This is a genomic window from Vibrio galatheae, from assembly GCF_000967545.1.
Taxonomy (GTDB): domain Bacteria; phylum Pseudomonadota; class Gammaproteobacteria; order Enterobacterales; family Vibrionaceae; genus Vibrio; species Vibrio galatheae.
Genome location: NZ_JXXV01000015.1, coordinates 57,672 through 100,864 on the forward strand (window position 1 = coordinate 57,672; position 43,193 = coordinate 100,864).

Here is a 43,193-nt window from a genome sequence, read left to right on the forward strand (position 1 = left end):
TTTCCCGTTTTAAAGTATTCATGGAACACTGAGTTTTCTGGGTCAACAACACATAGCTTGGTATCGTGCTTTTGGTAACGAATAAAACGACCTATTGTGGCAGAAGTCCCGCCTGTTCCAGGGCTCATGACTACCCAAGCTGGAATCGGGTGATCTTCCCTCTCCATCTGACTGAAAATAGAGTTAGCAATGTTATTGTTGCCACGCCAGTCTGTAGCACGTTCCGCGTAGGTAAATTGATCCATGTAGTGGCCATTAAGCTCATGGGCTAAGCGCATTGATTCAGCGTAGATCTGATCGGAACGCTCCACTAAATGAGCCTGACCACCATAAAATTCAATCTGCTCAATTTTCTTACGAGCGGTGCACTTTGGCATCACTGCAATGAAGGGTAACCCCAGCAGGCGTGCAAAGTAGGCTTCAGAGACTGCCGTGCTACCTGATGAGGACTCTATGATGGTGGTTTCCGGGCCAACCCAGCCATTACATATGGCGTAAAGGAAAAGTGAGCGTGCTAGACGATGTTTTAGAGAACCTGTCGGGTGCGTACTTTCATCTTTTAGATAAATATCAATGCCAGTGACACTTGGAAGGTCGAGCTTGATTAAGTGGGTATCGGCACTGCGTTGATAATCGGCTTCTATCTTACGTACAGCGCTGTTAATCCATTGATGATCAGTACACATTGAGGTTTTCTCCTTAGAATCGTTATAAGGTTAATTTAACTATTGATAGGGAGAAAAGCTTTGCTATTTTTATTGCAGTTTGGTTAATTTGTAGAAAGTTTTTCTCTAAAAGGTCATGTTGTGGATATGGAGTTTGATAAGATAGATCGAAAATTGCTCAATTTACTGCAAGGTGATGCAACTTTGTCACTCTCGGAGTTGGCAGAAGCAGTCAACCTAACTACGACACCGTGTTGGAAGCGATTGAAGAAACTTGAAGACGCTGGCGTGATTCAAAAGCGCGTGGCATTGCTTAGTCCAGAAAAGTTAGATCTCTCTTTTACCGCGTTTGTAATGATTAAAACCAGTGATCACTCCCATGAATGGTATAGCCAATTTGTCTCAACCGCGAGTGAGTTTCCTGAGGTTATGGAGTTTTACCGGATGGCAGGGGAGTATGATTACATGATGAAAGTGTTGGTTAAAGACATGCCATGTTTTGACCGATTCTATAAAAAGCTGGTTAACTCTGTAGCTGGGATTTCGAACGTGACCTCAACTTTTGCCATGGAGCCGCTTAAGTACACCACGGCTCTTCCTATATGCACAAGCTAGGAAGAGCCGCATTACCGTTTTACTCGGTAAATCGCATCACGCCTTCTTGTACGGCTGAAGCGACCAAATCACCGTTGCGGTTATAAATTTCACCGCGAACTAGACCCCGAGTATTACTTGCGGTTGGGCTCTCGATGACGTATAGCAGCCACTCATCCATCTTGAATGGGCGATGGAACCAGATCGAGTGGTCGATTGTTGCTACTTGGAATTTGGGCGTCATTAATGAGACGCCATGAGGATGCAAAGCCGTGACTAAGAACCCCCAATCAGAAGCGTACCCTAACATGTATTGGTGGATGAGTTGATTGTCGGGCATCTCACCGTTGGCACGAATCCATAGATATTGTTTGGGCTCAACTTTGTCTGGTTTAAGGGGATTAACTACGGTTACAGGACGCATCTCAATTGGCTTTTCACCACAGAACGTTTTCTTTAGCTTCGCTGGTAATAAGTGAGCGATATTTTCGGCAAGTTCAGACTCCGAAGCGAAATTTTCCGGCTCTGGGATATTAGGCATAGTGTTTTGATGCTCAAAGCCAGGCGCTTCACCATGATATGAGGCGGTTAAATAGAATATCGGACGACCGTTCTGAATGGCTTTCACTCGACGCGTAGAAAAGCTGCGCCCATCACGCAGGTTTTCTACGTCATAAATGATTGGCTTTTCTGGATCACCAGGGTAGAGGAAGTAACTGTGAAAAGAGTGTACGGTGCGATCTTCAGCTACGGTATAGCGCGCAGCAGATAAGGCTTGGCCGATTACTTGACCTCCGTAGACCTGTGGTAGACCCAAATTTTCACTTTGACCGCGAAACAGGCCCTCTTCCAGTTTCTCCAATTGAAGTAAGTTCAGTAACTCACTGAGTGGTTTACTCATTTTCTCTACCTTTAATCTCTTTAATTCTTGGCATTTTACTCAGTTTACGGGCAAATAAAACTTTTGTTTGGATCTCATGCCAGTGCAAATTCAATATGGTTAAAGTCTTGTCAATAATCATCGAATTGCAATGACAATTATAATTGAGCGTGCTTATAATTCGGTTAAATATATCGGTTTAAGAGAGTCTTATGAAGAAGGGTGTTGTTTTTTCCGCTTTAGCGCTAATAGGATTACTACTGGTTGGTTGTCAATCTGCACCGCCTACGCACACACAAAATCAAGTGGAAACGATCTCAGGTACATTAGTTTATAGAGAGCGTATCGCTTTACCACCAGACGCAATGGTGACTGTGGTTCTACAAGACGTGTCTTTGGCTGATGCACCAGCAAAAGTGATTGCCAAACATAAATTTGAAACTAACGGTGCTCAAGTTCCTTTGGCATTTGATCTCGCTTACCGAACAGACAAAATAAATCCGCGTCATCGTTATAGTGTGAGTGCGAGAATTGAAATTGGGGGGCAACTGCATTTTATTACGGATACGTCTTACCCAGTCATCACTGACTCAGAAAGTACCGACAAAATTAATTTACGCCTCGTCGGGGTAAATTAATCAATGTTATTCATGGCAGCTTCAGGGCTGCCATCGATAGATCCTTAATTTGATTTTTCCATCATTGGTTACTTCTACCCCTTCGTTAATTAAGGCTTGTCGTTGACGAACCAAACCCTCTCCTTTAAGCGAAATTCGGCCCTGACTATTGATAACGCGAAACCAAGGTAACTTGCTGTCATTAGGTAAATTCCCTAACGCTTTACCCACATGACGGGCATAGCCGGGATAACCTGCTAATTTTGCGATCTCTCCGTAAGTACTGACTTTTCCAGAAGGAATTTGGTGAATTACAGCAAAGATTTGCATTAAAAACTGGTCCATAATGTGTGTGTCCTAGTACAAATTTCCAAGGAATGGATAAGGAGAGGGCATGGTATTTTCTACATTTCAATTCTTAGTGACAACCTTGCTTGCCGTGGTTTGTGCGCGAGCTATCAGCCTGAGTGAAGGCGATATTCCCGTCTTAGCCCTAGTTATTCCCGCGCTGTGGTTTTTTCCGCAAGGAGGCATTGTCGGTCTTGTCTTAATGGCTGCCATGACCAGTTATGGCTTAACCTTGCCGTATCAGCCTATCACACTTTCCGTCAGCTTATGGGTATTGTTCCCACTCTTGATGGTTGCTTTCTCTAAACGCAGTAGTCTTGGGGTTGTTCTAACCAGCTTTTTAATCCTCTCCACGTTAATGGTTGGAATCATGGTGACTCAGGCCGGAGGTAAATTAGCGGGCCAACCCGTAGTGACGCTTGTGCAAACCATTGCGGTCATTGTTATTTGGTGGGCAGCCTCCCATTGGAAACCTTCCAATAAACATAGTTGGTGGGCACTTGGCCTAATTTTACCCTTGTGGATGGCAGATTTTTCATCTGCAGCTCTGGTCGCTTTATGTATCACGGGGATCATGGCCTCGATGGAAAGTTTGTCTAAGTTGAATACGTTCCGCTGGAGTAAGTTACTGTGTTGGACCTTGCCTACCGTTGGCTTTGCTGCTCTTGTGGTGACACCAAGTATCGAGGTGCCTAATCCGGTGTTTGTTGTATGGATATGTTTGCTAGGCACGGCATGGATGACCGACTATATCCTACGCAGTGTCGAAGAGAATCAAGATATATAAGCGCCTTATCACACAGGTTGTTTAGCAAGCTTGGCATATGTAACTGGTTGTGTCAGAATCGCGCGATATTTGCTTATTTAGGTCAACGGATGGCATTGCAAGCAAATAACGGCTTCGATGACGATTAAAAGGATTTACCAGCGGCATGGCGCATTTTTGGCGAACGTCTTTACTGATTATTTGTTTCATTTGTGCACCTAGTGCCATGAGTCGAGACGTTTATAAAGTTGGCATCGAGGCTGACGACTTTGTTTCTCAAATCCTCTTCGACGAAGTGTCACAGCGATTTGACCTCGACATTGAATATGTTTATTACCCAAGCTTTGGTGACATACTCAAAGCGGTCGAATTGGGCGAAATGGATTTTGCTGCCAATGTTACTTATACGCCTGAACGTGAGCGCTTCTTCGACTTCTCCAGCCCAACAAATATTGAATACACCTACTTATATAGCCAAAGTAATGCCACTCTAGAGTCAGCCCAAACTATAGGGATTCCGCACGGAACAATATATGGAGACCTTATCGCCAAAAACTATCCGCATATTACCCAAATTGAATATAGTGGCCATGCTCAAGCGCGTAAATTGCTCGAAAGCCAGTCGGTTGACGGCGTCGTGGATGCGATCAACCAACTAAAGCCGATGCTACTCGCCGGGTTTGATGCTCAGCTACTCAACAACCAGATCTCCATTAAGCCCGTTTCTATTATCGCGCCTAAAAGTACTCATCAAGACTTATTGCAAAATATTGAGTCATACATTCATAGTGCAGAAATTCAAAAACGACTACGCGAATCGGTAAAGCAGTATCAATTCGATCTGCGACAACAAGCGTTACGTCAGTCAGTAATAGATAGCGGTATTAACATCAATCGTGACTATCGTGTCAAATTACATAATGTTGGCCAGTATGCAGAGTATCGCGATAACGGCGAAATACATGGCATTAGTGCTGATGTTGTCCTGCAGGCATGTGACATCTTGCTACTAAAATGCCAGGTAACTAGTGATGCAAACGAAACTTGGGAAAACATGTACCAAGACTTGGTAGAAAAACGAATTGATATCTTGGCACCTATTGTCATATCGGAGCAACGTAAGGCTCTGATTGAGTTCAGCAAACCGTACTATTTTCCCCAAGCTATCATGATAAAACGTGAAGGCTATAAAGACGGTGTTTATAGCAATGTTTCAGAGTTAATTGTCGAAGAAATCGGAGTGATGAAAGAAGATTTCTTTGAGAGTTTGCTTGCGCAGTTGTTACCAAATAAAGCGTTAAAATCGTACCAAAGTACTGACGAACTATATCAGGCTCTGCTTGATGGTGACATCAGTTACATGGCCATAAGCCGAGCTAATTTTAATAAGATGATGCGTGACTCAAGTGATGTTATTCCGTTGGAAGAAGACACGTCGATTGGTCAATTCTACCAGTCTAATATCGCGATTGGGTTTGCTAAAAATAAGCTAGGAGCAACATTAGCCCCTCTGTTTAACAGAGCGATCAAAATAATCGATACCAATACCATCATTGCGCAATACGACTACCAGCCAAATTGGAAGGAAACCTTACAGGCAGAGAAGGTGTTCTCTCGCTATAGCCTAATACTGTTTTTGCTGGTACTGTGCGGCCTGATTTTGGTAGCAATGTATCTGCACAGCCAATCCAACACCGATCCTTTAACTCGAATGAAAAATCGTCGAGCGATGCATCAGAAATACCGCAGTGGTGTCAACGCAGATGCGACTGTGGTCTACTTAGACATTAACCGCTTTAAACGCATCAATGACAGTTACGGCCATGAAATCGGCGATCAGGTTCTTAAATGCGTGGCAAGTCATATTGAACGTGTGTGGAGTGGAAGAGGATATCGCATTGGTGGCGATGAGTTCATATTGATCAGTAAGATTGAACGCTCTCGATTGGCAGAGATATGTACCGAACTCAGAACTATACCGTTTGTTTCAAATGACCATCAACTCACGTTTGATATTTCAATTGCCATTGGTCTTTCATTGCCAAGGCGCTCCTTCATGACCTTACAAGAGGTTCTAAACGAAGCAGATGAAGCCATGTATCAGCATAAACATCGCTCAAAGCACTCCGCAAATGAAGAGATTCATGCTGACAAAAACATCCTTTACTTCAATTAATGGTTACACACTAAGCAGTTGACAGAAAAAGCGAAGATTTCTGGTGTATATGGCTTGAAATACCCCAGTGGATGCTTGATAATCCCCTCACTCCTTAGCGCTGCTAAGGAAACAGAATCTATGGAGGCCCTGGTCCTCCCGCAACAATAGCTCGTGAACTCGGTCAGGTCCGGAAGGAAGCAGCCGCAGCGTGTGACTTGTGTGCCGGGATGTGGCTGGGGCTTCCACCCATTTAAAAGCCTGCAATCTAGTACACAATAGATTGCAGGCTTTTTTACATTTCATCCCACTCAATCAACCATCGTCAATCGCCGTTCATTGTCTTACACACTGCAAATTTCTCGACGAAATACGTTTGTTGCAAATCTCAGGGCAAAAGCACTTATGTGACTGATTGCTTTTTTTGTTAACAAATCGATCTTTGTTGCATATTTTTCGTATGCAAAGATATGAATCTTGCCTAATATTATTCTACTGGTTACATAATGTATGGTGGCGCTTGTGTCTGTTGCCCTAGAAATCTCTGAACGCGACTTTACACAATCACCGTCAATTTAGCGGACTACTAGGGAGCGTGCTGATATGCACCTTAGCAATCAAAAAACTTTAAAATCATCCCTGTTGCTAGTGTTATGTGTCACCATAGGCTTGTGTATTGCGCTCGCTTTTGGCGCTAAAGAGTATATTTCTCAGCAGGCAACAGCGCAGTACGCCTCTGACTTAGCAAATGAGCTTTCCAGCCGACAAAATACTTTGCAACGTAAGCTAAACGATTGGCAGAGACAAATCAGCTTTCTATATTCAACACCGCCCATTCAGGGAATTGTACGTGCTGACGAAAATGCTGGTGTTGACCCATTTGATGGTACGACATCTCAACTTTGGATTGATCGCCTAAATACAATTTTTAAAGGTTACATAGAGAACAACAGCGACATTTTTCAGATTCGATATATCGGTGTGAAAAATAAAGGAATGGAAATCGTTCGTGTAGACAGAGCGGGTGGTTCGGCTGAGATAGTGCCGCCAAACAAACTGCAGAACAAGAGCAAATCTGATTATTACCAAGCCGGAACAAAACTCCTTCCGAATGAAATCTACAAATCTGATATCAACCTGAACCGTGAGTACGGAAAAGTTTCGTTCCCTTACACTAAAACGATTCGATTTTTGTATCCCGTACATGATGATAAAGGGCAGCTGTTTGGTTTGTTGGTCATCAACTATTACGCGGATGCATTACTCGATCTGTTTTCTGCGAATCTCAGTCCAGATATGCAGGCGTACATATTGAATAACCAGGGCGAGTTCTTATTAGGCCCTGATTCGAGTATGGAAATGGCGACTGATTTAGGCCATCAACACACATGGGACCGTTATTTTTCTGAGAGTGTTGCGAACCTATATCCAGCGAATGCGCTGTATTCAGAAAGTGAACTTCTACAAGATAAAATTATGTTCACGCAAAAGAGTATTGAACTCGGTCGATTAGAAGAGCATAGATGGATACGTTTAGTACTTCTCACACCGTTATCCGTTATAGAGCAATCAATCGCCAATCAATCACTCCCTTTATACGCGGTTTTAGCGGTTCTTTTCATCCTGATTAGCGGGTTTCTCTTTGTCGCTCATATATTTCTCAACAAGAAATTTACCTTATTGGATACGCAATCTGAATTTGAAGCCATCGTTAAGAATTCTTACGACGCTGTGATCGGTGTTGATCGTAACGGAATAGTAAAAAGCTGGAACCATGCAGCTGAAACGATATTTGGCTTTACCGCCAGTTACTCGCAAGGCAAAAATCTGTTTGAGTTGGTTTTCTCTCATGACTCAGCGCAACCTATGAAAAGAAAGCTCATCGATATTTTTGCCGGAGGTGTGGTGGATTCGTTTGACGCTGTCGCTAACAAGCGTAACGGAGATAAGCTCGACGTCTCTATTACTCTGTCGCCAATTGTCAACAAGGACAATGCGATATCTGGTGTCGCGGGCATTATGCGCGACGTGACGGAACAGAAGAAAACAGCGTCGAAATTGTTGGAGGTGAATGAGTCTTTAGAACAAACGGTGCTAGATAGAACGTCTGAACTACGTTTAGCTAAAGACAAAGCCATTGCCGCGAACAAAGCGAAGGGTGATTTTGTCGCCAATATCAGTCACGAAATTCGCACCCCAATGAATGCGATTTTAGGGCTAGCTTACTTGTTGAAAAAGCAGGAGTTGTCGCCTCAGTCGCTGGATATGGTTAAGCGCATTCATGATGCAGGTAAGTCACTTCTCGGCATTATTAACGATATTTTGGACTTCTCTAAAATTGAAGCAAACCGCCTTGAAATCGAAAATGTTCCATTTCGGTTGACTGAAGTGATCGACAACGTTGCCAGTATTATGTCCACAGCAGTCGGCTCAAAACCGGTTGAAGTTGTTATCTCAGCCTTACCTCCGGAAGCTGAGTTTCTAAAAGGGGATCCACTTAGGCTCAGACAAATACTGATTAATCTAGCTAGCAACGCGATTAAGTTTACCGATGAAGGGGAAGTTGTACTCAAAGTTGAATCTGTCGGTGAGTTAACTAATCAGGGTAAAACTAAATTGAGGTTTAGCGTCACGGATACAGGTATTGGTATTCCCCCTGAGAAACAAAAGCATATTTTTAGCGAGTTTTCTCAAGCGGATAGCTCAACTACACGTACGTATGGTGGTACGGGCTTAGGGTTAACGATAAGTAAAAAACTGACCTCTTTGATGGGAGGAGAACTACAACTGACTAGTGAATTTGGCAAGGGAAGTGAGTTTTATTTTGAGCTACCTTTCGAAGTCAATAACAAGGAAGGTAATTCGTTACCAAATATGGTCTATCAGCGATTACTCATCGTAGAACAACATCCGACAACGCGTGAGCTTTTGTGCGATATCGCGTCGAGTATCGGCTGGCAAGTTAATTCCGCAGGTTGTGGGCAAGATGCACTGAAACTGATCAATGAAAAAGGTGTTGATCACTATGACGCAGTTTTAATTGACTACCAACTTCCCGAATCTGGGGGAATACCAGTTGCAAGGGCGATTAAAGGGTTGTCTGAGGAAGTCAATTTGACGGTGATTCTAATTATATCACCTCACCTTGTAGACAGTGTTGATGAGGAGTCCAACCGTGTAATAGATGTTGTTCTAGCTAAACCTGTTACAAGCTCAAGCCTGTATAACGCAGTGCTTTCAGCGAATAAACGTCTTGTTGAAAAAACATCTAACGCTCGACAGATCGCATCTTTCAAGCGTTTGCAAAATCGTTCCATTCTGGTCGTGGATGATAGTGAAATCAACCGAGAAGTCGCCCAAACTATCTTAGAAGATGAAGGTGCTTCTATAACAACTGCCCAAAATGGCCAAGAGGCGGTGGATATGCTGGTGCAATCACCTGAGGCGTTCGACCTTGTCCTGATGGATATTCAAATGCCCGTTTTGGATGGCTATCAAGCGACTGCAAAAATTCGTTCTATCCCTACATTGGCTGATCTCCCTGTCATCGCATTGAGTGCCGGTGCGTTTAAAGTTCACCAGCAAAACGCGAAAAATGCGGGAATGAGTTCGTTTGTGTCCAAGCCGTTTGATGTGGAGCAACTGATTGAAGAAGTACTCAAGTGGACGCCAAAACAGGAAAATAGTGCAAAGGTTGATGTGGTAGACACGAAACTTGAGCAAGGCCATGCGGATAATAATCCAGTCAACCAAGGCGACTCGTATAGTTCAGTGGTGCTGAATATTACCCAAGGGCTAAAGGTGTGGAAAAAAGAGGATAATTATTTAAAGCAACTTCAATCTTTCGTTTCGAACCATGCAGATGCGGCCCAGCGCTTGGAAGAGCATATCTCAAAACATCAGTGGGAAAGCGCACGTTCATTGCTGCATAAGCTTAGAGGGGTTGCGGGGGCTCTCTGCATGAATGAGTTGATGGAAGTGAGTGGGCAAGCCGAATTAGAAATTGAGCTTTCAGAAAGTATTAGCGATAAGGCATTGGATTCGATTAATCGATCTCTAGCCAGATCAATTGAAGAAGCGGATGCATACATCACCTCTCTACAGCCAGAAATTAGCGATGTTAAATCGTCAGCTGATACCCGCTATGACAATGATGAACAACGAGCTACGTTAGGAGAGCTGCTAACGGCTCTAGATAGTGATGATTTGAGCGAAATTGAACAGGTACTAAGTGTGGCTATGGATAGATTGCCTCAAGAGGTCATTGCCCAAGTTACAGTAGAAGTTGAACAGTTCCAATTTCGTCGTGCAGAAGACGTAGTGAAGCAATATTTGGACAGTGGGTACAAGCATGCCGTTTAGAAAAACCATCCTATGTATTGATGACGAACCGGTGAACTTAGCGTTGATGCGTAGCTTCCTAGAAGAACTGTATATCCTCAAGTATGCCAATGGTGGTATTTCTGGTTTTGAGAGTGCAGTAAAGCATCAGCCAGATTTGATTTTGGTGGATGTGGATATGCCAGATCTTAATGGTTTTGAGCTCACCAGAAAAATCAAGCAACGTGATGACTTAAAAAATATCCCCGTAATTTTTGTTACCGCATCTAAGGGTGAAGTCGATGAGAACAAGGGATTTGAAGTCGGTGGTGTTGACTATATCTCTAAACCTATTTCCGAGCCGATCTTAAAAGCGAGGATTCACACTCATTTATCACTGGTTAAAGCCTCTGAACTGGAAGATAGTCAGCGTTCGGCATTGCACATGCTAGGGGAAGCGGGGCATTTTAACGATACCGATACTGGCGTCCATATCTGGAGAATGGCCGAGTACGCCAAATACTTAGCATTTTGGTCTGGCTGGAGTAGGGAAGACAGTGAATTATTAGAAATGGCAGCACCGATGCATGATACGGGTAAAATCGGTATACCAGATACGATTTTAAAAAAACCGGGCAAGCTAGACGAAAACGAGTGGGAGGTGATGAAAAAACATTCGCAAATTGGTTACGATATATTAAGTAAAAGTGACAATAAATTATTTAATCTAGCGGCAGAGATTGCGTTGGGCCACCATGAAAAGTGGGATGGGAGTGGTTATCCAGAAGGACTCGCTGGCGATGCCATCCCGGAATCTGCAAGAATCGTTGCTGTCGCGGATGTGTTTGATGCTTTGACTATGAAGCGGCCTTATAAAGACGCATGGCCGATACCTAAGGTCCTAGAAACATTAAGAGAAATGTCTATCGGGCATTTGGAAAAGCGATTGGTCGATATTTTTATCGATCATATTGAGGAGATAAAAGAAATTAAATCGAAATGGGATAAAAAAGAAACGTCTCTCGTACGTTAATCTTCTTTGTACTCTTCAACTCATCTTAGTCAATACATCTCTCTAATCTCTGTTTTAGCCGTTATTCCTTGAACGAATGTTTTCGTTGCTAATAAACAGCGCCAACTAGCTGCAGGGCATAGTTTTCCCTGCTGCCTATTCAGGAAAATGACGCGTATTGAACTTCATAAACAGTAGAGGTGAACAAGTCATATTCAAACTTTAAACTAGTAATTAAAAAACCAAATTTCCTGGTGTTTTGGCTATAAATCATATGCTTGATATGTGTTCATAAAACGCATTTAGCTCATCCATGCATCGTTTTGGGGCGTTGAACACTAAACTGGGGCATGCTAGTGATTGAGTTCACAGAACTCTATTTTGCTAAAGTCAAATGTAGCTAACTGTTAGCTAGATTGCATTACGTTTGTTAAATTTTTAGCACAATATTTAGCATAAGATGCTAAATATAAGTGTCTTATTAGATGTTTCGGCATTTCAGTCTGCTGGTGATAGGATTGTTGTGTTAATCAACTAACAAAAATCCATTTGCTGGTGATTTTTACCAATTTATTGTTGTTTTCGTGGAACTATGCGATTTTTTGCTACATTTTTATGGCAAATTACTTCAATGATTGATACTGTGTGCCGCAATCTTTGTATGTATTTAGATTTTTATGCTTAGAATTTGAGCTAAACAGTTCTAAATCACTGTCCGTTCTAGTGAAGTACAAAGAAGTCATGGATGCAAATGAAAAACTTGGAGTTTTACGCATGTATAAGAACAAAATCACACAAGCCCTTCTTTTAGGTGCTGGCCTAGCAGTGGCCGCAACCTCTACTTTCGCAGCTGAAGTTCCAGCTGGAACTCAATTAGCAGAAAAACAAGAATTTGTTCGTGGTAACGGCACAGAAGTGGCGTCACTCGATCCGCATAAAGTAGAAGGTGTACCTGAATCTCACGTTTTACGTGATTTGATGGAAGGTCTAGTGATTCAAGATGGCCCAGGTAATACTATTCCTGGTGCAGCAGAGTCTTGGTCAACAGAAGACAACCAGACATTTACTTTCAAAATTCGCAAAGACGCGAAATGGTCTAACGGTGACCCAGTTACCGCTCAAGACTTTGAGTACAGCTTTAAGCGCGCGGCTGACCCACTAACTGCTTCTCCTTATGCTTGGTACATTGAATACACCAAGATGAAAAATGCAAAAGATATCATTGCAGGCAAAACGCCAGTCAGTGAACTTGGTGTTAAAGCAGTTGATGACCACACGCTTGTGATTGAGACAGAAGTACCACTACCATACTTCGTGAAGATGCTTGCTCACACAACTATGTACCCAGTACATAAAGCAACTGTTGAAAAATTCGGTAACGACTGGACTAAGCCAGGTAACTTTGTTGGTAACGGTGCTTACGTACTTAGCGATTGGGTTGTGAACGAAAAGATTGTTCTAGAGCGCAATGCGAACTACTGGGATAACGACGATACTGTAATTGATAAAGTAACCTACCTACCAATCGAAAACCAAAATGCGGAAATGAACCGTTTCCTTTCTGGCGAAATCCATATGACGTACGAAGTGCCAAACGAGCAATTCCGCCGTCTAGTTAAAGACTACCCAGAAAACGTAGTGGTATCTCCAAACCTATGTACTTACTACTACGGCTTCAACACTCAACGTCCTCCATTTGATGATGTTCGTGTCCGTAAAGCACTTTCTTACTCTATTGACCGTGATATCGTAACGAACGCTATCTTGGGTCAAGGTCAGAAGCCTGCTTACGCACTAACACATAGCGGTATTACGGGCTTTGCTCCAGCAGCGCCAGAGTATGCGTTGATGACTCAAAAAGAGCGTGTTGCAAAGGCTAAAGAGCTTCTAACAGAAGCTGGTTTTGGTAACGGTAAACCTCTAGATTTCACGCTTCTTTACAACACCAGTGAAAACCACAAGAAAATTGCTGTAGCAGTTCAGTCTATGTGGAAAAAAGCTCTGGGTGGTTTCGTAAACGTTAAGCTAGAAAACCAAGAGTGGAAAACTTACCTAGACAGCTCTAAGCAAGGTGACTTTGATGTACGTCGTGCTGGTTGGTGTGCAGACTACAATGAAGCGTCTACATTCCTAGCTATCGCAATGACTGAAAATGGTTCAAACGATCAGAAATATTCAAGCGCAATTTTTGATAAAGCGATGAATGACGCTGTTAAAGTAGCGAAAACTGACGAAGAACGTAACAAGTACTATGCAATTGCAGAAGCACAACTTGCACAAGATATGCCTCTAGCGCCTATCTACCAGTACGTTCAGCCTCGTCTAGTTAGCACTGAGCTAGGTGGATACCCTGATCAAAACCCGCAAGACAATATTTACTCAAAAGATATGTACATTATTAAAAAATAATATTTGAGTAAGAACCCCAGTGCGCTGATAGCCTGTGTGTTATTAGCGCACTGTTTTTTTAGATGTGAGATGTTTTATGTTAAAGCTAATTTTCTCTCGACTCCTGGAAGCGATACCAACTTTGTTGGTTTTGATTACCGTGTCATTCTTTTTGATGCGTTTTGCTCCAGGTAACCCGTTCTCATCAGAAAAGACACTTCCGCCGGAAGTGATGCAAAACATTAATGAGAAATATGGCTTAGATAAGCCTTTGTTTGAACAATACACCACGTACCTTGGCAATATTCTGCAAGGTGACTTTGGTCCATCATTCAAATATAAAGACTACACGGTAAACGAACTTGTTTCAGAAGCACTGCCAGTGTCTGCAAAAGTAGGCTTTTATGCGTTTATTTTTACAGTTGTTGTTGGTGTGGCTATCGGTACGTTAGCTGCTCTCAAACAAAACACCTGGCTTGACTACACGGTTATGTCAACGTCCATGATAGGGGTGGTGTTGCCCTCCTTTGTATTTGCTCCCGTGCTTATATATATCTTCTCCATTGGTTTGGGGTGGTTCCCCGCAGGCGGATGGAATGGCGGCGCAATCGAGTACATGGTATTGCCTGTTCTTGGTATGTCGTTCTTGTACATCGCGACCTTTGCTCGTATCACGCGCGGCTCAATGATTGAGACGCTAAACAGTAACTTTATTCGTACAGCGCGTGCGAAAGGTCTAAGCTACCGTTACATTGTTATCAAACATGCACTTAAACCTGCTCTGTTACCTGTTGTTTCATATATGGGCCCTGCATTCGTCGGTATCATTACAGGTTCTGTTGTGATTGAAACCATCTTCGGTCTACCGGGCATCGGTAAGCTGTTTGTTAACGCAGCATTCAACCGAGATTACTCACTTGTTATGGGTGTGACTATCCTTATCGGTTTCTTATTTATCCTATTCAACGCGGTCGTAGATATCCTGCTCGCAATGATTGATCCGAAAATTCGCTACTAACAGGGAAGTATGGTTATGTTAACGAAAAAAGAGAATCTTGAAGCAGTCGAGAAATTTGCCGAAAACTTAGAAGTTGAAGGCCGCAGTTTGTGGCAAGACGCCCGTATGCGCTTTATGCGAAATAAAGCAGCGATGGTGAGCTTGTTTATTCTATTTATTATGACTCTGTCGGTTGTGTTTTTACCTATGATCGCGGAGTTCGCCTACGATGATACCGATTGGTATGCAATGCACGTTGGCCCAAGCGCTGAGCACTGGTTCGGTACCGACAGTCTAGGTCGTGATCTATACGTACGTACGTTAATCGGTGGCCGTATTTCACTGATGGTTGGCGTGCTAGGTGCTTTGGTTGCGGTTGTTATCGGTACTCTATATGGCGCCGCATCGGGCTTTATCGGTGGTAAAGTCGACCGTATTATGATGCGTATCCTAGAGATCCTTTACGCTGTGCCGTTTATGTTCCTAGTTATCGTTCTAGTGACTTTCTTTGGTCGAAACATCATTCTTATCTTCGTCGCTATCGGTGCAATTGCATGGCTCGATATGGCGCGTATTGTGCGTGGCCAAACGTTAAGTTTACGTAGCAAAGAATTCATTGAAGCGGCCCACGTATGTGGTGTAAGCAAGTGGAAAATTATCACGCGTCACATCGTGCCGAACGTACTTGGTATTGTAGCGGTATACTCTACGCTGCTTATCCCGAGCATGATATTGACTGAATCATTCCTTTCATTCCTTGGTCTAGGTGTTCAAGAGCCAATGACAAGTTGGGGCGCACTTTTACAAGAAGGTGCACAGACAATGGAAATCGCAATCTGGCAGCTGGCATTCCCAGCAGCATTTATGGTGGCGACTCTGTTCTGTTTCAACTACGTTGGTGACGGCCTGCGCGACGCGCTGGATCCAAAAGACAGATAAAAACTAAATAGCAAATAGATTGTTAAAGCTATAAAAGATTAAGGAAGCAATGATGAGCTTATTAGATGTCAAAGATCTGCGCGTCGAATTTACCACTCAAGATGGTATTGTCACCGCAGTTAACGATTTGAATTTCTCTCTGAACCAAGGCGAAACATTAGGTATCGTAGGTGAATCCGGTTCAGGTAAATCACAAACCGTATTCGCAATCATGGGCCTTTTGGCTAAGAACGGTATTATTTCAGGTAGCGCGAAATTTGAAGGCAATGAGATTCTTAACCTGCCTGAAAAAGAACTGAACAAAGTTCGTGCTGAGCAGATTGCAATGATCTTCCAAGACCCAATGACTTCACTTAACCCTTATATGAAGGTGAGTGACCAGTTGATGGAAGTACTTATGCTGCACAAAGGCATGGGGAAAGCGGAGGCATTTGAAGAATCGGTACGCATGCTTGAAGCGGTGAAAATCCCTGAAGCGCGCAAGCGTATTACCATGTATCCACACGAATTTTCTGGCGGTATGCGCCAGCGTGTGATGATCGCTATGGCACTCCTGTGTCGTCCAAAACTATTGATTGCGGACGAACCAACAACAGCGCTAGACGTAACTGTCCAAGCACAGATTATGGATCTGCTGAACGAACTTAAGTCTGAGTTCAATACGGCAATTATCATGATCACTCACGACTTAGGTGTCGTGGCAGGTTCATGTGACAAAGTATTGGTGATGTATGCGGGTCGTACCATGGAGTACGGCACGGTAGATGAGATTTTCTACAACCCAAGCCACCCATATGCAGAAGGTTTGTTAAAAGCGATTCCTCGTTTGGATACTGAAGGTGAAATCCTTCCTACCATTCCGGGCAACCCACCTAACTTACTTCGCTTGCCACCTGGCTGCCCATACCAAGAGCGCTGCCACCGCGTGATGGATCGTTGTAAGCAAGAAGCGCCAATCTTGACGCCGTTTGGCGATGGTCGCCAACGTGCATGTTTTTCTGAATGGGAGTCTTGGAAAAAATGAGCATAGATAAGAAACTAATTCTAGATGTTAAAGAGTTAAAAGTTCATTTTAGCATTGCATCAAAGTCTGCTTTGCCATGGTCTAAGCCTTCCACATTAAAAGCAGTTGATGGCGTGAATGTACGCCTTTACGAAGGTGAAACCCTAGGTGTTGTTGGTGAGTCTGGTTGTGGAAAGTCGACATTTGCGCGCGCAATTATCGGTTTGGTAGAAGCGACAGACGGCGATGTGTTATGGCTTGGCCAAGATCTTACTAAGATGAAGGAAGTTCAGCGTCGTGAAACACGCAAAGAAATCCAGATGATCTTCCAAGATCCGCTAGCTTCACTTAACCCACGTATGACAGTCGGCGATATCATCGCAGAGCCTTTAGAGACGTTCTATCCTGAGCTTTCTAAAGATGAAGTGAAACTTCGCGTTAAAGAGATGATGACGAAGGTTGGTTTATTGCCGAACGTGATTAACCGTTACCCTCACGAGTTTTCTGGTGGTCAATGTCAACGTATCGGAATTGCTCGCGCATTGATTCTTAAGCCTAAGATGATTATCTGTGATGAGCCAGTTTCTGCTCTAGACGTGTCTATTCAAGCTCAGGTTGTGAACTTGCTTAAAGAGCTACAAAAAGAGCTGGGCCTTTCTTTGGTATTTATCGCGCACGATTTGTCAGTGGTTAAGCACATTTCTGATCGTGTTTTGGTTATGTATTTGGGTAATGCCGTTGAGCTCGGTGAGTCAGAAGCGCTGTTTGCTAATCCTAAGCACCCATACACCCGCGCATTGATGTCTGCTGTGCCGATCCCAGATCCAAAGTTGGAGCGCAACAAGCAGATTGAAATGCTCGAAGGGGATCTTCCGTCTCCAATTAGTCCGCCTTCAGGATGTGTATTCCGTACTCGTTGTCCTCAAGCGACCCAAGAGTGTGCTCAAACAAAACCTAAGATTGAAGGTACAGACGTGCATGCCGTGTCATGTATACACGTTAGCGTATAATTCTCACCTTTGATCAATTTAAGCGCGATAGCCAAACGGTGTCGCGCTTTTTTTTGTATCTGACGATCGCTTATCCTGCTATTCAAATTATTTGAACAACTAAGCCAAACCTATCTAATCAAATCGCTGTGAGTTTTTTTTATACTTGTTAAACAAAATAAACGAGTTAGGAGCCTGTCATGGGGAAGCTAGTCGACGGTGTTTGGCAAGACGTCTGGTACGATACTAAATCAAGTAATGGAAAATTTATCCGTGAAGATGCTGGATTCAGAGACTGGATCGAACATAGCCCAGATGCTAAATTCCAGCCCGAGTCAGGCCGTTATCACCTTTATGTTTCGTTAGCCTGTCCATGGGCTCATCGCACGCTTATCTTCCGTAAAATCAAGGGACTTGAAGCCCATATCGATGTGACGGTTGTATGTCCAGATATGATGAGTGAGGGCTGGCAAATGGGGCTTCCAGAGCCATTGTTTGGTCATACTCGGCTTCACCAAATTTATACGCAGGCTAAACCGGATTACTCTGGTCGTGTTACCGTGCCAGTACTTTGGGATAAAAAACACAATACGATTGTTAGCAATGAATCTTCGGAAATCATTCGAATGTTTAACTCGCAGTTTAATCATCTGACAGGTAATACAGCCGATTATTATCCCGAGTCACAACGTGATCTGATTGATGAATGGAACGCGTTTGTCTACCCACATATCAACAATGGTGTTTATCGCTGTGGGTTTGCGACAACGCAAGAGGCTTACGAAGAAGCGTATAGCCACTTGTTTGAATCTTTAGACAAGTTAGACACCCACTTAGCCAACAACAGGTATCTTGTCGGAGCCAGTATCACTGAAGCTGATTGGCGCTTGTTTACCACCTTGATCAGATTTGACGCTGTCTACGTAGGGCACTTTAAATGTAATAAAAAACGGATTGTCGACTATGCGAACATCAACGGATACATGAAAGAGTTGTATCAAATCCCGGGGATTAAAGAGACGACGGATTTTTACCACATTAAACGGCACTATTACTTTAGTCACACTGGTATCAACCCAACGCAAGTTGTACCCAAGGGGCCAGATTTAGATTTGGATTCACCTCACGGACGTGAACACTTATAGCTAGGTATTTCCTATCACTGCACCATTTCTAGATGGCGCATATTGATATATTTTTGCGCCATCACGGTTTCTCTACCGAATTGACATAAACTAATGATATGAAACCGATCTTTTAAACGGGGTAGGTATGAGTATCAACGAATTTGTTGCGAGTGACTATCTACTTTGGCACCTGCTTATCTCGCTGCTGCTGGGGGCCATCGTGGGTACGCAGCGCGGCTGGGAAATGCGTAATCGCGTCGAAGGCAGCCGAGTTGCGGGTATTCGTACCTTCTCTTTGGTTGGTTTACTTGGCGGGTTAGTTGCTATTCTAGCGGGCTTATATTCCCCTTTGCTGTTAGGATTTGCATTGATTGCCTTGGTGATATTGGCCTGTATCGCTTTTGTTATGCAGCAAAAAAGCAATCTCGATGTAAGTATTACTGGGGTGGTAAGTTTGCTAGTGACGTTTGTCCTAGGCAGCTTGGCCGTTTCCGGACAAGCTGTGCTAGCTGCCTCAGCGGCCGTCATTACTGCAGTCGTCTTAGATAACAAGAGAGAACTGCATCAGGCTCTACAAAAACTTCAAGAATACGAATTGGATGCTGCACTTCGTTTACTCCTTATTTCAATCGTGTTGCTACCGTTGTTACCTAATCAATCCTATGGTCCTTGGAGTGCACTCAATCCATACGAAATTTGGTGGATGGTGGTGCTGATTGCCAGCATCTCATTTGTCGGTTACTTTGCGATAAAAATCGGTGGAGCGAAGCGCGGGATCTTGTTTACTTCCGTATTTGCTGGTCTAAGCTCCTCCACGGCGCTAACACTGCAGTTTTCTCACCTTTCCAAGCAGCAAGCTAGTATTAGCCCACTTCTCGCTAGTGGTATCCTGCTCAGCTGCGGTACCATGTTTCCTCGTTTATTGGTGGTGCTGTTCGTGATAAACCCACAGTTAGTGACACTGTTATGGCCAATTGTCATAGCAATGATGGTCGCGTTGTATTTGCCTGCTTGGTGGATATGGCGTTCCAGCGAAGCTGAATCAGTTGAGCCGTCTAATCAACAAACTAATCCGTTAGCACTGCAGTCGGCGCTCTTTTTTGGCGTGGTCTTGGCCGCGATTATGCTGCTCTCACACGCGTTGACTGAGATGTTCGGTAGTACGGGGATACTGATTTTATCCGCATTATCTGGCTTAACGGATGTGGATGCGATTTCACTTGCATTGGGTCGCCAAAGCACACAATCCTTAGATGTAAACACCGCGGCCTTAGGTATTCTTATCGCTGCTTCGGTAAATACTGTTGTTAAGATTGGAATGGTGCGAGCAATTGGAGATAAGCAGCTTTGGTATCGGATTGTTCCTGTGATGACTGGCTGCGTATTGGTTGGAGGGCTTATGTTTGTGGTGATGTATGGTGCTGGCATATAAAAAAAGCCCGCGTCGAAACGAGGGCTTTAAATCAAGAAAATAGACGAGTTAGTTAACGGCTTTTTCTGCTTGTTCAGCTTGATCTGCTTGGATCGCTGTTAGCGCAACGGTGTAGACGATATCGTCGACGAGCGCACCACGAGACAGATCGTTTACTGGCTTACGCATACCTTGCAGCATTGGACCGATAGAGACAAGGTCAGCACTACGCTGTACCGCTTTGTATGTCGTGTTGCCTGTGTTTAGATCTGGGAATACGAATACGGTCGCTTTACCTGCAACTGGAGAGTTTGGCGCTTTTGACGCTGCCACGTTTTCCATGATAGCCGCGTCGTACTGTAGAGGACCGTCGATCACAAGATCAGGACGCTTCTCTTGGGCGAGTTTAGTCGCTTCACGTACTTTATCGACGTCTGCACCTTTACCAGACTCACCAGTAGAGTATGAGATCATCGCCACGCGTGGTTCGATACCGAACGCTGCTGCTGAGTCAGCAGATTGGATTGCGATCTCAGCAAGTTGCTCTGCTGTTGGATCTGGGTTGATCGCACAGTCACCGTAAACCAATACTTGGTCAGGTAGAAGCATGAAGAATACCGATGATACGATAGACGCATCAGGCGCTGTCTTGATGATTTGGAACGGAGGAACGATAGTGTTCGCTGTGGTGTGAACCGCACCAGAAACTAGGCCGTCAACTTCATCATTCTCAAGCATCATAGTACCCAGGAATACAGAGTCTTGCAGTTTTTCACGAGCAACAACTTCTGTCATACCTTTCGCGCCGCGTAGCTCAACTAGGCGCGCAACGTAATTTTCACGTACTTCGTCAGAGTTGATGATAGTGACGCCAGCACCTAGCTCAACGCCTTGTTGCGCTGCAACGCGACGGATTTCGTCTGGGTTACCGAGAAGTACACACTCAGCGATACCGCGCTCCGCACAGATAGCGGCTGCTTTAACAGTGCGTGGCTCGTCACCTTCAGGAAGAACGATACGTTTACCCGCTTTACGAGCGAATTCTGTCAATTGGTAACGGAATGCTGGTGGGCTTAGACGGCGAGATTTCTGCGTCCCTTCCGTCATTGATTCAATCCAGTTACCGTCGATATTACCAGCAACGTGTTCGTTGATAAACTCGATACGCTCTTTGTCATCTGCCGGAACTTCGATAGAGAAGCTCTGTAGGTTTAAAGACGTTTGCCAAGTGTTACCTTGCGCTTTAAAGATAGGTAGACCTGCATCGAATGCAGGCTGACATAGGCCAACAATTTCTTGTGGGATGTCGTAACCACCAGTCAGAAGAACCGCACCAATCTCAACACCGTTCATTGCCGCCAGTGCCGCTGCAACGATAACATCTGGACGGTCTGCTGAAGTCACAAGCAGGGAGCCAGGTTTGAAATGTTCGATCATGTTTGGCAAAGAACGAGCACAGAATGTGATGCTCTTAATGCGACGAGTGTTGATTTCACCTTTGTTGATGATTTCAGCGTTGAGATGCTTCGCCATGTCGATAGCGCGCGTCGCGATAAGGTCAATGCTCCAAGGCACACAACCAAGAACTCGGATTGGAGATGTATTGAAGATCTCCATTACTTTCATCTCATTCTGTTTAGCGCTGTCTGCATCGTCGAAGATCTCAGATAGGTCTGGGCGAGTGCGGCCTGCCTCGTCAACAGGCGCATTGAGCTTGTTTATGATAACGCCAGAGATGTTTTTGTTCTTCGTACCACCGAAGTTAGAACAAGCTACTTCGATTCGCTCTTTAAGCTGTGCTGGGTTGTCTGTACCAGGTGTCGCTACAAGAACAATTTCTGCGCCAAGAGTAGCGGCGATTTCCGCGTTTACTTGGTTAGCGAATGGGTGTTTACGCGTAGGGACTAAGCCTTCAATTAGCGTAACGTCTGCATCTTTGTTGATTTGGTTGTAACGTTCAACAATCGTTTCTAGCAGTTCATCCATGTTGTCGTTGCCGATTAAATTTTCGGCAATTGACATCGCTAGAGGCTGACCAATTTTCACATCGCTGTTTCTGCCAACGATAGTTGAAGTAAGATCAGGCTGGTCGCCACCTTCACGGGGCTGAGAAATTGGTTTGTAGAAAGAAACCTTAACGCCTTTGCGCTCCATTGCGCGAAGAACACCCATGCTTACGCTAGTTAGACCAACACCAGCACTTGCAGGGATAAGCATAATAGTACGAGACATTCGTAGAGTACCTATAGCTATTGGGATAAGAACATAACAGTCAAATTGCTAATATCGTGCAATTGCTGTTACACCCATGCGAAAGAAAACCGGCTGACAATTGCCAGCCGGTTATATCAATTAAAGGCCGGTTAGGCGCGCAGTATCTTCAGCGATGACTAGCTCTTCGTTAGTAGAGATAACCATTGCAGGAATGCGGCTGTTTGCAGTTGTGATAGTACCTTCACCACCGAAACGCGCTTTTAGGTTAGCTTCGCTGTCAACTTCGATACCGAAGATGGCTAGACGGTTTAGAACCATTTCACGGATTGGGCCAGAGTTTTCGCCGATACCACCGGTGAACGTGATAGCGTCTAGGCGACCTTCCATAGAAGCAGTGTAACCTGCTACGTACTTAGCTAGACGGTGGCAGAACACATCCATCGCACGCGTTGCTTCTTCTTTCTCACCGTAGTTGTCTTCCACGAAGCGACAGTCAGAAGTCACTTCAGTAAGACCTTGAAGGCCAGACTCTTTAGTTAGCATGTTGTTGATTTGTTCAACAGAGTAACCAAGAGCGTCGTGTAGGTGGAAGATGATCGCAGGATCGATATCACCACAACGAGTACCCATTACTAGGCCTTCAAGTGGCGTTAGACCCATAGAAGTGTCTACAGACTTACCGTTTTTAATTGCACATACAGAAGCACCGTTGCCTAGGTGGCAGTTGATGATGTTAACTTCTTCAACTGGCTTGTTCAGTAGCCCTGCAACTTCACGAGTGATGAATAGGTGTGAAGTACCATGCATACCGTAACGACGGATGCCGTGCTCTTTGTATAGGTTGTATGGAAGAGCATATAGGTAAGACTCTTCAGGCATTGTTTGGTGGAATGCCGTGTCAAAAACAGCAACGTTTTGCAGATCAGGGAAGTTTTTCTTCGCAGCTTCAATACCGATGATGTGAGCAGGGTTGTGAAGCGGTGCAAATGTTGCAGCGTCTTGAATACCTTTTAGTACTTCATCAGTGATTAGTGCAGATTGAGTGAACTGCTCGCCGCCATGAACGATGCGGTGACCGATAGCACCTAAGTTAGCTTTAAGCTCTGGTTTAGAAGCAAGAATAGTTTCAACCATGAACGCAAGTGCTTCTTCGTGTGCTGCACCGTTGCCTAGTTGAGCTTCGTGTTTACCATCAAGTTTCCACTTGATGCGTGCTTCAGGAAGGTGAAGACATTCAGCAAGACCTGATAGGTGCTCGGCACCTGTTTCTGCATCAACAACAGCAAATTTAAGAGAAGAACTACCGCAGTTTAAAACTAAAACTAGCTTTGACATGAGTGACTACCTGTAATAATCAATTAGGATAAAAATTAATCACAAGAATAGACGATGCTCTAGAAGCTGCGTACTATTCTTGGTCAAAAAAACATCGAATTCCGTATAAAAAAGACAGTGATGATTCACTTCATCACCTTTGCATCCGCTGCGAAAAGGTCTCAAGAGTTGCTTAAATTGTAAATAACAGCAACAATGAGATTGTGGGTCCGCAAAGGATAACGATAATAAGCGATGATAACAAAAATAATTTGAAAGAATATTAACTTTTATCAATTTTTTGTTCTTTTAGTTGAAACTTTCAACTAAATTTTAGTTTAGACCCTGTACTGAAGTGAGAGAGCCCTATGAGTAATAAAGCTGGATTTGTTCATAGTCTGAAAGATGGACAAAAGTACATGGAAACTTGGCCAATGCGCAAAGAGCTTAATCTGTTGTTTCCAGAACAACGGATCATAAAAGCAACGCGTTTTGGGGTGAAAGTTATGCCTGCCATCGCTGCAATCAGTGTGTTGACTCAAATGGCGTTTAACAACTATCAGTCTATGCCGCAAGCCGTTATTATCGCCTTATTCGCAATCAGTATGCCGATTCAAGGAATGTGGTGGTTGGGTAATCGAGCCAACACTCAGTTGCCTCCATCATTGGCGGGCTGGTATCGTGAAATCCACCAGAAAATCGTCGATAGTGGCTGTGCATTGGAGCCACTCAAGTCACGTCCTCGTTACAAAGAACTGGCTAATATATTAAATCGCGCGTTTCGCCAACTTGATAAGTCCGCATTAGAACGCTGGTTCTAAATCCTCAACTGCATTGCCAACGCCCACCAATTTGTGGGCATTTTACTTTCTAGTTTCAGTATTTGTATCGGTTTGAGTAGTAAGGTAGGGACGATACAAACAAAAAGGCCAGCAACAATGCTGGCCTTTGAATATCAAAATGCAATATTAGTTGAACATCGCAATGGCTTGAGCTGGCTCAACGTATTCTAGGTTGAAGCTCTCAGCAACTTCTTTACAAGTTACTTTACCGTGGATTACGTTTAGACCTTCTAAGAACCCTTCGTCAGCTAGTAGTGCTTCTCGGTAACCTTTGTTCGCTAGTTTAACAATATACGGTAGCGTTGCGTTGTTTAATGCGAATGTAGAAGTGCGTGCAACGGCACCCGGCATGTTTGCTACACAGTAGTGTACAACGTCATCAACAATGTAAGTTGGTTCTGCGTGCGTTGTCGCGTGAGATGTTTCGAAACAACCACCTTGGTCAATCGCAACGTCAACTACAGCGGCACCTGGTTTCATCTTAGCGATGTGCTCTTTTGTTACCAGTTTAGGTGCTGCCGCACCTGGAATTAGTACTGCACCGATAACTAGGTCTGCTTCTAAAACATGCTTCTCAATGGCGTCTTCAGTAGAATAAACCACTTTAGCGCGACCTTGGAATTCTTCATCCAGTCGACGTAGTGTGTCTACGTTGCGATCAAGGATAGTCACATCTGCTCGTAGTCCAACTGCCATGCGGGCTGCATTTGCACCAACCACACCGCCGCCAACTACAACTACTTTTGCTGGCTCAACACCCGGTACACCGCCTAAAAGAAGACCACGACCACCGTGAGATTTCTCTAAAGTTTGTGCACCTGCTTGAATAGACATGCGACCAGCTACCTCAGACATTGGAGCAAGTAGTGGCAAGCGACCCATATTATCTGTTACAGTCTCATATGCTATACAGACAGCTTTGCTCTTGATTAGCTCTTCAGTTTGTGGAAAATCTGGTGCTAGGTGCAAATAAGTAAATAAAATTTGCCCTTCTCGTAGCATAGCTCGCTCGACAGCTTGAGGTTCTTTAACCTTTACAATCATTTCTGCTTTCGCGAAAACGTCAGCAGCGGTAGGAAGAATGGATGCGCCTACAGCGATGTAATCATCGTCTGAAAAACCGATGCCTGAACCGGCATTAGTTTCAACAAAAACTTGGTGACCTTGAGACACTAGCTCGCGAACGCTCGCTGGGATCATGCCAACACGGTATTCGTGGTTTTTGATTTCCTTAGGTACGCCAATAATCATCCTGAATCCTCATTTTATTTTGGTTGTATAAACTATATTAGTTGCATTAACTGTATGTAGGGTAATTCTGTCGAATTAACAACTAGTATAGATAGGTTCGAATAAAATTTGATACTGAATATTAAAAAGTTGTAGTATATTTTTTTGCAAGGAAGTAATAAGGTGGAATAAAAAATGGCAGACAACAATAAAAAGCCGTCCAAGGATCTAGACCGTATCGACCGCAACATTCTTAATGAGTTGCAAAAAGACGGTCGTATTTCGAATGTAGAGCTCTCAAAACGAGTGGGACTTTCTCCAACTCCGTGTTTGGAACGTGTGCGTCGACTCGAACGTCAGGGCTATATTACGGGTTATACAGCGTTGCTGAATCCGCAGTATTTAGATGCTTCGTTGTTGGTTTTCGTTGAAATCACGCTTAACCGTGGTGCACCGGATGTGTTTGAACAGTTCAACACCGCCGTTCAAAAGCTGGATGATATTCAAGAATGTCATTTGGTTTCTGGTGACTTCGACTACTTATTGAAGACACGTGTATCAGATATGAGCGCTTATCGTAAGTTACTAGGTGATACGCTGCTGCGCTTGCCTGGTGTAAACGACACGCGTACTTACGTTGTTATGGAAGAAGTGAAGCAAACTAACCAACTTGTGATCAAGACTCGCTAACTTGTCTATGGGTTTGCGCTTAAAGTCATAATTGCTTTCTATATTCTGACGTTAAGCAATTGGGTTTTTTGCCTTGATATGGTTAAATCGATAGTCCGAGTAGCATAGCTGCTCGGACTATTTTTTTCCCGACCAATCACTGTGTCTTCAAGAACGATTGGTGTTTTCACAAAGATAAAGTTGGTTATGTTCAAAGAAACCAAAAATAAAGTAGAAACAATCATCAAAACGGGCGAAGAGCCTCAACCTTCGCGCTTGAGTGGGCCCCAACGTCTTCAAGAATGTAGTTTGATTGTTATCGTGTTAGCTTCCATTTTGCTCGCAGTGGCTCTGGTAACTTACAGTGCAGCCGATCCTTCATGGTCTCAAACTGCTTGGGGCGGGGAGATCAATAATGCTGGTGGTTTAGTGGGTGCTTGGCTAGCAGACACCCTATTTTTTACTTTCGGTTCTTTGGCCTATGTGATCCCATTTGTATTGACTGGGGTCTCTTGGGCAATGTTACGCAAACGTGATGAAAATGACCCGATTGACTTTATGTTATGGGGAACCCGTTTACTCGGATTGACCATTCTTATTTTGACCAGTTGTGGCTTGGCAGATATCAACTTTGATGATATTTGGTACTTCTCGTCAGGAGGCGTCATTGGCGATGTCCTGACAAGCTTGGCATTACCAAGCTTAAATATTCTTGGTTCGACCTTAGTATTCCTCTTTTTGTGGGGCGCTGGGTTTACTTTACTCACAGGGATCTCTTGGCTTTCTATTGTTGATGCTTTGGGTGAAAGTGTCATTGGTATGATCACTGCGCTGTTTAACAAAATACGGGGTCGACAAGATGAAGTGCTAGAAGCGCAGCTCAGTCACCCTGAATTAGAAGGCACGCCAACAGAATCAAACGTAGCTTCCTTACAAGAAGAGCGACAAGTAGAGCCGGAAGAAGGCTCACTCAGCGAGACAAAGCGTTTTAACATCCATATGCCGGAAAATACAGCGGCAACAAAACCCGTTGCTGAGAGCATCGAAGGTGTCGGCGCTGGAGTAATCAGTGATAGGGTAATGACAGCCTCTTCGACAGAGAATCACTTGCCAGTATCTGAAGAAACGATGGAGCCTGATTTTGAGACAAATAATCACCTAGGTGAAACCATCGAACAGTTAGAACGAGCCGCAATGAGTGGTGAGGATCGTCAGTCAGAGGTTATGTCGGAAACAGCGCCTCAACAGGTCGAGTTTGGTTCTGCTATAGAAGCCGAGCAGCAAAGTAGTTCGGAAGTCTCATTTGAACAAATTGAAAGTAGCGACCTACCTTGGCAGCAGGAAGTGGTTGAAGATATCGCTCAACCGACGATTAACACAGCAGAATTAGAGCAGATATCTTCCGCTATCGAGCCCGATGAAGACTATCAAGAACCTGTAATTTCGTCGTTTGAGGTTGCAGAAGACAGCATTGAAGAGGCTGTCGTTGACAGTAATGATAAGCCTCAAGACCAAGATGCTGCGGCCTTGCACGATATGGTTGCTGAAGCTCAGGCGAAAGTCGCCGCGCAGCAAAATCCGTTTTTGGTTCAGCAAGAGACCAATTTACCAAAACCTGTTGAACCAATGCCGACGTTGGAATTGCTCTACCATCCGGAAAAGCGCGAAAACTTTATTGATCGCGAGGCTCTTGAAAATATCGCTCGTTTGGTGGAGGCGAAGCTCGCAGATTACAAGATTAAGGCGACCGTTGTGGACATTTTCCCAGGTCCAGTGATTACGCGCTTTGAATTAGATTTGGCTCCGGGTGTTAAGGTCAGCCGAATTTCAGGCCTTTCTATGGACTTAGCCCGTTCGCTCTCTGCAATGGCGGTGCGTGTGGTTGAGGTCATTCCAGGTAAACCTTATGTTGGCCTAGAATTGCCGAATATGAGCCGTCAAACGGTGTTTTTCTCTGACGTCGTAGGCAGCCCTCAGTTTATTGATGCGAAATCTCCAACGACTGTAGTACTTGGGCAAGACATTGCAGGTGACGCAGTTGTCGCTGACCTGTCTAAAATGCCGCACGTTTTGGTCGCAGGTACGACGGGTTCAGGTAAATCGGTCGGAGTTAACGTCATGATACTGAGCATGCTCTACAAAGCGACGCCAGAGGACGTGCGTTTTATTATGATCGACCCGAAAATGCTCGAGTTGTCCGTTTATGAAGGCATCCCTCACTTATTATCTGAAGTGGTGACAGACATGAAAGACGCGTCTAATGCCCTGCGTTGGTGTGTTGGAGAGATGGAGCGTCGCTATAAATTAATGTCTGCACTGGGTGTAAGAAACATTAAAGGCTTCAACGACAAACTGAAAATGGCCGCAGAAGCTGGTCATCCTATTCATGACCCACTGTGGCAGCCGGGTGACAGCATGGATGAGCATCCGCCATTATTGGAGAAATTGCCTTACATTGTTGTTATTGTCGATGAGTTTGCTGACTTAATGATGGTGGTCGGCAAGAAAGTTGAAGAGCTTATCGCACGCCTTGCGCAAAAAGCACGTGCTGCAGGTGTTCACTTAATCTTAGCGACTCAGCGTCCTTCGGTTGATGTTATTACGGGTTTGATTAAAGCGAACATTCCAACACGTGTCGCCTTTACTGTGTCGACCAAGACAGACTCGCGTACCATCCTTGATCAGGGTGGGGCGGAGTCATTGCTTGGCATGGGGGATATGCTCTACTTGCCTCCGGGTTCTAGCCATACTGTGCGGGTTCATGGTGCATTTGCTTCAGATGACGATGTGCACGCGGTGGTCAATAACTGGAAAGCGCGCGGTCAGCCAAACTACATTGATGAGATTACCAATGGAGACCAAGGCCCTGAAGCCTTGTTGCCCGGAGAAAAGTCGGAGTCAGAAGAAGAGATGGACCCACTGTTTGATCAGGTTGTCGAGCACGTCGTCCAGTCGCGTCGTGGTTCGGTTTCAGGCGTTCAACGTCGCTTTAAGATTGGCTACAACCGAGCGGCGCGTATTGTTGAGCAGTTAGAAGCTCAAGGTATTGTTAGCGCCCCGGGTCACAATGGTAACCGTGAGGTGTTGGCTCCTGCGCCAGGTCGAGAAATGAACTAGCGTTGGGTAATCGTTGGATTGTAGTCCGTATAGCGGACATTAAAAGGGTTGGCACTGTGTGCCAACCCTTTAATTTTTGCCCTTCGACTACTTGCTCTTAGCAAATTGTGCAAGCACAAAGGGGACTAGAGCGATCAAATAAGCAGAGAAGATAACCACTAACCACTGGGGCATTGATAAATCGAAGAATTGCCAAACAACCTTGCTGCAGTCACCGTAAGCTTCAAATAACCACGGTGCCCATTGGTTTAATGGTGCCCAATCGGGAAACGTGACAAACAAGTCACATGTCTTGAAAGGTGAAGGATTAAATTGATAATCAACATGTTGGAGTGAAAGCGTTAAACCTTGATAGGCGCTTGCTCCCCACGCTGCGAAGCCTAACCAGCGTGCAGCAAGGCTGTTGGGTGCGATTAGGCCAATGATAGCCGCGCCACCAATACCAAACATGGCGACACGTTCATAAATGCACATCACACAAGGTGCTAGCATCATCACGTGTTGAAAAAACAAAGCACATGCTTCAAAGGCTACAATGGATAATAAAAGCAACGCCCAAGGTAGACGCCCTTTAGAAAAAATTTTCAAACTAGAAAGAATGTTCACACAGATGTCCTGTATTAAAAAAGCTCTGAATATTCAGAGCTTTTTATCTTGCAAAAGTTTCGGTAGCAACAAAAACTTTTCTACTTTATTGATTAATGCCCGTTGGACATGGTTGGGGTTAGTTCACCAACGTGTTGGGAAATCCAACCTGCATCATAGAACCAAAGGGTCATAGGTTCTACGAAGAAGATAATGCCTGCTAAACCGACCAGTGCAAGCACTATCGTATAAGGCAACGCCATGATTACCATACGGCCGTAGGACAGGCGAATTAAAGGTGCCAATGCAGAGGTCAGGAGGAATAGGAATGCAGCTTGACCATTCGGTGTTGCAACAGAAGGTAGGTTGGTACCTGTATTGATTGCAACAGCGAGTAAATCAAACTGTTCACGAGAGATAATGCCTTCAAGCAGGGCCGTTTTTACTTCGTTAATGTAAACCGTTCCGACGAACACGTTGTCCGATACCATCGACAACAAACCATTCGCCACATAGAACAACGCGAGCTGTGCGCCTTTGTCTTCCACGTGCAGTACCGCATCAATAACGGGTTTAAACAGCTCTTGGTCAATAATTACCGCGACGACTGCAAAGAATACCGCTAATAGCGCTGTAAATGGCAATGCTTCTTCAAACGCTTTACCCATTGAATGTTCTTCGATCACACCAGTAAACGCTGTGGCTAAAATAATGACTGAAAGACCGATTAGGCCAACAGCTGCTAAGTGAAGTGCTAAACCAATAATTAACCAAACCGCGATGATGCCTTGAATCCAAAGCTTGGCAACATCTTGCTTAGTGCGTGATTTGCGCTCTTCTTGGTCGAAATCAACCAGAATCTGACGGACATTGTCAGGTAAGCGTGCTCCATAACCAAACATGCCAAGTTTTTCTACTAAGACACAAGTGATCATGCCGCAGATAAACACAGGTGCAGTTACAGGCAACATACGGATAATAAACTCACCAAATTGCCAGCCTGCTTGGTCCGCAATGATTAAGTTTTGCGGTTCGCCCACCATGGTCATTACACCACCAAGCGCGGTACCAACGCCAGCATGCATCAGTAGCGAGCGCAGAAATGCGCGGTAATTTTCTAGATCGTCGCGAGTGAGTTCCGATAAATGGTCATCTTGAGTGTGATCGTGGGAAGCATGCGGACCTTGTCCAGAAGCCACCTTGTGATAAATAGCGTAGAAACCTACCGCAACACTGATAACCACGGCGATAACGGTCAAGGCATCCAAGAATGCTGACAAAAATGCCGCTGCAACACAAAAAGCCAGTGATAACATACTCTTAGAGTGAATGCCTAGCAGTATCTTAGTAAAAATAAACAGCAACAGTTGCTTCATGAAATAGATGCCAGCAACCATAAAGACTAGCAGTAGCAGGACTTCAATATTAGCAACGAGCTCGTGCTTTACTTGCTCTGCGCTGGTCATGCCAATTGCGATGGCTTCAATAGCCAGTAGACCACCAGGTTGAAGAGGGTAGCACTTTAGCGCCATCGCAAGCGTGAAGATAAACTCCGCGACGAGTAGCCAGCCAGCGACAAAAGGGTCGACGAAAAAGAAAACAATCGGGTTAATAATGAGGAATGAAATGATGGCAACTTTGTACCAATCTGGGGCTTTACCAAGAAAGTTCTTAATAAACGCACTCCCAAGTGACATCGGCATGATTTAAATACTCTTAATGTTGTTATGAACAGACACTGTGCGCGCTTGATTCATTTAATCGGAAAGTTGAGGTTTTCTGACTTATGGAAATCCCTCCATCAGTAAAAAAACAAACCCAATTCAACAGTGACTTAGAAAAACAGCATTCCGTAGGCAATCATGTGGTCTTGCCAAGTCACTCCCTGAGAAAGACAAGCACTCCTTACTTCGGTCGCCACTGTACTCTCCAACACAATTTAGTCAATGGTAAAATCGGTTTGAGTTTTTGATTCCCCAACTTTTGTTTAAAAACGCGATCAAAGTGGCGTAAACAAAATGTTAGAGTTGTTGAAAATGCGACTTAATGCAGGCAACGCGTCGAAAGCGTAAAATAAGAAAGATTATGTGATTATATTGAATGAAAATGACACTTTAATTATGTGATTTTTCAAACTTAGATTTTGCTCGTGAAATAGTAACTGTAAGGGGTACGGAGTTGAGCCGAATATGAAAGGTGAAATTTATCACACTTCATATCTTAAGTGGGTTTAATGAAACCTGAATAACGTTAGAGTTTATACTCCATTATGGCTTTGCCGCACGTTTACTAAGTGGTGGTTTCCGATATCGAAAAACTAGTGGTATGATGAGTTCCACTAGACCCATATAAATACAAGTTTGGATAAGATATAAATGGTCATTAAGGCAAAGAGCCCAGCAGGTTTCGCGGAAAAATACATCATTGAAAGTATTTGGAAAGGTCGATTCCCCCCTGGTTCTATTTTACCAGCAGAACGTGAGCTCTCTGAACTAATTGGCGTAACACGTACAACTCTTCGAGAAGTACTACAACGTTTGGCCCGAGACGGGTGGTTAACAATTCAACACGGCAAACCGACGCGCGTTAACCAATTTATGGAAACCTCAGGTCTGCACATACTTGATACATTGATGACGTTAGACGCAGAAAATGCCACGTCAATTGTTGAAGATTTGCTTGCGGCACGTACCAACATCAGTCCTATCTTTATGCGTTATGCATTTAAGGCCAATAAAGAAAGCTCAGAGAAAACTATTTCTAGCGTGATTAACTCATGTGAAGCTTTACTCAATGCTGAATCGTGGGACGTATTTATGGAGTCATCACCTTATGCGGATAAAATACGTCAGCATGTAAAAGATGATGGTGAGAAGGATGAAGTTAAACGTCAGTCCATATTGATCGCCAAAACGTTCAATTTCTACGATTACATGCTGTTTCAACGCTTAGCTTTCCATTCTGGTAACCAAATCTACGGATTGATCTTTAATGGCTTGAAGAAGCTGTACGATCGAGTAGGCAGTTTTTACTTCTCTAATCCACAGGCGAGATCACTGGCACTCAAGTTCTACAGAGATTTACTTGAGGTGTGTGAGACAGGCAATCGCGAACAGATCTTAATCTTGATCCGTCATTATGGTTTGGAAAGTGCTCAAATCTGGAACCAGATGAAAACCAATTTACCAACCAATTTCACTGAAGATGACAGTTAACAAAGTTTAAATTAACAAAACCGCCTGCTAGGCGGTTTTTTGTTATTAGAGCTGTTAATTTGCTTCGCTTAAACTTTATTCAAGGTAACAGTGCGTTAATCAGGTGGGATTTGCCGTTTACTTCATAACTAGCAGTCAGCGCAGGCTTCATCCTGACCGCCAGCTTCCGTAAACCAAGTGGTAAGGTGCAGTTTGAGGTCTTTCAGTTCATCAGGGCCGATTAGCGCTAAGCCTAGGTCTTCAGCACGGGTAATGTCATTATGACGAAGTGGGCGGAAGCTGACTAACATGGCGCGAGCCTGTAAGCCGCCTAATAAATCACGCAGTGATTCAAGTTTGTATAAGGTATCATCACCATCATCTCGCATTCCTTTGGTTTTACACTCGATGATGTGGAGTTTATTGTTCACTACTGATGCCACATCAAGCTCATTGCGTACTTCACGCTCCCCTAATTGGCGATAAACCTGAACATTGAGAGAGCGATCTTGAATCGTGGGCATATCTTGTTGAATTTGACGTACCGTGCTGTGTACCAGCGTTTCCAACCATTCACCATTTGAAAAACGACGTGCGTCTTCATTGGCAAATGTCAAAATCCCATTTTGATAGGTCGCGATTTCGGCTTCAACTAAGTCGCTTAGAAGCATATTGAGCTCACGATAGCCTTGTTGTTTTTCCGATAGCTCCACGTCTAAACGCTGTTCTTTTCGGCAGGTAGTCGCAAGATAATTTAATGTTGCGAGGCCAGGCCCCAGCTCCAATGCATTGCTCGCCCAGCGCTCACCGAGTTGATACAGCTTTTGGTCGAGCTGAGGAGGTAGGTTATGTTCGCTGAACTCACCGCGAGCACCAAAAATGGTGAGGTAATCTTCAATGGTGATTCTGTCTTGTACTTGGGCGTCTTCGTTCCCGTCAGGGTAGAGCCAACACAGTTTATCGCTGCTCGGTTCAACGACAAATATTGTCCACTGATAGGAACGGAAGACTTCATAAATCGAAAGTAAACGGTGACGGAGTCCACAGCTCGCATTTAATTTGACATCTTCTCCACGCGCTTTTAGCTCTTCTGCGAGAGTTAATACGGCCTGTTTGATTTTTGATGGATTGGCAACGTTAGGGATCTCAAAAAATTCGGAAGTGATCCCACGTTTATTTAAAACGTTCTGCAGGCGTGAATACATATCACACTGAGTAGATACACCAATAAAAACGATGTGATTGCTGACGCTACGATTATCTAGAAGGGGAGTGACCAAGCGAATAGGGTCTTGGTCAATGATGCCAACATGAACTGCCATAGTTATTCCTCATGCTTGGCTTGCAAAAAAGTGAATTAAAAAGAGGGCAAGCCTATTAACCATATGATGACACAGGATATAAAAAACAAGGGCGGCTATCAAAAATAGCCGCCCTTACTAAAACAATGACATTATCCTGACTTTACAGCTTAAACCTGTGGACTAATTCACCTTGTTGGTTGGCAAGATTAGATAGGTTATCGCTCGTTTGCGCGATTTGTGCCATCGCTTGGTAACTTGTATCAGCAATCAGGTTGATCTCTTCAATGTTGCGTGCGATGTCGCCAGTCGTTTCACTTTGCTCCGCTGCAGCTTGAGAAATGTGACCACTCATTTGACTGATTTCAAGAATAAGCCCTTGAATCTCTTCCATCGCACTGTTGGCATTTGATGCCTGCTCTACAGAAAGCTCCATGTCATCCATACAGCTTTGAATGACCTTATTCGCTGAAGTTGAGCTGCTTTGCAAATTACTGATCATGCTTTCAATTTCAGCAGTGGACTCGGTTGTACGTTGAGCAAGTACGCGGACTTCATCCGCAACCACAGCAAAACCGCGACCCTGCTCACCAGCGCGTGCCGCCTCTATGGCAGCGTTCAATGCCAGTAGATTGGTTTGCTCAGCGATATTGCGGATAACATCGAGAATGCTACCGATTTGACTGCTCATGGCTTGCAGATCTTTAACTGCGTCTACAGATTGAGTTAAACGTGTTTCGAGCTGGTTGATCGTCGTGATGTTGGTGCCCATAATTTGACGACCAGATTCAGAGGCTTTCTCAACTTGCTCAACCATTTGCTGCGAGTTTTGGGCACTTTGCGCGACTTCTTGTACCGAGTGTGCCATTTCTGTCATCGCTGTTGCGACGTTTGCCGTCTGTTCGCGCTGTTGGCTAAGCTGCGATTGCGCTTGCGAAGACGTTTGTTGGTTGGTTGTCGCGGTTTGCGTTAGATTATCTGAAGCGTCATTAAGTTTGACCAAAATACCATGTAGGTTGTCGGCTAACGAATTGATGTGATTACTCACGCGGCTGAACTCGTTGTTGTAACGGATATCAATTCGCTGAGTCATATCACCTTGTGTCAGTGACTCCAATGTTTTTAGGATACGAGTCAAAGGCTCGCGTACACTGTGCGCAATATGGTAACCGATGGCAAGCGCCATTAAGATCACTACCGCACCGATAGCGACAGAGCGGACAACACCTTGTTGGTAAACATCCCCCGCTTCTTGCAACGATGCATCTAATGCCTGAGTCGCAACGTCACTAAATGAGTTAAGTACCGCCATCGTCGCATCAACCTGTTGGGTTAGGCTAGCAATGTTTGCGTACAACGCATCTTTGGCAAGTAAGTAGGCGCTGTGTTGATCTAACACCCCACCTTTCTGACCGACATCTCTGGTGAACTGTTGAACCGATTCGTCAAACGCTTTCTTAAGCTCAGGCATTTGTGTAGACAGTCCGCGATACGCGTAATTTAAGTGCGTAACCGCTTTCTTGTTCTTAGCTACAGCTTGTGTCACTAACTCGGTATTGCTGCTTGCTAATGCGTCAGACGTAGTAAGCTCGGCATCTTTCAATTTGATAAAGTAGCTTTTTGCCATCACTTTGACCGAAATACTGCTTTGGTCATCCACGTACTCTTTCATGCCGATGCTAAGTTCAGAATGTAAGCGTTGGAAACGGCGAGTGGACTTTTGCACCTCTTCTTGAGCAACAAACATTGCGCGATAGTTGTCCATCGCTTGCTCAGCTTCAGAGAAGTAGCTTTGTTCCATTTCTTTAAGTTGGAGTAGTGATTCCTCTAATTGAGGTTGGCCAGCGCTCACTTGTTCCAATTGTGCGAGCTGCGCAGAGTATGCGTCTTTCATTTGCGCAAATTGATCTGATAGCAGATCCATGCGCTCAAAGCTCTGAGTGGTCAAATAGTCCTTAAAGAGTTTGTCTGCTGACAGTAACGCCACGCTAGTTTGGTTCGATTGGGAAACTAATGGCAGTGAAGTGTTAGAAACACCTTCAAAATTTTGATGTATTTGTTGCATTCCTCGCGTCATCATCAACGTAGTAACGATGAACATTATAATGATCAATGCAAACCCAGCGTACATGCGCCTAATCACTGAGCCCTTCATAGATCTCTCCCTGCAAATAAATTGTCTTAAAAATTTAACAAAAAGAAGACCATTGTATTGATATAGAGACACACATTTTTTGACGCACAATACAAATTTAACTTGTGAATATTAGCGAATTCTCGAATAAGTGAACTGAACGGTGTTTTTTATTGTGATTTTAGGAAGCTTGACGCATACTCGTTTCAATTCAATCATATCTATTCCGATGGAGCCCTTCATGGCAGAAGAAACCATTTTCAGCAAAATCATTCGTAAAGAAATTCCCGCAGATATTGTTTATCAAGATGATCTCGTCACCGCGTTTCGCGACATCAACCCTCGAGCGCCTAGCCATATTCTAATTATTCCCAATAAGCTGATTCCTACTGTAAATGATATCGAGCAAGATGATGAGATCGTGATGGGCCGAATGTTTACTGTGGCAAAAAAATTGGCCAAACAAGAAGGTATTGACCAGCAGGGGTATCGCCTGATCATGAATTGCAATGCGCATGGTGGCCAAGAGGTCTATCATATCCATATGCATTTAGTTGGCGGTCGACCACTCGGGCCAATGTTAATGAGCTGATAGCTTATTGACATGAATTTGACCTTTCTCGGTTTGGTATCGTCGTTCAAGTTGCTTAAAATCGGGTGTGAGTCAGTATGTCACAAGCGTAATGTTATCAAGGGTAGAATTGGAGTAGGAAGTGCATAAACGCGTCCGCCTTGTCGCCGCAATTATGAGTAGCTTGGTACTTTCCGCATGTGCCAACCTTTCTGTGGGCAATTTGTTTAGTCATTACAGCGCGCAAAATAGTGAATTGCATCAGGCGTTGACAGCTGGCCGTTATGAGCAAGCACAAGAGTTACTGTCAGATTCCATGGCTGGCGATATTCTAGATAACTTTGAAAAAGGTAGAATTTACCTACTCAATCAGCAGTACTCTGAAAGTCTCAGTGCATTTGAATTGAGCGATGATGCGGTGCGCCGTCAACAAGATCAGGCGACGGTATCCGTATCTGAAACGGCGATGAGTATCAGCGCTCTGGCGGTGAATGACAACTTAAAAACGTATCAGCCTGCCGATTATGAATTAGGTTTTTTGCATCTTTATCTGGGGTTAAATTACTTGAGTGATAACGACCTAGAAGGTGCGTTGGTGGAGATGCGCCGAGCCAATCAGGTTCAAGAGCAGGCGCGCAAAGATCGAGTGCGTGAGTTAGAGTCTGTTCAGCAGCAAGTGCAAGCACAGGGGGTTGCGCCTAGTTTGGGAAGCGTTCTGGCAAACTACCCAGACGCAGGCGAAACGCTGCAAGCGATACAAAATGGCTACTTGCTCTATTTGTCTGCACTACTATATGAAGCAGACAACGATCTAAATAGTGCATACGTTGATTACCGCCGGGCATTGGCAGTAATACCAGACAACCTTCAGGTCAGTGATGGCACGAAACGTGTAGCGAAACGTCTAGCCATGACAGAAGATCTTGCCAAGCTTGAGCAACGCTATGGTAACGCAAGTTATCTAGCATCGGATAAAGGTCGGGTGGTTGTGCTTGATGAACGTGGTGTTGTTGAGGCGATGAAAGGGTGGAACTTAACGCTGCCAATCTCTCGCGGGAGCAATTATGGACTTTATAGCGTAGCTCTGCCTTATTATGCGAATGGCTCTACGCCGCAGTTTAGTTCGGTATCGTTAAATGGTAATCGTATCGAAGGTAATTTGCTGACAGATGTTAACTTGATGGCAAAGCAAAACTTAACTGAACGTATGCCTTCTATCGTGATTCGCCAAGCTTTGCGAGTATGGGCGAAAGAAGAGCTGCGCAGAGAGGCAACAAAAAATAACCCAGATGATATAGGCAATGCGTTGTTTAACGTCTGGAATACACTGACGGAGCAGCCAGATACACGTAGTTGGTTGACCTTACCCGGAGAAATCTACAGTGCAAGTGCCATCGTAGAACCGGGGGAACAATCAATACAAGTTGAAGGTCAAAATCACAAGTTTATGGTTGAACCAGGGCGCACGACCCTTGTTTGGTTGTCACGTCAAGGAAACAACGCAACCATATGGCATAAACAATTAGGGAACATACGATGAAAAAATGGCTTATATCCTTGGCCGCAGCGGTTTTGCTGGCAGGATGCGCGAGTAGTAATACGGCCGGTTTGCGTATCGACGGAGCCTCGCAAACCGTGATCTTTGGCGATAACGTCTTAGCGGGTCAAATCAGTATTGAAGATATCTCCACGGTAGATGTCGACGGCCGTGCCCGAGGTGTTGTGCGACTCCTTAACCAAAGTAAGGGCGACCAATATATCCAGTATCGTTTTTATTGGTATGACGACCAAGGTTTAGAGGTCAACAACAAACTTAGCCCTTGGCGTCAATCAATTCTGCGTGGCGGCGAAGAGGTCTCGATTTCTGAAATCTCAATTAATCCGAATGGTCGCCAGTTTCGCGTTCAGATTCGTCAACTTGATAACTAATTGAAAGCAGTATTTAAGGAACCAACAATGAAAAAAAGTGTAATCGCATTACTTGGCTTAGCTGTGATATTGGGGGGTTGTTCTAATCAAGTGAGCTATGGTGACGCTCAAGCGGTTGAAACAACGACCATTGATTTTGGTTCAACAGATTTACAGAAAATTGCCGCAGAGATGGTCGATAGCATGATGATGTCGGGCTCGGTTGCAGCAATCACCAGAGACTCTCGTCCAATCGTATTTGTTGAACGAATCAAAAACAAAACCAGCGAACACATAGATACCGAATCGATCACTGATACGATTAGCACCAAAATGCTCAACTCGGGTAAATTCCGTTTTGTAGATATGGGCCGTGTCGAATCGGTACGCGAACAGCTTAATTTCCAAAACAACGATGAGTTAGTCAACCAAAGTACAGCGATTCAGTTTGGTAAAATGGTGGGAGCGCAATACATGTTGTATGGCAATCTAGCCAGCATTAACAAGAACGCTGGTAGCGATAAAGATGTCTACTACAAAATGACCATGCGTTTAATGGATCTTGAAACAGGCTTGATTGAATGGGCCGACGAAACCGAGATTCGTAAGCAAGAATCAAAAAGTTTCCTCGGGTTATAAATTTAGTTTTTAGCGTAGGAAAGGAGGGACTATGGCGCGAATGTCGTGGAGTGAAGCTTGCCAACTCGACAGCTCATTATTGTCTCTGGAAACCTTCTTTCCTTTTCCTCCTGACTATGCACAAACGCTGACGGGAGGCTTAACCAATCGTTGTTGGAAAGTGGTCGCAGCAGATGGCAAAGCGTACGTTTGGAGACCTTCAACCCATATTACTCAAGCTTTCTCTATCTCTCGTTTTCAAGAGTACCAGATACTGAGCGCGATAGAATCAACAGGCATCGCGCCTCATGCAATTCATATCAATGACCAAGGACTTTTGGTTACCTGGATTGAAGGTGAGTCTCTCGGTGGGGGGATAGCGTTTGATTCGTTGCTGAAAACCATGATAGCGATTCATAACATCAGCACGAAAAGAGTGCCCGTTGCTCCGTTTAACTTTACCGCACGCGTTGACCATTATTGGATGCTGCTTGATGACAGGTATAAAGTCGAACCCTATATATCGATTTACAACCAATGGCGTCGAGCGCCGAGCCTTGCGGATGTAGGACATACCTTGTGTCATTTTGATTTGGCTGGTTACAACATGGTACGAACTGAAACGGGAAACAAAGTTATCGATTGGGAGTATGCCGCCATTGCGGATCCGAGATTAGATCTGACGCTTTCGATTGATGTCATGGGTGAAAGGCCACTGGAAGCCATCTACCGTTATTGCCAACTACGGGGAATTGAGGGGGTTGATGATTGGGTCGAAGGCGTGCTGGCGTGGCAACCTAGAGCAAATATGATGGCGATGCTGTGGTATTTGCTCGCCAACCAGCTGTGGGGGGATGAGCAATATTTAATTCAAGCTCGTAAACTTCAGGAAATAATTTGTAGCTAAGATCACTGTTTAGTGGTTTTGCTCAGTTAAAGTCATAGCACGAGCTTTAAAACCTTATTTTTCATGGTAGATTAAAATCATAAGGTTCGAGGGAATTTCAATGATTATATATTTACACGGTTTTGATTCGACCAGCCCAGGCAACCATGAAAAGGTGCTTCAGCTTCAGTTTATCGACGATGATGTGCGTTTCATCAACTACAGTACTCTCCATCCAAAGCACGATATGCAACACTTGCTCAAAGAAGTGCACAAAGTGATTGAGCAGTCCGACGATAAAAATCCCATTATCTGCGGTGTTGGTTTAGGTGGCTACTGGTCAGAGCGTATCGGCTTCTTATGCGGTATCAAGCAAGTGATTTTTAATCCCAACTTGCATCCAGAACTGACGATGCAAGGTCGTATTGATCGCCCAGAAGAGTATGAAGATATTGCGACTAAGTGTGTGTCTGAGTTTAGAACGAAGAACAAGGATCGTTGTCTGGTGATACTCTCTAAACAAGATGAGATTCACGACAATGGTAAAACGGCCGCTGAACTAGAGAACTACTACAATATCATTTGGGATGAGAATCAAACCCATAAGTTCAAAAAAATCTCTCAACACCTGCAAACGATGAAAGCGTTTAAACAAACAGACTAGATGTAAATACACATCAACCACAGCAAAGCGATAGGGGGAACTCTGTCGCTTTTTTATTGTTCAATCGACTCTATTCCTTACAATTTATTAGTGGGATAAATTGAATATTGGGTTGCGTGTCATGTTTTGCTCTATATAATGAACTGGTTACAAATTTTTTGATAAATATCAAAAAAAATTGAGAGCAAGTCAAAACTTGCCCATGATTGTGCTTTGGCGATTAAAAAGCATTGAGTGATTCGGCTCTTTTTATACAACGTGTCATATAACAAGCCCTCTACTTCTAGGGCAATAGCGAACAACAACTCGCGGCTAGACTAAAAATGCAGAATTTCATCGAGTCGAACATCGGCTTGATCCAGTTTTATTTTATTTTTTGAGGAAGTTGCTGTGACACGAATTATCGTAGTAGGCGGCGGTGCAGGCGGGTTAGAGCTTGTCACCAAATTAGGTCGCACACTTGGCCGCAAAGGTCGCGCGAAAGTAACCTTGGTTGACCGCAAGGCAAGCCATCTATGGAAACCACTTTTACATGAAGTGGCGACGGGTTCCTTAGACGAAGGGGTGGACGCATTAAGCTACCGTGCTCACGCAAAAAACCATCACTTTGATTTTCAGATGGGTAGTCTAGAAGACATCGATCGTGTGCGTAAGGTAGTGAAACTGCATGAGCTTAAAGACGAGAACGGTGAGCTTTTGATGCCAAGCCGTGAGATAGAATATGATATTTTAGTCATGGCGATCGGTTCCACTTCCAACGACTTCAACACACCAGGGGTACGTGAGAACTGTATCTTCCTAGACAGTCCTGAGCAGGCACATCGTTTCCGTACGGAAATGAATAACGAGTTCCTGAAACTTCATGCCAAGAACGGCAATGGCACGGTCGATATCGCGATTGTTGGCGCGGGCGCGACAGGTGTTGAACTTTCAGCAGAGCTACACAATGCAGTGAAAGAGCTACGTACCTACGGTTTTGGCGACTTAGATTCAAGTAAACTGAATGTCAACTTAGTGGAAGCGGGTGAGCGTATTCTTCCTGCTCTACCACCTCGTATTTCAGGCGCTGCGCATCAAGAGTTGACGAAGCTTGGTGTAAACGTACGTACTGCCACTATGGTCACCCAAGCTGAAAAAGGTGGGTTGGTGACCAAAGACGGCGACAAAATCCCCGCACAGATCATGGTCTGGGCGGCAGGCATTAAAGCGCCTGATTTTATCAAAGATCTTGCAGGTCTAGAAACTAACCGCATTAATCAGTTGGTGGTCAAAGAGACACTGCAAACCACACGAGATGACGATATCTTTGTTATCGGTGATTTGGCGCAATGTACTCAAGCCGATGGCACATTTGTTCCACCACGTGCTCAAGCTGCGCATCAAATGTCTAGCCGCGCATTTTCTAACATTGTGGCTAAACTAAATGGTCGTGAAATGAAACCTTATGTATACAAAGACAAAGGTTCACTGGTTTCGCTAAGTCGCTTCTCAACGGTGGGCAGCTTGATGGGTAACCTGACTAAAGGCTCTATGATGATAGAAGGGCGAATTGCACGTGTGGTGTATATTTCTCTATATCGACTGCATCAAATGGCGCTGCATGGCGTATTTAAGACCGGTTTGATAATCCTGATGGGACGTATTAATCGTGTATTACGACCAAACCTAAAATTACATTAATTCGATTGAATTGGTGGCAAAAAAGAGCGCAGATGCGTAATGCCGATCAGTTAAG

At 44.3% G+C, this 43,193-nt stretch carries 34 protein-coding genes and 1 other RNA gene (1 of these 35 only partly in view); 25 read left to right on the plus strand and 10 right to left on the minus strand.

The features are described from left to right. On the minus strand, positions 1-686 hold the 5' portion of the coding sequence (locus TW81_RS08355; protein ID WP_045955255.1) for a PLP-dependent cysteine synthase family protein. 382 nt of this gene lie to the left of the window's left edge; the window shows 686 of its 1,068 coding nt (coding positions 1-686); it begins with the start codon at positions 684-686; its stop codon lies beyond the left edge, outside the window. A 126-nt stretch (positions 687-812) separates the two neighbouring features. Here TW81_RS08355 and TW81_RS08360 point away from each other — a divergent pair, with 126 nt between their 5' ends. Then, a complete protein-coding gene (locus tag TW81_RS08360) occupies positions 813-1,280 on the plus strand; it encodes an Lrp/AsnC family transcriptional regulator (RefSeq protein ID WP_045955256.1) in 468 nt (155 codons plus the stop codon). Between the two features lie 19 nt (positions 1,281-1,299). Here the strand turns inward: TW81_RS08360 and tesB are convergent, their stop codons facing one another. Beyond that, positions 1,300-2,160, minus strand: a complete 861-nt coding sequence (gene tesB, locus TW81_RS08365) for an acyl-CoA thioesterase II (RefSeq protein WP_045955257.1) — start codon at positions 2,158-2,160, stop codon at positions 1,300-1,302. Between the two features lie 191 nt (positions 2,161-2,351). Here tesB and TW81_RS08370 point away from each other — a divergent pair, with 191 nt between their 5' ends. Next, the gene (locus tag TW81_RS08370; RefSeq protein ID WP_045955258.1) at positions 2,352-2,777 is read left to right on the plus strand and encodes a YbaY family lipoprotein; all 426 of its coding nucleotides are present in this window, start codon (positions 2,352-2,354) and stop codon (positions 2,775-2,777) included. Between the two features lie 21 nt (positions 2,778-2,798). On the opposite strand, the gene TW81_RS08375 is transcribed toward TW81_RS08370, so the two are convergent. Further along, positions 2,799-3,101 carry a DNA base-flipping protein gene (locus TW81_RS08375; RefSeq protein WP_045955259.1) on the minus strand — a complete coding sequence of 101 codons (303 nt, stop codon included), beginning with the start codon at positions 3,099-3,101 and terminating at the stop codon, positions 2,799-2,801. A 49-nt stretch (positions 3,102-3,150) separates the two neighbouring features. Here TW81_RS08375 and TW81_RS08380 point away from each other — a divergent pair, with 49 nt between their 5' ends. From TW81_RS08380 to TW81_RS08430, 12 genes are all read left to right on the plus strand, one after another. Further along, positions 3,151-3,891, plus strand: a complete 741-nt coding sequence (locus tag TW81_RS08380; protein WP_045955260.1) for a VP0952 family biofilm-associated protein — start codon at positions 3,151-3,153, stop codon at positions 3,889-3,891. Positions 3,892-4,036: 145 nt separating this feature from the next. Continuing rightward, positions 4,037-6,046, plus strand: coding sequence for a GGDEF domain-containing protein (locus TW81_RS08385; RefSeq protein WP_045955261.1), 2,010 nt, complete (start codon positions 4,037-4,039; stop codon positions 6,044-6,046). Positions 6,047-6,173: 127 nt separating this feature from the next. Next, positions 6,174-6,270, plus strand: an RNA gene (gene ffs, locus TW81_RS18930) — signal recognition particle sRNA small type. 358 nt (positions 6,271-6,628) lie between these two features. Beyond that, positions 6,629-10,387, plus strand: a complete 3,759-nt coding sequence (locus TW81_RS08390; RefSeq protein ID WP_045955262.1) for a response regulator — start codon at positions 6,629-6,631, stop codon at positions 10,385-10,387. Then, complete coding sequence (locus TW81_RS08395) at positions 10,377-11,378, plus strand: response regulator (RefSeq protein ID WP_045955263.1); 1,002 nt, start codon at positions 10,377-10,379, stop codon at positions 11,376-11,378. The genes TW81_RS08390 and TW81_RS08395 overlap by 11 nt, the downstream gene beginning before the upstream one ends. Positions 11,379-12,131: 753 nt before the next feature. Further along, positions 12,132-13,766, plus strand: a complete 1,635-nt coding sequence (locus tag TW81_RS08400; RefSeq protein WP_045955291.1) for an ABC transporter substrate-binding protein — start codon at positions 12,132-12,134, stop codon at positions 13,764-13,766. A 76-nt stretch (positions 13,767-13,842) separates the two neighbouring features. Next, on the plus strand, positions 13,843-14,763 hold the full coding sequence (gene oppB, locus TW81_RS08405; protein WP_045955264.1) for an oligopeptide ABC transporter permease OppB: 921 nt from the start codon (positions 13,843-13,845) through the stop codon (positions 14,761-14,763). A gap of 15 nt (positions 14,764-14,778) precedes the next feature. Further along, positions 14,779-15,681 (plus strand): oligopeptide ABC transporter permease OppC, encoded by a 903-nt coding sequence (gene oppC / locus TW81_RS08410; RefSeq protein WP_045955265.1) that lies wholly within the window; start codon positions 14,779-14,781, stop codon positions 15,679-15,681. Positions 15,682-15,733: 52 nt separating this feature from the next. After that, positions 15,734-16,705 (plus strand): ABC transporter ATP-binding protein, encoded by a 972-nt coding sequence (gene oppD, locus TW81_RS08415; RefSeq protein ID WP_045955266.1) that lies wholly within the window; start codon positions 15,734-15,736, stop codon positions 16,703-16,705. Then, positions 16,702-17,694 (plus strand): murein tripeptide/oligopeptide ABC transporter ATP binding protein OppF, encoded by a 993-nt coding sequence (gene oppF, locus TW81_RS08420; protein WP_045955267.1) that lies wholly within the window; start codon positions 16,702-16,704, stop codon positions 17,692-17,694. The genes oppD and oppF overlap by 4 nt, the downstream gene beginning before the upstream one ends. Before the next feature lie 179 nt (positions 17,695-17,873). Next, on the plus strand, positions 17,874-18,818 hold the full coding sequence (locus TW81_RS08425) for a glutathione S-transferase family protein (RefSeq protein WP_045955268.1): 945 nt from the start codon (positions 17,874-17,876) through the stop codon (positions 18,816-18,818). A gap of 127 nt (positions 18,819-18,945) precedes the next feature. After that, on the plus strand, positions 18,946-20,232 hold the full coding sequence (locus TW81_RS08430; RefSeq protein ID WP_045955269.1) for an MgtC/SapB family protein: 1,287 nt from the start codon (positions 18,946-18,948) through the stop codon (positions 20,230-20,232). A gap of 48 nt (positions 20,233-20,280) precedes the next feature. Here TW81_RS08430 and pta read toward each other — a convergent pair whose 3' ends face one another. Then, positions 20,281-22,443, minus strand: coding sequence for a phosphate acetyltransferase (pta, locus tag TW81_RS08435; protein ID WP_045955270.1), 2,163 nt, complete (start codon positions 22,441-22,443; stop codon positions 20,281-20,283). Positions 22,444-22,563: 120 nt separating this feature from the next. After that, entirely contained in the window at positions 22,564-23,760 is a 1,197-nt protein-coding gene (locus TW81_RS08440; RefSeq protein WP_045955271.1) for an acetate kinase, read from the minus strand. 347 nt (positions 23,761-24,107) lie between these two features. On the opposite strand from TW81_RS08440, the gene yfbV reads away from it, so the two are divergent. After that, a complete protein-coding gene (gene yfbV, locus TW81_RS08445; protein WP_045955272.1) occupies positions 24,108-24,560 on the plus strand; it encodes a terminus macrodomain insulation protein YfbV in 453 nt (150 codons plus the stop codon). A gap of 147 nt (positions 24,561-24,707) precedes the next feature. Here yfbV and ald read toward each other — a convergent pair whose 3' ends face one another. Then, a complete protein-coding gene (gene ald / locus TW81_RS08450) occupies positions 24,708-25,832 on the minus strand; it encodes an alanine dehydrogenase (protein ID WP_045955273.1) in 1,125 nt (374 codons plus the stop codon). Between the two features lie 174 nt (positions 25,833-26,006). Between ald and lrp the strand changes: the two genes are divergently transcribed. Further along, on the plus strand, positions 26,007-26,501 hold the full coding sequence (gene lrp, locus TW81_RS08455; RefSeq protein WP_004414493.1) for a leucine-responsive transcriptional regulator Lrp: 495 nt from the start codon (positions 26,007-26,009) through the stop codon (positions 26,499-26,501). A 186-nt stretch (positions 26,502-26,687) separates the two neighbouring features. Continuing rightward, entirely contained in the window at positions 26,688-29,597 is a 2,910-nt protein-coding gene (locus tag TW81_RS08460) for a DNA translocase FtsK (RefSeq protein WP_045955274.1), read from the plus strand. An 87-nt stretch (positions 29,598-29,684) separates the two neighbouring features. Here TW81_RS08460 and dsbB read toward each other — a convergent pair whose 3' ends face one another. Both dsbB and nhaB read right to left on the minus strand, forming a co-directional pair. After that, entirely contained in the window at positions 29,685-30,203 is a 519-nt protein-coding gene (gene dsbB, locus TW81_RS08465; RefSeq protein ID WP_045955275.1) for a disulfide bond formation protein DsbB, read from the minus strand. 92 nt (positions 30,204-30,295) lie between these two features. After that, on the minus strand, positions 30,296-31,885 hold the full coding sequence (gene nhaB / locus TW81_RS08470; protein ID WP_045955276.1) for a Na(+)/H(+) antiporter NhaB: 1,590 nt from the start codon (positions 31,883-31,885) through the stop codon (positions 30,296-30,298). A 672-nt stretch (positions 31,886-32,557) separates the two neighbouring features. Between nhaB and fadR the strand changes: the two genes are divergently transcribed. Continuing rightward, positions 32,558-33,397, plus strand: a complete 840-nt coding sequence (gene fadR / locus TW81_RS08475) for a fatty acid metabolism transcriptional regulator FadR (RefSeq protein WP_045955277.1) — start codon at positions 32,558-32,560, stop codon at positions 33,395-33,397. A gap of 128 nt (positions 33,398-33,525) precedes the next feature. Here fadR and TW81_RS08480 read toward each other — a convergent pair whose 3' ends face one another. After that, entirely contained in the window at positions 33,526-34,698 is a 1,173-nt protein-coding gene (locus TW81_RS08480) for a DUF1887 family protein (protein WP_045955278.1), read from the minus strand. A 142-nt stretch (positions 34,699-34,840) separates the two neighbouring features. Continuing rightward, entirely contained in the window at positions 34,841-36,832 is a 1,992-nt protein-coding gene (locus tag TW81_RS08485) for a methyl-accepting chemotaxis protein (RefSeq protein WP_045955279.1), read from the minus strand. 220 nt (positions 36,833-37,052) lie between these two features. Here TW81_RS08485 and hinT point away from each other — a divergent pair, with 220 nt between their 5' ends. The 7 genes from hinT (at position 37,053) to TW81_RS08520 (ending at position 43,138) form a co-directional block, all read left to right on the plus strand. Continuing rightward, positions 37,053-37,403, plus strand: coding sequence for a purine nucleoside phosphoramidase (gene hinT / locus TW81_RS08490; protein ID WP_045955280.1), 351 nt, complete (start codon positions 37,053-37,055; stop codon positions 37,401-37,403). Between the two features lie 121 nt (positions 37,404-37,524). Next, complete coding sequence (locus TW81_RS08495; RefSeq protein WP_045955281.1) at positions 37,525-38,922, plus strand: COG3014 family protein; 1,398 nt, start codon at positions 37,525-37,527, stop codon at positions 38,920-38,922. Further along, positions 38,919-39,311, plus strand: a complete 393-nt coding sequence (locus TW81_RS08500; RefSeq protein WP_045955282.1) for a YcfL family putative periplasmic lipoprotein — start codon at positions 38,919-38,921, stop codon at positions 39,309-39,311. Before TW81_RS08495 ends, TW81_RS08500 begins: the two co-directional genes overlap by 4 nt. Positions 39,312-39,338: 27 nt before the next feature. Continuing rightward, on the plus strand, positions 39,339-39,929 hold the full coding sequence (lpoB, locus tag TW81_RS08505; RefSeq protein ID WP_045955283.1) for a penicillin-binding protein activator LpoB: 591 nt from the start codon (positions 39,339-39,341) through the stop codon (positions 39,927-39,929). Between the two features lie 31 nt (positions 39,930-39,960). Continuing rightward, positions 39,961-40,815, plus strand: coding sequence for a phosphotransferase (locus TW81_RS08510; RefSeq protein WP_045955284.1), 855 nt, complete (start codon positions 39,961-39,963; stop codon positions 40,813-40,815). Positions 40,816-40,915: 100 nt separating this feature from the next. Further along, positions 40,916-41,458, plus strand: a complete 543-nt coding sequence (ycfP, locus tag TW81_RS08515; RefSeq protein WP_045955285.1) for an alpha/beta hydrolase YcfP — start codon at positions 40,916-40,918, stop codon at positions 41,456-41,458. A 390-nt stretch (positions 41,459-41,848) separates the two neighbouring features. Beyond that, positions 41,849-43,138 (plus strand): NAD(P)/FAD-dependent oxidoreductase, encoded by a 1,290-nt coding sequence (locus TW81_RS08520; RefSeq protein ID WP_045955286.1) that lies wholly within the window; start codon positions 41,849-41,851, stop codon positions 43,136-43,138. Positions 43,139-43,193: the final 55 nt, after the last annotated feature.

Coding starts and splice junctions, on each gene's coding strand:
- TW81_RS08360 (WP_045955256.1), top strand. CDS start 813: ATGGAGTTTGATAAGATAGATCGAAAATTGCTCAATTTACTGCAAGGT.
- tesB (WP_045955257.1), bottom strand. CDS start 2,160: ATGAGTAAACCACTCAGTGAGTTACTGAACTTACTTCAATTGGAGAAA.
- TW81_RS08370 (WP_045955258.1), top strand. CDS start 2,352: ATGAAGAAGGGTGTTGTTTTTTCCGCTTTAGCGCTAATAGGATTACTA.
- TW81_RS08375 (WP_045955259.1), bottom strand. CDS start 3,101: ATGGACCAGTTTTTAATGCAAATCTTTGCTGTAATTCACCAAATTCCT.
- TW81_RS08380 (WP_045955260.1), top strand. CDS start 3,151: ATGGTATTTTCTACATTTCAATTCTTAGTGACAACCTTGCTTGCCGTG.
- TW81_RS08385 (WP_045955261.1), top strand. CDS start 4,037: ATGGCGCATTTTTGGCGAACGTCTTTACTGATTATTTGTTTCATTTGT.
- TW81_RS08390 (WP_045955262.1), top strand. CDS start 6,629: ATGCACCTTAGCAATCAAAAAACTTTAAAATCATCCCTGTTGCTAGTG.
- TW81_RS08395 (WP_045955263.1), top strand. CDS start 10,377: ATGCCGTTTAGAAAAACCATCCTATGTATTGATGACGAACCGGTGAAC.
- TW81_RS08400 (WP_045955291.1), top strand. CDS start 12,132: ATGTATAAGAACAAAATCACACAAGCCCTTCTTTTAGGTGCTGGCCTA.
- oppB (WP_045955264.1), top strand. CDS start 13,843: ATGTTAAAGCTAATTTTCTCTCGACTCCTGGAAGCGATACCAACTTTG.
- oppC (WP_045955265.1), top strand. CDS start 14,779: ATGTTAACGAAAAAAGAGAATCTTGAAGCAGTCGAGAAATTTGCCGAA.
- oppD (WP_045955266.1), top strand. CDS start 15,734: ATGAGCTTATTAGATGTCAAAGATCTGCGCGTCGAATTTACCACTCAA.
- oppF (WP_045955267.1), top strand. CDS start 16,702: ATGAGCATAGATAAGAAACTAATTCTAGATGTTAAAGAGTTAAAAGTT.
- TW81_RS08425 (WP_045955268.1), top strand. CDS start 17,874: ATGGGGAAGCTAGTCGACGGTGTTTGGCAAGACGTCTGGTACGATACT.
- TW81_RS08430 (WP_045955269.1), top strand. CDS start 18,946: ATGAGTATCAACGAATTTGTTGCGAGTGACTATCTACTTTGGCACCTG.
- pta (WP_045955270.1), bottom strand. CDS start 22,443: ATGTCTCGTACTATTATGCTTATCCCTGCAAGTGCTGGTGTTGGTCTA.
- TW81_RS08440 (WP_045955271.1), bottom strand. CDS start 23,760: ATGTCAAAGCTAGTTTTAGTTTTAAACTGCGGTAGTTCTTCTCTTAAA.
- yfbV (WP_045955272.1), top strand. CDS start 24,108: ATGAGTAATAAAGCTGGATTTGTTCATAGTCTGAAAGATGGACAAAAG.
- ald (WP_045955273.1), bottom strand. CDS start 25,832: ATGATTATTGGCGTACCTAAGGAAATCAAAAACCACGAATACCGTGTT.
- lrp (WP_004414493.1), top strand. CDS start 26,007: ATGGCAGACAACAATAAAAAGCCGTCCAAGGATCTAGACCGTATCGAC.
- TW81_RS08460 (WP_045955274.1), top strand. CDS start 26,688: ATGTTCAAAGAAACCAAAAATAAAGTAGAAACAATCATCAAAACGGGC.
- nhaB (WP_045955276.1), bottom strand. CDS start 31,885: ATGCCGATGTCACTTGGGAGTGCGTTTATTAAGAACTTTCTTGGTAAA.
- fadR (WP_045955277.1), top strand. CDS start 32,558: ATGGTCATTAAGGCAAAGAGCCCAGCAGGTTTCGCGGAAAAATACATC.
- TW81_RS08480 (WP_045955278.1), bottom strand. CDS start 34,698: ATGGCAGTTCATGTTGGCATCATTGACCAAGACCCTATTCGCTTGGTC.
- TW81_RS08485 (WP_045955279.1), bottom strand. CDS start 36,832: ATGAAGGGCTCAGTGATTAGGCGCATGTACGCTGGGTTTGCATTGATC.
- hinT (WP_045955280.1), top strand. CDS start 37,053: ATGGCAGAAGAAACCATTTTCAGCAAAATCATTCGTAAAGAAATTCCC.
- TW81_RS08500 (WP_045955282.1), top strand. CDS start 38,919: ATGAAAAAATGGCTTATATCCTTGGCCGCAGCGGTTTTGCTGGCAGGA.
- lpoB (WP_045955283.1), top strand. CDS start 39,339: ATGAAAAAAAGTGTAATCGCATTACTTGGCTTAGCTGTGATATTGGGG.
- TW81_RS08510 (WP_045955284.1), top strand. CDS start 39,961: ATGGCGCGAATGTCGTGGAGTGAAGCTTGCCAACTCGACAGCTCATTA.
- ycfP (WP_045955285.1), top strand. CDS start 40,916: ATGATTATATATTTACACGGTTTTGATTCGACCAGCCCAGGCAACCAT.